This window comes from Bradyrhizobium sp. (genome assembly GCF_004799405.1).
In the GTDB taxonomy this organism is placed as follows: Bacteria; Pseudomonadota; Alphaproteobacteria; order Rhizobiales; family Xanthobacteraceae; genus Bradyrhizobium.
Window position 1 is genome coordinate 1 of record NZ_SSMW01000089.1, and the last position, 57,671, is coordinate 57,671.

Genomic DNA, 57,671 nt, shown 5'->3' on the forward strand with positions numbered 1-57,671 from the left:
AGGTCGACGAGGCCGACGACATCTTCACCAAGCTGATGGGCGACGTGGTCGAACCGCGCCGCGAATTCATCCAGGACAATTCGCTCAGCGCCAACGTGGACGTGTGAGACAAGCGCGCATGATCCGGAAAAGTGCGAACCGGCTTTCCGAACAGATCATGCTCAAGCAAGGCGATCCGGTCATGATCCGATCCAACCCGGCGCGGTCGTGATCTCATGGCGCCGATCCAATACATCGTCGAAGGCGGTCATCGGCTGACGGGAACCATCGAGCCTTCCGGAAACAAGAATGCTGCGTTGCCGATCATCGCGGCGGCATTGCTCACCGAACATCCGGTCACCCTCGAAAACGTCCCGCGCATTCGCGATACCGAAACGCTGGTGGAACTGATCCGCTCGGTCGGCGCCACGGTCGAATGGCGGCGGCGCAACACGCTTTTCATCCACGCCAAGGACATTCGTGCCGCCGATCTCGATCCGGGGCTGTGCGCGCGGATCCGCGCCTCGATCCTGCTGGCGGGACCGCTGCTGGCCCGCTGTGGCGGGCTCATGCTGCCGCCCCCGGGCGGCGACGTCATCGGAAGACGGCGTCTCGACACACACTTTCTGGCTTTCGAACAACTCGGCGCCACGGTGGTCGCAACCGACCGGCTGGAATTCCGCGCCACGCGCCTCAAGGGCGCTGACGTTTTCCTCGACGAGCCCAGCGTGACCGCCACGGAAAACGCGTTGATGGCCGCGGTGGCGGCGCACGGCACCACCTACCTGCGCAACGTCGCGTCCGAGCCGCATGTGCAGGATCTCGCGCACTTCCTGGTGGCGCTCGGCGCTCGCATCGAAGGCATCGGCACCAACACCATGGTCGTACATGGGCCCGCGACGCTCGGCGCCTGCACCTATTCGATCGGGCCCGATCACATCGAGGTGGGCTCGTTGATCGGGCTCGCCGCGGTGACGCGGTCGCCGCTGCGCATCGCGCGCGCCGGCGTCGAGCATCTGCGCTCGATCCGGATGGGATTTGAGCGGCTCGGCATCGTCTGCGAGGTCGACGGTGACGATCTTACGGTGTCGGGCGAACAGACCCTTAAAGTCCAGGACGATTTCGGCGGCCACGTCCCGAAGCTCGAGGACCAGCCGTGGCCGGCTTTTCCTGCCGACCTGATGTCGATCGCCATCGTGACCGCAACCCAGTGCGACGGCGTGATCCTGATGTTCGAGAAGATGTTCGAATCGCGGATGTTCTTTGTCGACAAGCTGATCTCGATGGGTGCCCGCATCGTGCTGTGCGATCCGCACCGCGCGATCGTTGCGGGGCCAAGCCGGCTGCGCGGCGCGCTGATGTCGTCCCCCGATATTCGCGCCGGCATGGCGATGCTGCTGGCCGCGCTGTGCGCCAAGGGCGTCAGCACCATCAACAATGCCGACCAGATCGAACGCGGCTATGAGCGCATCGACGAACGCCTCAATGCGCTCGGCGCCAGGATCACCCGCGTGCCGGAACGGGCGCACGACACTTGACGTGCATGAAGGTTGCCGGCGGCATGCTAATGTCGCCAGATGACATCCCTCGACAAAATCGGATCTGGACCGGCCGCGGCAAACCGCGCAGGCCATTTCGCCATCGAATTGACCGAGACGCTCGGGCTGGCGGTGCCGATCGCACTGACCCAGCTTGGGCAGATCGCCATGATGACGATCGATCTTGCGCTGATCGGTCGCCTCGGGGGCGAGGCGGTCGCCGCGGCGGCGCTGGCAAATACCGTGTTTTTCGTCAGCTTCACCTTCGGAATGGGACTGGTGTCCGCCGTAGCGCCGCTCGCCGCACAGGCGTTTGGCGCCCGCAATCCCCGCCTGGTGCGGCGTTCGCTTCGCGTCGGGCTCTGGGCCGCATTGGTGATTTCGCTGCCGATCATGGTGTTTCCGCTGGCCGGCGAACGCATCCTGTTGGCGCTTGGCCAGGCTCCCGCGACCGCCCGGCTCGCCCAGCAATATCTGTTTGGTCTGGCGTGGGGCGTCATGCCGGCGCTGTGGTTCCTGGCGATCCGCGGCTTCATGGGCGCGGTCAACCGGCCGCAGCCCGGACTATGGATTACCATTGTCGCCATTCCGGCCAATGCCGTGCTGGTCTACCTGCTGATCCACGGCGAGTGGGGGCTGCCGCGGCTGGAACTGTTCGGCGCCGGCCTTGCCACCACCATCGTCAATTTCGGAATGTTCCTGGCGGCGCTGTGGTTCGCCTATCGCCGGCGGCCATTCCAGAAATATCAGGTGCTCGGACGCCTCTGGCGCATCGACTGGCCGTTGATGCGGCGGCTGATCGTCATCGGCGCGCCGATTTCACTGTCGTTTTTGCTGGAATATGGCCTGTTCGCCGCCGCGGCGCTGTTGATGGGCCTGATCGGCACGGCGGCGCTGGCCGCACATCAGATCGCTTTGCAAGTCACCGCCATCCTCTTCATGGTGCCGCTGGGCATCGGGATGGCGGCCACCGTGCGGGTCGGACACGCCGTCGGTCGCAACGATGCAGCGGCGGTCAAACGTGCGGGCTACGTTGCGGCATTGCTCGGAATTGTCTTTGTGTCGATCATGACGCTCGTCGTGATGCTGGGACGGTTTGCGATCGCGCGATTTTTCTTTGGCGAAGGCGCGGCGGACGGCGGCGTCATCGAACTTACGGCGATCTTGCTGATGGTCGGCGCGACATTCTTTGTCTTCGACGGTATTCAAACCATCGCGGCCGGAGCACTTCGCGGCATGAATGACACGCGGATACCGCTGTTGTTTGCCGCGATCAGCTACTGGCTGATCGGGTTTACGGCTGCCTGCGGGCTCGCCTTCCGGCTCGAATTCGGCGCGGTCGGGGTCTGGATCGGGCTGTCCTGCGGGACCGCCGTTTATGCCACGCTACTCATGTTGCGGTTCGGACGGCTTGCAAATCGACTGGAATTTGCAACGATCCGGAACGCAGATTAATCGCTTCGTCGACACCACGATCCGCCACCGGGCCGCTGTGCTCGACGCGGCATACCGGCCGGGGCGCTCCCATGACACTCTCCGTCGATCTGTTCTTTTCATTTCGCAGCCCCTACAGCTATCTGGCATTGCCAAAGACGCTCAAGCTTGTCGCCGACTATGATGTGACGGTGAACCTGCGACCGGTCTATCCGCTCGCGGTGCGCGTGCCCGGATTTTTCAGACGCGCCAATCCGCAATTCGCGCGTTACGTGGTGCTCGACAGCAGCCGCGTCGCCAAGCGCGAGAACATCCCGTTCCGCTTTCCCCGCCCCGATCCGATCGTGCAGGACATGACGACGCTCGATGTCGCTGACAACCAGCCCTACATCCACCGGCTGACGCGCCTTGGCGCCGCGGCACAGCTTGAAGGCCGCTCGCTGGTCTTTGTCGACGCGATCAGCCGGGTGCTGTGGGACGGCACGGTCAGAGGCTGGAACGAGGGCGATTATCTGGCCCGGGCCGCCGCTGCCGCCGGCTTCGATCTTGCCGCCATGGATGCCGCGATCGCGGCCGATCCCGACCGGTACGAGCGGGTGATCTCCGGCAATGAACAGGACCATGCGGCCTCGGGCCATTGGGGCGTGCCAACCTTCGTGTTCGAGAACGAACCGTTTTTCGGGCAGGACCGCGTCGACATGCTAATCTGGCGGATGCAAAGCAAGGGCCTGACCCGCCGCGGCTGATGTTGACGGCGCGCCGCTACCGCCGTACCAAAATCGGCGGTTGAGAACAAACGCGCAAGAACCAACGAGGCAACGCCATGGCCGATGAAACCGCAACCCTCGCCGCCTATGTCGCCAACCTGAAATTCGCCGACATCCCACGTGAAGTGCTGGAGCGCGCCAAGGTCCTGACGCTGGATTTTCTCGGCAGCGCCATTCGGGCGCGGCGCGACGCGGAATCCACACCCTCGCTGCTCAAGATGCTGGAGGCCCTGGCACTTGATGGCAAGGGCGAATCCACCGTGTTCGGCGACAGCAAGACCTGGACGCCGGCGGTGGCCGCACTTCTCAACGGCGCGCTCGGTCATTCGCTTGATTTCGACGACACCCACGCGGATTCCTCGCTGCATGCCAGCGCACCGGTGGTGCCGGCAGCCTTCGCGGTTGGCGAACTGGTCGGTGCGTCCGGCCGTGACGTGCTGACCGCAATCGTCGCCGGCTACGAGGTTTGCTGCCGGCTCGGCAACGCGCTCGACCCCACCTCGCACTACAAGCGCGGCTTTCACCCCACCGCGACGGCGGGAACCTATGGCGCGGCGGCCGCGGCGGCGAAATTGTTCGGGCTCACGAAGGAGCAGATCGTCGCGGCCTTCGGCGTCTCCGGCAGCCAGGCCGCGGGCTCGCTGCAATTTCTGGTCAACGGCGCCTGGAACAAGCGCTACCAGGTCGGCGCCGCGGCGATGAACGGCGTGATCGCGGCGACATTGGCCCGCAACAATTTTGTCGGCGCCATCGAATCGGTCGAGGGCAAGCATGGCCTCCTGGTCGGCTACAGCGACGACGCGCATCCCGACAAGGCGGTCGCAGGCCTCGGTAAGATCTACGAGACCATGAAGATCGGCGTCAAACCCTATCCGAGCTGCCGCTATACCCACGCAGCGCTGGATGCACTGATCGCGATGCGGCGGGAGCATAATCTGACGCCGGACCAGATCAATCGTGTCGAGATCGGCCTGCATCGCAACGGCATCACGCTCACCGGCGATGCCGCCACCAAGCGGCATCCGACCTCGATCGTCGGCGGGCAGTTTTCGATGTTCTTCACCGGCGCGGTCGCGCTCGATCAAGGCCGCTTCGGCTGGGACGATTACGACAGGCTCGGCGACGCCAAGGTCGATGCACTGGCCGACAAATTCGACGTGGTGCAGGACGATCGGCTCGAGGTCGGCCGCAGCCACCCATTCGGCGCGCGGGTCAGCATCACCACCGACGACGGCGTGCATGAGCGGCTCTACCCCGATCCCTCCGGCGAGCCTTCGTCATTCCCCGATATGCAGGCGATGCAGCAGAAATTCCTCACCCTCGCGCGCCCGGTGCTCAACGCGCGGGCCGATCAGTTCGCCGACGCGATCCTTTCGCTGGAACGGTTCGACCGCGTCGCGACCGCCACGCAGCTCGGACGGCAGTAGGCGCCGCTTAATTTCCGACCGCCAGGCGCCCGTTGCGATCGGTGGCGGCAAGCACGTCGGCGACCAGCCGTGAAACACCCTCGATGTCGTAGCGGTTTCCCGACGTGCCGAAGCGGGCAATGACAAGGCGTTCGGACGGAACGATGACGACATATTGCCCGAATGTGCCGCTGGCATAGAAAGATTCGGCGGGCCAGCCGTGGGCAGTACGGTACGTTGCGCCGTAGCTGTCGCCGCGATTGGTCCAGAAGCCCGCGCCATATCCCACCCACGCGTCCGATGTCGGCGCCGCGGAGTAATTCACCCACCCTTCGGGCAGGATGCGCTTGCCGCCGACGATACCGTCGTCGAGGTAGAGGGCGCCAAAACGCACCCAGTCGCGTGCGGAAGCCAGTATCTGGCTGGAGCCTTCCGGCGTCCCGGTGGCGTCGAACTCCAGCGTCACGTTGCGCATGCCCAGCGGACCGAACAATTCCTGCCGCGCGAAGCGCAGTACATCGGCGGCGTGACCGCCTGCCGCGTCGCGGATCAGGCGCGAGAGGATGACATAGTTGCCATCATGGTAGTTCCAGGCGCTGCCCGGCGAACTCTCGAGATCGGCGCTTTCGGCAAAGGCGGCCATGTCACGCGCGACATATTTCATCCGGTTGACCGGCGCGATGGCACTGCCAAGCGAGGCATTGAGCGAGCTGCCCATCGCCAGCCCAGTGGTGTGCCGAAGCAGATGGTCGATGGTAATCGCGTGGCGAGGATCGCCCGGGTTTTGCCAGGCGGCAACCGGTGCCGGGTCATTGACCGCGAGTTTGCCCTGGCGGACGAGGATGCCGATCAAAGCCGAGATCACCGATTTGGTGGCGGAGTAGCCGAGGATCGGCGTGTCCACGCCGTAACCCGGCGCGTAGCGTTCCGCGATGACGCGGCCATCCTTGAGCACGACCACCGCGCTGGTGTGCCGGTATGGCGGTTGGTCGGGTTCGGCAAACGCCTGATCGAGCGCGCGCACAAGCTTCGGGTTCGTAGTCTCGTTCATGGTCTCGACCGGCGAAGGCCCGGCAATCTCCGGCAACAGCGCCTGTAGTCAAGCGCCCAGGCGATCAGCCCGACGCCGGGCATCGCCGCCGTCGTCTCCGAGAACACCGAATCCGGGTCAAGTCCGGACACGAAGGTGTCCGAGCACAGAAGATGCGCGACAAATCCGGTTGCGACACGCGGCGCGTCGTGCGCGCGAACCACGGCAAGCGCCAAAGCGCGTGCATACTGCCGCCGTTACAACGGCGATGATTTGATTTTTTCGGGTCACGGTTTTCTCCGGCAATTGGCGCCATGATGGCGTGCTGGAAATAACCGCAAGGATGGCGCGGGCGCTCGCCGGATTCGGAAATCGCCCTGGTAGAAAACTTCAAACCCTTGCCGATTCTGGAATACTCGATCTATCCCAACAGGTTAGACCGTCAGGCGCGCGCCTCGTTGAGACGGCGATATTCGGTCGGCGTGACGCCGGTGGTCGCCTTGAACGCGCGATTGAACGGACCGAGCGACTGAAAACCCGCATCCATCGCGATGGTGATCACGGGCACTCCGGCTTGCGTCGGGTCCGCCAGAGCGGCCTTCGCCTCCTCGATGCGGTGATTGTTGAGAAAGACGTTGAAATTGCGATAGCCGAGTTCCCGGTTGATCAACCGCCGCAGTTTATATTCGGGCACCGCGAGCTTGGTCGCCAGCGTTCCAATGGTCACGCCTTCATGGCGATAGATGCGATCATCGGCCATCAGGCGCATCAAGGCATCGAGCAGTTTCCGATCGGTGCCGCTCGATTCGATCGAAGCCGTGGCCGCGTTGCGCGGCAACGCGATAGCTGGAAACAGTGTCTCGCCACGGACGCGTGTCAGCGAATAGAAAATCGCGATCACCACGGCCGCGAGAATAGCGGCATTCGCGGTCGCCACGATACCTGGCGCGCCATGGCCGGACGTCAAAAGCTGCACCACGGCATTGAAGCCGGCATAGATCGCGGTCGCAACCACCACGAACACCCGGAAGCGCCGGCGATCCTCCACCAGGTCCGTGGACCAGGACGCTACGGTCTGGCCGACTGCCAGCGCAACGAAACTCAGCGCAACCGCGCTCATGACAACGCCGGAAATTTGCGGATCCAGCGTTTGCGCGGGCACCAGCACCAGACAATCGATGAGGCTTAAAGTCACGACCGCAGCCCAGGGCAGCACATGCCAGCCACGCACCTCGAACGTATCGTCGAACAGCGCCCTTGCGAACAGCCAGAACACCACGACGTTTCCGGTCGAAATCGCAATCAGACCCGCCTGCCACGGCGTCACCGGCGGCGTAAATCCGTAACTCGCGATTGATGCATGGACCGCCGAACCCAGCGCAAAGACCGCCGCCAGACGGCCGGCGGCCACGGCCCCGAAATCACGCAACAGCAACGCCGCCAGCAATACCAGCAGCGCTGTAGTGCCCGCGCCTAGCGCCAGATTGATCTGCGGCAGCATGAGATCACAATTTTCCGCTTGGTCCCGTACGGCTGAATCTAGTGCAATCCACCGTTCGTTTCAATTTGCCGAGGCCGGTAAAGCCCGCCACTTGTTCCGCGATGTCACCCACACATCGGCGACATGGCCGAACAGGTCGATCTCGCGTTGGTTTTCGGCGCCCAGGCGGCGCGCCACGCTTTGTGACGCGATATTTTCACGATCGATGCAGTGGATGATCTGTTCGATTTCGAAGGTTGCAAAGGCCCAGTCGATCGATGCCCGCGCGGCTTCGAGCGCGTATCCCTTGCCGCGAAATTCGCTGGCAATGCCCCAGCCGATTTCGAAATCCGGCCACTTCGGCGGAAACCAGGGCCCAACCCGTCCGGCAAATTTCCCGGTGGATTTTTCCTCGACCACAAACATGCCGACGCCATGCAGCAGCCAGTGCCCGGCCATGATCGCCGCGTTTCGCCATCCGACGAACTCATCGGTGATGGGCTTGCCATCGGCGGTGATGAACCGCCCGGAGGCCGGATCGGCCAGCATCGCGGTGTTCGGTGCGATATCGGCCTCCCGCCACATCCGCAGCGTGAGGCGCTCGGCCTCGATGACGGGGCCGCTCAATTGCGCAAGCGCCGCGCCGGGCTTGATTGGAGCGATCATCGATTGCGTCATCCCTGAGGTGCGAGCGAAAGCGCGCCTTACAGGATGACAGAAGACGGAACCCGTTGCCATCCTCCGGGGCTCGAAGGATGGCGAGCAGCTCGGGGCTTGCCACTGGGGCGATGGCACAAGATAATGACGGAAACCTGCTTGGAAACCTCATGAGCTGGCAACCCTCGAACGATCCCGTGCTCGGCGATGCCAGTTCCTGCGATGCGCTTGAACTCGTCATCGTGCCGCGCACCCGCGACCTCGGCGATGGATTCGAGGTGCGCCGCGCGCTGCCGCACGGCAAGCGGCAGATGGTCGGTCCCTTCATCTTCTTCGATCATTTCGGACCGGTGCAGTTCATGTCGGGCAAGGGCATGGATGTGCGCCCGCATCCGCATATTGGGCTTGCCACCGTCACCTATCTGTTCGACGGCAGCATCATGCACCGCGACAGCGAGGGCAACATCCAGGAAATCGAGCCCGGTGCGATGAACCTGATGACGGCGGGCCGCGGCATCGCCCATTCCGAGCGCACCCCGGACCTGCAGCGGCGCGACGGCCAGAAGATGCTCGGACTACAGAGTTGGATCGCGCTGCCGGCCGGCTCCGAAGAAATCGCGCCGTCGTTTCAGCATTACGCCGCCGCCAGCCTGCCGACGGTCGAGGACCGCGGCTTCACCGCCCGGATCATTGCGGGCAGTTCGTTCGGCGTGAAATCACCTGTCACCATGGTGTCGCCGTGGTTCTACACCGAGGTGACCGCGAAACAAGGCACCAGCGTGCCGCTCGACCCCGACCATGAAGAGCGCGCCATCTATCTGATCGACGGCGAGATCGAAATATCCGGCGATCGCTACCAGGGGCCGCGCCTGCTGATTTTCCGGCCCGGCGATCCCATCACGGTCAACGCGACCAGGCCGACCCGGATGATGTTTCTCGGCGGCGATGCGCTGGAAGGCCCGCGCCATATCTGGTGGAATTTCGTCTCCTCCAGCAAGGAGCGCATCGAACAGGCCAAGCAGGACTGGAAAACCGGCCGCTTCGGCCAGATTCCCAACGAACACGAGTTCATTCCGCTGCCGGAATGAGCTATCTGCCTCTCTTCCTTCCGCCACCCGCGTTTGCGCGGGACGGCGATGCCTTCGAAAGCCTGATCCATGACCACGATGCTCGCCAGCGACCTGCCGCTACCTCGGATCGGGCGCGGCAAGGTCCGCGATATCTACGCCGTCGGCGACGACCGCGTGCTGCTGCTGGCAACCGACCGCATCAGCGCGTTTGACGTGGTGATGGCCGAGACCATCCCGATGAAGGGCGCGGTGCTCACGCAAATCAGCGCCTGGTGGTTCAATCAGCTCGAAGGCGTGGTCCCGCATCACATGATCAGCGCCGACGCCGGCGCGATCATCAAGGAGGTGCCGGCACTGCAGGCCCATCGCGCCGAGATCGCCGGGCGGGCGATGCTGTGCCGGCGCACCACGGTCTTTCCAATCGAATGCGTGATCCGCGGCTATCTCTCGGGCTCGGCGTGGAAGGAATATGCCGGCTCCGACACCCTGGCCGGCGAAAAACTGCCGCCCGGCCTGCTCGAAAGCGGCAAGCTGGAACCCGCGATCTTCAGCCCGGCGACCAAGGCCGAGAGCGGCCATGACGAGAACATCACCGTGGCGACGGTACGCGAGCGTCTGGGCGACGAGGTGGCCTATACGCTGGAAAGCATGGCGCGCGCGGTGTATACGCTCGGCGAGAAAATCAGCCGCGATCAGGGCATCATCATTGCCGATACCAAATTCGAATTTGGCCGCGATAGCGACGGGCGCATCATCCTGATCGACGAGGTGATGACCCCCGACAGTTCGCGGTTCTGGGCGGCGGACGCCTACAAGCCCGGCCAGCCGCAGCCGAGTTTCGACAAGCAGCCGCTGCGCGATTATCTCGACGTGGAACGCCGCGCCGGCCGCTGGAATGGCGAAGCCCCGCCCCCGCCGCTGCCGGCAAGCGTGGTCGACGCCACCAGCAAGCGCTACCTCGAAGCCTATCGCCGCATCACGGGCGCCGATCTGACGATGATCTAGACCGGCAAGTTCCCGGGCCCGCGGCATCACAATACATCTTGTCCTCGCGCGCCTTGCTCGTCTACCACTGACGCCGGACGGCAGGGGTAGGCGCGCGCGTGGTCGGTCAATCCGTCAGTTTCGGTTCGGGAGTGCGTCCGGCACTCAACAACATTCTCGGCGGCGGCGCTGCCAGCGTCCTGACCGTGACATTCGGATTGTCCTACTCGCTGTTGATCTTCGGCGGGCCGCTCGCTCCCTTTTTATCCTACGGCGTCGCCGCGACCTTCATTTCATCGGCCGTGCTCGCCGCAGTTATCGCGCTCGGAAGCTCGTTGCCGTTCGCGATCGCCGGTCCGGAGAGTTCCACCGCGGCGATGACCGGAATATTGGCGTCGTCGCTGGCCGAACGAATGGTGGCGGCCCAACCATCCGCGGCACTTCTTGGTCCGGTTCTGCTCACGCTTGCGTCGACGACCATCGTCACCGGTATCGTGCTGTGCGGGTTCGGGGTGACGCGGATGGGCCGCGCGATCCGGTATGTACCCTATCCGGTGGTTGGGGGATTTCTCGGCGCAACCAGCTGCCTGATCCTTTTGGGCGCGGTCCGCGTCATCACCGGCCATCGCCTGCAGATTGCCACGCTCGGTCAGTTCGGCAACATCCTGACACTGTCCGAACTGGCGGCGGCCGGCGCCATGGCGCTCGTGCTGTATCTGACCTGGCATCGCTCCCGCAGTTCGTTCGGACTCCCGGTCATTCTCATCGGGGGCGTGATTGCCGCGCATATCATATTCAAGCTGGCCGGCATCTCGCTGACGCAGGCGCAGGCCGCGGGCTGGACCTTTCAGCCGCCGCCGAGCGTCACCTTCATGCTGCCGTGGAGCGTTCATGAAATCAGCCACTATCCCTGGTCTGCATTGCCGGACCTGATCGGCAACCTGATCGCGGTCGTCTTCGTCACCGCGACCTGTACCTTGTTCAACACCACCGGCGTCGAGGTCGCATCGCAAACCGAAGCCAATCTAGAACGGGAGTTAAACGTCACCGGCATCGCCAACATGCTGTCGGGCGCATTCGGCGGCTATACCGGTTGTATTTCCATCAGCCGTACCGTGCTCAACTTCAACAGCGGCGGCACCGGCCGGCTATCCGGGCTCACGGTAGCCGCGATTTCGGCGTCGATGCTGGCGGCGGCTCCCACGCTTCTCGGCTATATGCCGAAATTCGTGCTCGGCGGCCTGCTGATCTATCTCGGCGCGGACCAGCTTCACAAATGGATCGTGCAGTCGCGGCGGCGGCTTTCGTTGATCGAATATCTGTCGCTGCTGGCGATTATCGTCATCATCGTACAATGGGGCTTCATCGCCGGCATCCTGATCGGTGTCGTGATCGGTTGCACGACCTTTGCGTTGAGCGCGTCGCGCATCGATTCCATCAAGTACAGTTTCGACGGTTCGGAATATCGCAGTTCGCTGGACCGCTCGCGCGACGAACAGGCGGTGCTTTCCGCCCATGGCGGCAAGATTCAGGGGCTGAACCTGCAGAGCTACCTGTTCTTCGGCTCGGCCAACCGGCTTTTTCAGCACGTCAAGGCGCTTCTCGCGCGCCATCCGGAGTGCCGGTTCCTGGTGTTCGATTTCAAGCTCGTCACCGGCATCGATTCCTCGGCGGCCTATAGTTTCGCCCAGATCAAGCGGACGGCGCAGGATCGTGGCATCAGACTGGTGCTGGTCCACCTGCCATCCGCGGCCGAGAAGGCGTTGCGGTCGAGCGAGTTCATCGCGCCGGAAGTCAGCATCGTGCCTGAACTCGACCACGCACTGGAGTGGTGCGAGAACGAGATTATCGCCCAGCATCGGGGCCTCGAAAGCGAGGAGGCGTCCCTGCGCGACTGGTTCACCCAGATCCTCGGGACCGAACGCGACGCCTCCGAATTGATCCGCCGCTGCCAGCGCATCGAAGTCGACGCCAACGAGATTATCGTCAGCGCCGGCGAAGCCGCCGACTCCATGCATTTCATTCTGGACGGGCGCGTCGGGATCATGATTGCGACCGGCGACGGCGGCACCACGCGGGTGCGAAGCCTCGGCCGCTATACCACGATCGGCGAAATGGGCCTGGTGTCGCGGGCGCCGCGCAGCGCCACCATCCAGGCTGAGGTCGCCAGCATTCTCTACGTGCTCAGTGTCGATCGATTCGAGGAGATCAAGGCCGACGATCCGGCGCTCGGCCAGAAACTGTTGACCTATTTCGTCTCCGTCATGGCGGAACGGCTGACCTTTGCCAACCGCATGATCGCTGTGCTCCGAAGATAAAGCTTGTCGCCCGGCATTCGCCGGACGACTGAGCTGGATTGCTACTTCGGCGGAGCGACCTGGATGTAGGGACCGGTCTGGATTCGGCGAATCACGGTCGCAACGTCTTCTTCGAAGCTTACGAGGTGCTCGCGGCCAAACAGAACAGCCGACCCGCTACCCTGTCCAGGCTGGACCATCATGATCTGGTCCAGGTTCACTAGAACCTCGCGCGTCGGCGGTCCCGGTCGTTTCAATACGATAAAAACGGCCATTCCGGCCTCCTGGTTATCGTCGATCCAAACGCCGTAAGTCACGCCCGCCAAATGCCGCGATATGCCTTGCTGGTTCGACACGCCAATGAGATCATCCGCCCGAGATAGATCGGGAATCGCGCAAGGGAATCATGACACAAATTCAGTCGGCTGACGTGAAAAAATTCGTCACCAGCGATTTCCGACTGCAAAGCGGCGTGGTCATGCCAACCGTGACCATCGCCTATCGAACCCTCGGCGTTCTGGCGCCGAACCGCGACAACGTCGTGCTGGTCACCCATGGCAACACCAGCGGGCCGCAGATGATCGATCCCGGCGGTCCGACCGGCGAAGGAAGCTGGAGCGAACTCGTCGGCCCCGGCAAGGCCGTCGATACCGACCGTTTCTTTGTCATCTGTCCCAACATGCTGGGCTCGTCCTACGGATCGACCAATGCGGCGAGCGTCGATCCGGCGACCGGCAAGCCCTACGGGCCCCGCTTTCCCGACATCACGGTGAGCGACATTATCGCCACCCAGCGCGCACTGCTCGATCATTTGGGAATCGAAAAACTGGTCGCGATTGTCGGCCCATCCTATGGCGGGTTTCAGGCGTTTCAGTGGGCCGTGAACTATCCCGGCATGATGAAGGGGATTGCCGCCATCGTCACCTCTCCGCAGATGCCGCGCGAGCGCGCCGACGGCAATGTCGAGCGTCTGCTCGCAACCTTGTCGAAGGACCCGAACTGGAACGGCGGCGACTATTACGATCGCGGTGGCGTACGCGAGGCCATGATCCAGATCCGCTCGGCCACCCTCAAGACCTACGGCATCGAGACCCGGCTGCGGGACACGATGTCCGATCCCGTCGAAATCGAGGCGGCGATCCGCGACGAGGCCGCGCGATGGGCCGACGGATTCGATGCGAACTCGCTGATCATCCTGGCGAAGGCGCTGAGAGGCTTCAACGTGACGGCGCAATTCGGCAACATCAAATCGAAGGTGCTGTACGTGCTGTCGCGAACCGACCGGCTGTTTCCGCCGGAACTCGCCCCCGGCGTGATGCAGGGGCTAAAGGCCGCCGATGTCGACGCCGACTATTTCCTGCTCGACAGTGAATACGGTCATTCGGCGTCCGGCCGCGACGCACATAAATGGGCGCCGCGGCTGCGCCGGTTCATGGATGAACTCGACTAAACGCCGGCAGAGGCGCTTACACCCCCGCCATCATCACGTACTTGATCTCGACATATTCTTCCATGCCGTGATGCGAGCCTTCCCGGCCGAGGCCTGATTCCTTGACGCCGCCGAACGGCGCCACTTCGGTTGTGATCAGGCCGGTGTTGACGCCGACCATGCCGGACTCCAATGCCTCCGCGACGCGCCACACCCGGCCGAGATCGCGCGAGTAAAAATAGGAGGCGAGCCCGAACGGCGAATCGTTGCACATCGCAATCACCTCGGCCTCGTCCTTGAAGCGGAACACCGGCGCCAGCGGCCCGAAGGTTTCTTCCTGCGACACCAGCGCATTTGGCGCGACGTTCGACAGCACGGTCGGCTCGAAGAAGGTGCCGCCAAGCGAATGGCGTTTTCCCCCGGTGACGATCCTGGCGCCGTGCTTGACCGCGTCCGCGATGTGCTTCTCGACCTTGTCGACCGCGTCCATGTTGATCAGCGGGCCCTGGGTCACGCCCTGCTCGGTGCCATCGCCGATCTTCATCGCCGCGACTTTCTTCGAGAGTTTCTCCACGAACTGATCGTAGATCTTGTCCTGCGCGTAGATACGGTTGGCGCAGACGCAGGTCTGGCCCATGTTGCGGTATTTCGAGACCATGGCGCCGTCGACCGCGGCATCAATATCGGCGTCGTCGAACACCACGAACGGCGCGTTGCCGCCAAGCTCGAGCCCGAGTTTCTTCACCCCGACCGCGGCCTGCCGGTACAGGATTTTTCCGACCTCGGTCGATCCGGTGAAGCCGACGAAGCGCACCGCGGGATGTTCGCACAGCACCTTGCCGATCGCCGACGAATTGCCGGTGAGGATATTGAACACGCCCTTGGGCACGCCGGCTTTCTCCGCCAACACCACCAGCGCCAGCGCGGTGAGCGGCGTCTCATTGGCGGGCTTCAAGACCACGGTGCAGCCGGCGGCCAGCGCCGGCGATACTTTTCGGGTGATCATCGAGCACGGAAAATTCCATGGCGTGATCGCGCCGCAGACGCCGATCGGCTGGCGGATCGCAAGCAGCCGTGCGTCCGGCCGCTGCGTCGGGATCGTCTCGCCATAGACGCGGCGGGCCTCCTCGGCAAAAAACTCGACATAGGCGCCGCCGCTGTCGACTTCGCCGAGCGCTTCGGCCAGCGGCTTGCCCTGCTCGGAGGTGAGGATCAGCGCCAGGTCTTCGCGGTTGGCGATAATCAGGTCGAACCATTTGCGCAGGATGTTGGAGCGCTGCTTGGCGGTCAGCCTGGCCCAGGCCGGAAAGGCCCGCGCGGCGGCTTCCACCGCCTGCGTCGCTTCCGCGGTGCTCATCCTGGGCACCTTGGCGAGCTCGACGCCATTGACTGGATTGGTCACCGGATTGGCCGGCGTGCCGGTCCAGACGCCGTCGATGTAACAGTGCTCGCGCAGCAGCGAAGGATCTTTCAGGCGATCGCGCAGCGAGGGCGTCGAGGATTGCGGGGCGCGTGCTGCAGCAGCGGTCGGGGTCATGGCGTTACTCCTCACATGTTTCTTCGCAATATTGGGGACGAGTATAGGCTCAAATGGGCGGCGATGCATCGGCCGCAAGCCGTCGGCGCCGGGCGTTTTCGCGGCGCGTTCGGACGCCGCCCCAAGTTCCCGGGACGTTCAAGGCATTGCGATGCAGGAAACGTAGTTTTGTTAGGCCGCGCCGCTCATATAGGTCTCGCGGCGGCCGATCATGCGCTCCGCCGCGGCCTTGGCGTCCGCCTTGGAGGAGGTCGCGCAGGTCCGGTATTCGAGATCGGGCATGACCGAAGGTCCGCGCCGGCCGAACCATGATTTGGAACCGACCGGCAGCAGCGCCAGCGCCTGAGCGACATTGTCGACCGCGTCGAAAGAATGCAGCGCCCCGGTGCCGGCAAAGCGGACCTCAAAGAGACCCGGGGTGATCGGCGCTTCGATATTCTCGCCGCGCCCGGCCCGGGGATACCGCTTCCATTCGCTCCAAGTCGAGATCATCGTCGTCCCTCACAACCCATTAAGCCACTATCACCTTGGTAAATCCTCGTCCTGGCAATGCCAATTTGTCCAGCGATTTGAATAACTTACGACTAAGGTCGCTCCCTGGCGCGATTGCTCAACCAGCATACCGTGGATATGTCGGGCGGTCACCGCCAATGCAAGCCAATCCACCGCAAAAAACGCCGAGTGTTGCAGTTCGGTCGCGGCCTGCCGGGACCCGCCGGGACCAATCCCTCGCCCGCCCGCAATCATCACGAGGTCGCGACCGGCGCGTTGCGACCGGACGGGGAAGCTTGCGAGGCCCCGCGACCGGGAGGAAGATCGACCGGCTTTAAGAAATTAAACGGGAGGTGACCATGCAGAGCAAAGCACAGATCGATCAGGTACTGCGCCAGAAAAGCGACGCCAAGGAGATTCCCGGCGTCGTCGCGGTGGCCGCGACCGCCAAGGAAGTGATTTATCGGGGCGCGTTCGGCAAACGCGACCTGTCCAAAGACGACGCCATGACCGCCGACAGCGTGTTCTGGATCGCCTCCATGACCAAGGCCATCACCGCCGCGGCGGGCATGCAGCTGGTCGAGCAGGGCAAGCTCTCGCTCGACGCGCCGATCGGCAAGGTGCTGCCCGATCTCGCCGCACCCCAGGTGCTCGAAGGCTTCGACGCTAAAGGCGAGCCAAAACTGCGGCCGGCCAAAAATCCGATCACGCTGCGTCATCTGATGACCCACACCGCCGGCTTTGCCTACGACATGTGGAACGGCGATATGGTGCGGTATCTGGAGAAATCCGGGCTGCCGGGCATCACCACCTGCAAGAACGACGCGCTGAAGACGCCGATCATGTCCGACCCCGGCACGCGCTGGGAATATGGCACCAATATCGATTTCGTCGGCAAGGCGGTCGAGGCCGTCAGCGGCAAGCGGCTCGACGCCTATCTGCGCGACCACCTGTTCACGCCACTCGGCATGAGCGACACCGGCTTCAAGCTTGGCGCCGCGCAGCGCAAGCGCCTGGTCGGCATGCACGCCCGTGGCGCGGATGGATCGCCGGCGCCGATCCCGTTCGAGGTTGAGCAGGAGCCGGAATTCCACATGGGTGGCGGCGGGCTCTATGGCACGGCGGGCGATTACATCAAATTCACCCAGATGATCCTCAACAAGGGCCGCGGCAACGGCAACCAGGTGCTCAAGGCCGAGACTGTCGCGATGATGGGACAGAACCACATCGGCAACCTCAACATGACCAAGATGACGTCGGCGGTCGCATTCGCAACCAACGATGTCGATCTCTACCCGGACATGGTGAAGAAGTGGGGGCTGAGTTTCCTGATCAATACCGCGAGGACCCCGGAGGGTCGCAGCCCCGGCAGCCTCGCCTGGGCCGGCCTCGCCAACACCTACTACTGGATCGATCCGTCGCGCGACGTCACCGGCGTGATCCTGATGCAGGTATTGCCTTTCGCGGACAAAAAATGCCTGGAAGCATTCGCGGGCTTCGAGCGCGGCGTCTATGCCGGGCTCGATGCGGCGCAGCGCGCAGCGTAGCGACTGGCGCGTCTCTGTTCCCTCCCCCTTGTGGGGGAGGGTTTAGGGAGAGGGGTAAGCGGCTAACGCCAGAGTTCGCGGCCTACCCCTCTCTCCAGCTCTCCCCCAACGCAAGTCGGGCCTGCCCGACTTGCGCAAAATTGAAATGCGCAACCGGGGTAGACCCCGGTTGCCTGGGGGAGAGGGCCGACCGGAGTTCGCCGCGAGCGATTGGGTTACCGAGCGCGGTCGAACCGATCGCGCCGGGAAATTGCTCGCGGCGGGAGCCCCGCGTACAATGGACCTGGCGCAGACGCCTGGAGGAGCGGACTTGACAGAAAAAGCGGATAGCTACGTTTGCGGCGTCGCCGATGCGCCGCTATTGGGCGACACCATCGGACGCAGCCTCGACCAGGCAGCCCGGCGTTGGGCCGATCGCGAGGCGCTGGTTTCGCCAAGCCACGGCGTCAGATGGACGTGGAGGGAATTGGCCGAGCGGGTCGATGCGCTGGCCGCCGGTTTTCTCGCGCTCGGCCTTGAACGCGGCGCGCGGATCGGCGTCTGGTCGCTGAACCGGCCGGAATGGACGCTGACGCAGTTCGCCGCGGCCAAGGCCGGGCTCATTCTCGTCACCGTCAATCCCGCCTACCGCCTGACCGAGCTTGAATTCGCGCTCGCCAAGGTCGGCTGTAGCGCGATCGTCACGGCCGCCGCGTTCAAGACCAGCAACTACATGGAGATGCTCAACGCGCTGATGCCTGAACTGGCGAAAGCGCCGCCGGGCGATCTGCACGCGGCGCGGCTGCCGCAACTGCGTAACGTGATTCAAGTCGGCGGACCCGCCGGTTCCGGCACCATTCCGTTCGCGGAGGTCGCACGCATGGGCGGCGCGCGTCACCGCGACGCCCTCGCGGCGCTCGCCGGCGATTTGCAATTCGATGACCCCGTCAACATCCAGTTTACCAGCGGCACCACCGGCTCGCCGAAAGGCGTCACGCTGACGCATCACAACATCCTCAACAACGGCTATTTCGTCGGACGCGCGATGCGCCTGACCGAGACCGACCGCATCTGCATTCCGGTTCCGCTCTATCACTGCTTCGGCATGGTGATGGGCAATCTTGCCGCGGTCACATCGGGTGCCGCCATGGTCTATCCCGGCGAAGGATTCGATCCCCTGGTGACATTGCAGACCATCGAGCGGGAAAAATGCACGACGCTCTATGGCGTGCCGACGATGTTCATCGCCGAACTCGATCATCCGGAGTTTTCCCAATTCGACCTGTCGTCGCTGCGAACCGGCATCATGGCCGGCGCGCCATGCCCGATCGAAGTGATGCGGCGCGTCAACGAACAGATGAACATGCGCGAAGTCACCATCGCCTACGGCATGACCGAAACCAGCCCGGTCAGCTTTCAAAGCGCCACCGACGATCCGCTGGAGCGCCGGGTGTCCACGGTCGGGCGCATCCATCCGCATGTCGAGGTCAAGGTCGTCGACCTCGAGGGACGCATCGTGCCCCGCGGCGAACGCGGTGAATTGTGCACCCGCGGCTACAGCGTCATGCTGGGCTACTGGGACGAGCCCGAAAAGACCGCCGACGTGCTCGATGCCAACGGATGGATGCACACCGGCGATATCGCGGTGATCGACGCGCAGGGCTATTGCAACATCGTCGGCCGCATCAAGGATCTGGTGATCCGCGGCGGCGAAAACCTCTATCCGCGTGAGATCGAGGAATTTCTCTATCGCCATCCGAAGATCCAGGACGTGCAGATCTTCGGCGTCGCCGACGACCGCTACGGCGAGGAACTCTGCGCATGGATCAGGACGCGATCCGGCGAGAGCCTGACCGCCGACGAGATCCGCGCCTTCTGTCAGGGCCAGATCGCGCACAACAAGATCCCCCGCTATGTCGAATTCGTCGACGAGTTTCCGATGACCGTCACCGGCAAGATCCAGAAATTCGTGATGCGCGAGGCGGTCGAACAGCGGCTGGGATTGAAGGCGGCGAAGACCGCGTGAAGGGAGCGCTCCGATCACCTCGCCCCGCTTGCGGGGAGAGGTCGGCGCGCAGCGCCGGGTGAGGGGGACTCTCAACGAACTCGCTTGCGGAAGCAGTCCCTCACCCCAACCCTCTCCCCGCAAGCGCGGGGCGAGGGAGAAGACGCGCTTTCTCGTTCTCGCGGCGCGATTCGCCCGAGGTTTGCTTAGGAAGTTTCACGCCCCAGAATCAGAGGGCGCGGGGAATGCCGGATGCGCGCTGCATCCGCGGTCTCGCGTGCAAAAAGCAGAAGGAAACGCACACGAGCATACAGGGCAGCGGAGGCGATCCGACATTCCCTGCGCAATGGCTTTACGGCTTACTTCGTGCTCTCCCCGGCGATCGGGCTTGTTTGACACCGTCGCCCTTGGATATGGCACGTCCGCACCCGGTCGGGCCGAGATGCCTCCGAAAGACTTGACGCCAACCATTGAGGCGTCAGGACCACACGACTTCACCGTACGCAACAGCACCGTTCGCCAGCGCGAAGTTTGATCGCTCACAGGCTCTTGCGACCCGCCCTGCCATCACGTTTCCCGCCTGACGCTGCCGCGTCCACCGCATCCCCGCCCACGTTCATGACGATCATGATACGCCCCTCCTGAGAGGGCCGGGATGGGAAGGGATATGGTCGCGAATCGGGCCGGATGAAAGGGAAACATTCCGAAAATCGTAACATTTTTGGGAAGGCATAATTCGTCCTGCGAACGCCTGCGCGCCGGACAGGGCGATCGCGTTAAATGCATTGGAGAATCCAGCTTTTCGGCGCAACCCTCTCCGGCCATCAGCCTTCCCACCTTACTGAGCACCGCCTCCCTCAAGCGGCGACGGCTCGTGCTTGAGAGCCTTAGGCGGCAGCTTGCGGGCGGGCAAATCGTAATTGTGCGGATTAAAAGTATCGGCCTCGTGAGCTCGAATGTCGGCGTGGCTGACAAGCTCGCTATATGCGTCGGCAAGTTTTGCCCGGTCATCCGATGTCCATCGACGGCAACGATCCAGTTCGTCGATCCATGGAATGTTGTGAACCAGGTACTCCCTCATGGGCGAAGCCCAATTCAGGCCAAGTATCCGTTCCGCGGTCCAGGGGAACATCGCGGCGTTGATGCCCTTGATTTGGATGAAATAACTCATCATTCGCTCATAAATAAACACGATCAGAAAGACCGGGGTTGGAGAGCGATATGGCAATTTGCAAAACACTTTGCGGGCCAGAACCGCATCGCTTTGGACAAGCTCGAAAATGGGCAATACGATTTCCCTGCTCCAGCGTTCCCAAAAACTCGGACTGGCACACCAAAAATTGCAAAGGATTGCTTGTTGGTTGGTTTGACGACCTAATTCGGAAGGCAAATCAAATCCAATTGCGCGACAAACACGCCGCGTCAGATCCTCAAACTCGGGATGGTTGATAACCCCTCGCTCTATGCTGTTGTAATGGGTGTAGGGGACAAACGGCCTGCCATCAAAGCAATAGACATCGTGCCCGGGATTTTGTTTTACCCAGTCTTTCACCTCGCACGAAGTGAGGCCGGTCTTCGAGAAAAACTTTGGGGAAAAAAGACCGGTAAGATCATGTCTTTCAAAAAGACGGGACTGCAGGATGTGATGGTGAAGCGCGAGTTCCCTCAATTCGGGAGCGGGGTTGCCAAGCCAGTCGAGAACCATGAAACCGGGATCAAGATACTCGCGGACAGCCCTGCCGAAGAGGGGTTGATAGATGCCAATCGAAACATTCAATTCAGACACCTTGGGATTCCCGCGCGGACACGGCGCTGTAAACGAACCCGATCGACGGCGTTGATCGGATACCTGATTTTATTGCGAGGAACAACTCCTCCGGAACGAACCATTAAGATGCGAAAGCCGCAACTGAAGGGTTCCCACAAGGGCAGAGCGAGCCACAGAGATTTGCCGAAGATTCACGACGTCATGCAAAACTCCGCCTCAAACCGGCAACCCGCCCTTCTCCGCCAACTCCCTCAACGACACCTGCGGCCGCGCGCCGATGTGCTGGATGATTTCGGCTGCGGCCAATGCACCGAGCCGGCCGGCGGCCTCGAAGCCGGCGCCGCGCACCAGGCCGAACAGAAATCCGGCGGCGAACAGATCGCCGGCGCCGGTGGTGTCGACGATTGTGTCGACCGGAAAGGCCGGCACCGCGATGACGCCGTCGTTCGACGCCACCACGCAGCCCTTTTCGCTGCGGGTGACGACCCCAAGCCTGATGTCGCGGCGCAATTGCTTCAGCGCGGTGTCGAAATCCGCAGTCTGGTACAGCGAATGCAACTCGGCTTCATTGGCGAAGATCAGGTCGACCGTGCCCTTGCGCATCAGGTCGAGAAACTCGTCGCGATAGCGATCGACGCAAAACGCATCCGACAGCGTCAGCGCCACCTGACGCCCGGACGCATGCGCGATCGTCGATGCCTTCACAAAGGCCTGCTTCGCGCTGTCGGGATCCCAGAGATAGCCTTCGAGATAAACAAACGCGGAGGCCGCGACCTGCGCGGCGTCGATATCATCAGGCGTCAATTCCTGCGCAGCGCCCAGATAAGTGTTCATGGTGCGCTCGCCGTCCGGCGTCACCAGGATGTAGGAGCAGCCGGTGGCCGGACCGCCGGATGCGGGTTTGGTCTCGAACGCGACCTGCGCGGCGCGAATGTCGTGCGTGTACAAACGTCCGATCTGGTCGTCCTTGACCTTGCCGACATAAGCGGCTCGCGCGCCCAGGTTGGCGATTCCGACAATGGTGTTGGCCGCCGAGCCGCCGGACATCTCCACCGCCGGGCCCATATCCCGATAGATCGACTCGGCGCGGGCCTCGTCGATCAGCATCATGCCGCCCTTGGTCATGCCATGAAGGCTGAGAAAGCGTTCATCGGTCTGCACCAGCACGTCGAAAATCGCATTGCCGATCCCGAGAACGTCGTATTTGGCCTCAGCCATCGAGATTATCCCGTTGCAAAAATTCCCGTGAAGGTGCCGCGACCTATCACGTTCATCCCCAGGCCAGCAAGCGCTGCTATAGATGGTGCCATGATCCGCCCGATTCTCACCGTGTCGACGGGAACGCTGGCCTCGCGGCTGCTGGGCTTTGCGCGCGACGCCATGATTGCGGCGCTGCTTGGCGCGGGGCCGGTGGCCGATGCGTTCCTGGTGGCGTTTCAACTGGTCAATGTGGTGCGGCGGCTAACAACCGAAGGCGCGCTCAATGCCGCGCTGGTGCCGGCCTATCTTCAGGCGCGCGAGATCGACGGCGCTGCTGCCGCCGCGCTCGCGGGCCGGGTGCTCGGCACTGTCAGCGCGGCACTGGTCGTGGCCGCGGCGATCCTCGGCCTCGCGATGCCGCTGGTGATCCCGGCGCTAGCGCCGGGCTTCATCGGGCATGACACAATGCAACTGGCCGTCGATGATTCGAGGCTAATGCTGCCTTATCTGGCTTTCGCGGGGCCCGTGGCCGTCATGATGGGCGTGCTGAACGCGGAGAATCGTTTCGCGCTGACGGCGTTCGCGCCGGTGTTGTTCAACATCGCCCTGATCGCCGTGATGCTGGCGCTGCTGGTCTGGCGGCAGGATGCATCGATCGCCGCGTCGGTGACGGCAGCGGCCGTCGGCATCGCCGGGCTGCTGCAACTGCTGATCCTGGTATTGCCGGGCGGCAGCCTTGCGACGCCGCCGCAAATTGCCTTCGATGCCGAGATGCGCGGGTTCTTCCGCAAGGCGATCCCCGGCATGGTCGCCAATTGCGGTCCGCAATTGCTGATCGTCGCCGGCGCCATCATCGCCTCGTTGTCGCCCGCCTCGGTGTCGTGGCTGTATTTTGCCAACCGCCTGGTGGAATTGCCGCTCGGCATCGTCGGCGTCGCCATGGGCACGGTGCTGGTGCCGGAACTGACGCGGGCGCTGCGTGGCGACGACCGCGGTGCGATGATGCGCGCGGAATCCCGCGGTCTCGAACTCGCGGTCGGACTGGCGTTACCGGCAACGCTGGGACTGATGGTGCTGAGCGAGCCGGTGGTGCGCATGCTGTTCGAACACGGCGTGTTCACCGCCGCCGACACCCAGGCGACCGCGCATGCGCTGGTGTGGCTTTCGCTCGGCCTGCCCGCCCATGTGCTGGTCAAGGCGCTGTCGCCGGCCTTCTTTGCCCGCGGCGATACCACGACGCCGCTGTCGGCGACGCTCAAGGGATTTGCGGTCGCGATCGTCTCGGCGGTGGTGTTCGGCCGCTTGTTCGGCACCGCCGGCATCGCCGCCAGCATCGCCTTGGGAGCATGGAGCGGCGCGATCGCGTTGATGCGCCGGGGTGCCATGAGCTTCGGATTTTCAATCGATGCCGACGCGCGGCGGAGACTGCCGCGGATCGTGATCGCAGCCGTCCTGATGGGCGGATTGCTGTGGCTGACGGAAGCGTTGGCGCTGTCATCGGCGGCGGATGCGCACCGCCTCGTCCAGGCCGCCGTTCTCGGCCTTGTCATTGTCGGCGGAATCGCGATTTACGGGCTGCTGCTGACCCTGTTCGGCGTCGTCAACTGGGCTGATTCGATTGCCGCCATCCGGCAAACACCGCCCGGCGACTTGCGCCGCTAGGTCTCGCGTGGCAATGGACGGCGCGCGGCGCCTGTCGGCAATGGACGGCGCAGAAAGCGCATGCACGGGAACAACTTCCATGGGGTTCATACAGCGGGTTTTTTCGGGGGTCCAGCCGACCGGCAATCTGCATCTCGGCAACTACCTCGGCGCGATCGTCAACTTCGTGAAGCTGCAGGAAACCCACAACTGCCTCTATTGCGTGGTCGACATGCACGCGCTGACCCAACCGGTATCGGTCTGGGGCGGCCCGGCGGAGCTTGCGCGCAACACCAGGGAAGTGACCGCCGCCTTCATCGCCTCGGGCATCGATCCGAACAAGCACATCGTGTTCAACCAGAGCCAGGTATCCGGGCATGCGGAGCTGGCCTGGATCTTCAACTGCGTGGCGCGGGTCGGCTGGCTCAACCGCATGACGCAGTTCAAGGAAAAGGCCGGCAAGGACCGCGAGAACGCTTCCGTGGGACTCTACGATTATCCGGTGCTGATGGCGGCCGATATCCTGGTCTATCGCGCCACCCATGTGCCGGTCGGCGAGGACCAGAAGCAGCACCTCGAACTGTCGCGCGATATCGCGCAGAAATTCAACAATGATTTCGGCGACTCGATCCGCGAGCACGGCTTTGCCGACGGATTGTTCTTTCCGCAACCCGAGCCGCTGATCACGGGGCCCGCGACGCGGGTGATGAGCTTGCGCGACGGCACCAAGAAGATGTCGAAGTCCGACACCTCGGACAATTCGCGGATCAATCTCACCGACGATGCCGACACCATCGCGCAGAAGATCCGCAAGGCCAAGACCGATCCCGAGCCGTTGCCGTCGGAGGAAAAGGGCCTCGAGACGCGTCCCGAGGCCGACAATCTGGTCGGGATTTATGCCGCCCTGTCGGGCCGCAGGAAATCCGACGTGCTGCGCGAATTCGGCGGCGGGCAATTCTCGAGCTTCAAGAATTCGCTGGTCGAACTTTGCGTTACCAAGCTGTCGCCGATCGCCGCCGAAATGAAGCGGCTGGTCGCCGATCCCGGTCATGTCGACCGGATCCTGGTCGACGGCGCCGATCGCGCCCGCGCCATCGCCGTCGAAACCATGAATGCGACAAGGGACATCCTCGGTTTCGTCCACAAGCGCTGACTTTCCTGATCGATCACGAAATCGACGGCGCGTCCTTCAACGCCGCTTGTCGGGGATGGCCGGGCCGTGGCAGCATGCGCCGGTTTGGCGCAAGCCACGGGACATGCATGACCACCCAGCGACAAAGCTACGAGACGGGTCACAAGCCAAAATGTCTGGTCATCGTTGACGACACCGCGGAATGGGACCGCGCGGTCTACTACGCCAGCCGCTGGGCGGTCCGGGCCGGCGGCGGCGTGGTGATGCTGCGCATCATCGAGACCGAGGACCAGAACCAGCAGTGGCTCGGGGTCGCCGACATCATGCGCGCCGAGGCGCACGAGGCTGCCGACGCCGCGCTCGATCGTGCGTCCGGCCGCGCCAATGGCATCGCCGCGATCACCCCTGAACGGGTGATCCGCGAGGGCGATCCGATCGAGCAGATTCTCGACGTGATCGACAAGGACGTCGATATCGCGATGCTGGTGCTGGCCGCCAATCCCGGCCCGGAAGGTCCGGGCCCGATCATCACCACGATGGCGGACGCGGTCGGTACGTTCCCGATCCCCGTCACCATTATATCCGGTGATTTGAGCGACCGGGATATCGACGCGCTGTCGTAGGAACCGGCGTCGGAGCTAAACCCGCCCCTTGACCGTGCGTTTGCCGTCGCCATCTGCTAAGGAAGCCAACGCGCCGGCCTTGAACCGGCGACGCCGGAGAAAGCCATGTTCATCCAGACCGAAGCCACTCCCAATCCCGCCACCCTGAAATTCATTCCCGGCCGCGCCGTGCTCGACAGCGGCACCATGGAATTCGTCAACGCCGAGGCTGCCGCGCGTTCGCCGCTCGCCGCAAGACTGTTCGGCGTGCCCGGCGTCACCAGCGTGTTTTACGGCTCCGACTTCGTCACCGTGACCAAGGACGACAGCGACTGGCAGCATCTCAAGCCGGCAATCCTCGGCGCCATCATGGAGCATTACATGTCCGGCGCGCCGCTGCTGGCCGATGGCAGCGCCGCGAGTGACGAGGCTTCCGACGAGGAGGATGAGTTCTTCAACGAGGCCGACGCCGAGACGGTCGCGACCATCAAGGACCTGATCGAGACCAGGGTACGCCCGGCAGTCGCCAGCGACGGCGGCGACATCACGTTCCGCGGCTTCAGGGACGGGATCGTTTATCTCAACATGAAGGGCTCTTGCGCCGGCTGCCCGTCGTCGACCGCGACACTGCAGCACGGCATCCAGAACCTGCTGAAGCATTTCGTGCCCGACGTGGTCGAAGTCCGGCCGATGTGATCGGACTCGGTCCACCTCTCCCGCTTGCGGGGGAGGGAGCTCACCACGAAATGTGACGTAACGTTTCCGGGTCTGCTATACCTCGGCCCATGCTGATCCTCGCCATCGACACCGCGCTGGATGCCTGCGCCGCTGCCGTGCTCGACGCCGGCGCCGGCCAGCTGATTGCGCAGGAATCGCAACCGATGAAGCGCGGCCATGCCGAGGCGTTGATGCCGCTGATCGCGCGCGTCATCAAGGCATCCGGTATCGCGTTCGCTTCACTGGACCGCGTGGCGGTGACCACCGGTCCCGGCAGCTTTACCGGGCTGCGCGTCGGATTGTCCGCCGCGCGCGGCATCGGCCTCGCCGCCAACAAGCCGGTGGTCGGGGTGACCACGCTGACCGCCTACGCAGCACCCGTCGTCAGCCAGAACAGCGAACAACCGGTGATCTCCGCCATCGATGCGCGGCATGACCAGGTGTATTATCAGGTGGTCAGCGGCAATGGCGGTTCGTTGATCCGGCCCCGCGTCGCGCCGATCGAGGAAGCACTTGGCGCATCGCGGTTCGGCGCGCCCTGGCTGGTCGGCAATGCCGCGAAAATTCTCGCCGACCGCTGGCCGGCGCACGCCGCCCCGCCGTTCAAGGTAGACATGCTGCCGGCCCCGGATATTACCTGGGTAGCCTGGCTGGGGGCCGCGGTCAGTCCCAACACCGCGCCGGCCCGGCCCTATTACCTGCGCGCGCCCGACGCCAAACCTCAGAAGGACATGCTGCAAAATCCTCCGCAGCCTTCGGCGTCATGACCGCGTGGTTTTCCAGCCTGTGGAGCGGCGGTCCGGTGGTGATCGAGCCCGCCACGCTGCGCGATGCGTCGGTATTGGCCCAAATCCACGGCGCATCGTTTCACCGCGGATGGGGCGAAGGCGAATTCGAGGCCATGCTGACCGAGCGCAATACGCTGGTGCATCGCCTGAAATCGGGCAGAAAAGTCATTGGGTTTGCGGTGTCGCGCATGGCGGCGGACGAGGCCGAAATATTGTCGATCGCGATTGCGGCGAACTATCGCGGACGCGGCCTGTCGCGCAACCTGCTGCTGACCCATCTCGGCCATCTCGCCGGCCGGGGCATACGCACGGTGTTCCTCGAGGTCGAGGAAAACAATCAGGCGGCGCGGCGGCTATATGACGGTGCCGGATTTGCCGTGACGGGGCGCCGCGAACGCTATTACCGGCAGCCCGGCGGGGAACAATTGAACGCCGTCTTGATGCGCCGCGACTTGTCGTAACGCGCGCGCGGTGGCAGAACAGGCGTCATTATCCGGACCAAACCGCCATGACCGCGTTGAAATCCATGTCCGCGCTGAAGCCGACTGAAATTGAAGCGCGCTGCGCCGCCACCGGCATGCGCATGACCGAACAGCGCCGGGTGATCGCCCGGGTGCTGGCCGAGGCGCTGGATCATCCCGACGTCGAGGAACTGTACCGCCGCTGTGTCGCGGTCGATGACAAGATCTCGATCTCGACGGTGTACCGCACCGTCAAGCTGTTCGAGGACGCCGGCATCATCGAGCGCCACGACTTTCGGGAGGGCCGCGCCCGCTACGAACAGATGCGCGACAGCCATCACGACCACCTGATCAATCTGCGCGACGGCAAGGTGATCGAATTCACCTCGGAGGAAATCGAGAAGCTGCAGGCCGAAATCGCCCGCAAGCTCGGCTTCAAGCTGGTCGATCACCGGCTGGAACTGTATTGTGTCCCGCTGGACGACGACAAGCAGTGATCGCGTACAACCCTTGACCTCAAACTTCGATCTCATCATTTTCGACTGTGACGGCGTGCTGGTCGATAGCGAGGTCATTTCATGCCGCGCGCATGCGGCAACCCTGACCCGCCACGGCTATCCCATCACCGCCGATCAGGTGCTCGATCGTTTCCTCGGCGTCTCGGATAGCGAGGCGCGGCGGACCATCGAGACGGAACTCGGCCGCAATCTTCCGGAAGATTTTGAAATTGAGGTGAAACAGGCCACGCTGCAACGTTACGCCGACGATCTCAAGCCTGTCCTCCATGTCGGCGAAGCGATCGCGGCGATCAGCCTGCCGAAATGCGTGGCATCAAGCGGCACGCCCGAGAAAATTCGCCATGGCCTCACCTGCGCCGGGCTTTATGATCTCTTCAGCCCTCATGTTTTCTCGGCTACACAGGTCGAGCGCGGCAAGCCGGCACCCGACTTGTTCCTGTTCGCCGCCGCCCAAATGGCGGTGTCGCCCGCGCGATGTCTCGTGATCGAGGACAGCATGCCCGGTATCGCCGGTGCGCGGGCCGCCGGGATGACGGTGTTGGGCTTTCATGGCGGCAGCCACTGCCGGCCCGGTTACGCCGACCGGCTGCACGCCGCCGGGGCAGCCAAGACGTTCGACGACATGCGGCAATTGCCCGGACTGATCGAGTCGGTCGCGGCAAATTGACCGGCACCAGGCCGGGATGACCGTCTCCACACCGACCCAAATGATGGGGTTAAGCAGTGGATTTTCCACGCTTTAACCTATAATTGAGCTTCACGTCGCAATGGCGCCATCTCCAGCCAGCATTCAGGTTCCATGAATCCGCCGCGCAAGCTGCATATCAAGTCATACGGCTGTCAGATGAATGTCTACGATGCGCAACGCATGGTGGACACACTGGCGCCGGAAGGCTTTGTCGAGACTGCAAGCGTGGACGATGCGGACCTGGTGATCCTCAACACCTGTCACATCCGCGAAAAGGCCTCTGAAAAAGTCTACTCGGAACTCGGGCGGTTGCGCGTCGCCAAGGACGAAGCCGCGCGGCAGGGACGCACCATGAGCATCGCCGTGGCGGGCTGCGTCGCGCAGGCGGAAGGAAGCGAGATCATCCGCCGCGCGCCGGTGGTCGATGTCGTGGTCGGCCCGCAGAGTTATCATCACCTGCCGCAATTGCTGGCGCACGCCAAAAGCCATGGACGCGCGCTGGAGACCGAATTTCCCGTCGAGGACAAATTCGGATTTCTGGCGCCGCCGAGGCCGGACGCGATCCGCGCCCGCGGCATTTCATCTTTCGTAACGGTGCAGGAAGGCTGCGATAAATTCTGTACGTTCTGCGTGGTGCCTTACACGCGCGGCGCCGAGGTGTCGCGTTCGGTGGCGAAGATCGCCGACGATGTGCGCCGGCTCGCCGACAACGGCGTGCGCGAAATCACGCTGATCGGGCAGAACGTCAACGCCTATCACGGCGAAGGACCGGACGGGCGCGCCTGGCCGCTCGGAACCTTGCTGCGGCATCTTTCGGCGATTCCAGGTATCGTCCGTTTGCGCTACTCGACCAGCCACCCCCGCGATGTCGACGAGACGCTGATCGAAGCGCACCGCGATCTGCCGGCGCTGATGCCGTTCGTGCATCTGCCGGTGCAATCCGGCTCGAATCGGATTCTCGCGGCGATGAACCGCAAGCACACCGCCGACGATTATCGCCGCGTCATCGACCGTTTTCGTGCCGCCCGGCAAGACATTGCATTTTCATCGGATTTTATCGTCGGCTTCCCCGGCGAGACCGGGGAAGATTTCGCGAGCACCCTCGCACTGGTCGCACAAATCGGATACGCTGGCGCTTATTCGTTCAAGTATTCGCCGCGGCCCGGCACGCCGGCGGCGGACATGCGGGAGACGGTGTCAGCGGCTGAAATGGATGAGCGATTGGTGCGGCTCCAGGAATTGATCGACAGCCAGCAATCGGCCTTCAACAAGGCCATGATTGGCAAAACCGTCGATGTGCTGTTCGAGCGCACCGCCCGCAATCCCGGCCAGATCGTCGGCCGCACCGCCTACCTGCAGCCGGCGCATGTGATGGCTTCCGTGGACATCATCGGCCAGGTGTTGCCGGTCAACATCGAAAGTCTTGAGCGCTACAGCCTGCTCGGCGAACTCGCGACCGCTGCACATGCGCGATCCGCGCAGCCTGTTTCTTCTCAAACGACAATTGGAGCCTGAACCCTTGCCAAAAAGCGCATCGGATTCGCCTTCGCTCGCTCCCAGCCGAAAACTCGACCGCGACCTGCAAATCCCGCCCGAAACGCAAGTGGTCATCGACTTCGATGACAATCGCGCGGCGTCCGCGCTGGTCGGGCCCTACGGACAAAACCTGGCACTGATCGAACGCCGGCTCGGCGTGGTGGTCGACTCGCGCGGCAACCACATCACCATTGCGGGCTCGCGCGACGGCTGCGATGCCGCGCGGCGCGTGCTGGAAACGCTGTACGCGCAGGCGACACAGGGGCACGACCTGGCGCAGGGCGACGTCGAGGGCGCCATTCGCGCCGTCGTAGCCCAGGGATCACTGTTCGAATTCGATACCAAGGCGGCCAGGACTTCGTTTGAGACCATCAATCTGCGCAAGCGGCCGGTGCGGGCGCGCACCGCGGCCCAGGATTCCTACATCCGCGCGCTCAAGAAGCATGAACTGGTGTTCGGCATCGGGCCTGCGGGCACCGGCAAGACCTGGCTCGCGGTGGCTCATGCCGCGCAATTGTTCGAGCGCAAGGAAGTCGATCGCATCATCCTGTCGCGGCCCGCGGTCGAGGCCGGCGAGCGGCTCGGCTTTCTGCCCGGCGACCTCCGCGAGAAGGTCGATCCTTATCTGCGGCCGATCTACGACGCGCTGTATGACTTGATGGATTCGCGGATCGTCGAGCGCGCGCTGCAAACCGGCGAAATCGAGATCGCGCCTCTGGCCTTCATGCGCGGCCGGACCCTGACCAACGCCGCCATCATTCTGGACGAAGCGCAGAATACCACCTCGATGCAGATGAAGATGTTCCTGACCCGGCTTGGCGAAAACAGCCGCATGATCATCACCGGCGATCCGTCCCAGGTCGACCTGCCGAACGGCCAGACTTCGGGTCTCGCCGAAGCCGCCAGATTGCTCGACGGCGTCGAGGGTATCGCCCAGGTGAAGTTCACTGCCGAGGACGTGATTCGCCACGAGCTGGTGGCGCGGATCGTCGCCGCCTATGAGGGATTGCCGCAGCGGCCGGCAACCGCCAAACCTTGATGCGGAAATTGACCGCCGCAAGGGCGCTGAAGACGAGTTCTGGCCGCAAACGAAGTTCTGGATCGATGGCGCGCTCTGCCCTTCCGATAACCGAGGTTCTCGTGGTCGCCGACTGCTGGCAGTCGGAGCCCGATGCCGAAGCCGTCATTCATCGCGCCGTCGCGGCCGCGGCCGGGATAGCCGATGCGGGCTTGGGCGAAGCCGAACTTGCGGTGATGCTGACCGACGATGCCGGAATTCGCACGCTGAACTCGAACTGGCGTGGCATCGACAAGCCGACCAACGTGCTGTCGTTCCCGGCCTTGCCGCCGACCGGCGGCGGCCCCGACGATGCCCCGCGCATGCTCGGCGACATCGCCATCGCCTATCAGACCACCCGTGCGGAGGCGGACGACGAGCAAAAGCCGTTCGATCATCATCTCAGCCATCTTGCGGTCCATGGCTTCCTGCATCTGATCGGTTACGACCACGAGAAAGACGCCGACGCTGCGGCGATGGAGTCGCTCGAGACCGAGATTCTGGCGCAACTCGGCATTCCCGATCCCTACGCGGATCGCGGGCGGATCGACTGAGATGGCGGATTCCGAACCGACCCACGACAATCCGCGCAACACCCGCAACCTGCCGGCGGTGGTGGAGCCCGGTGAGATTCTGCGCCCTGCCGCCGACAACTGGCTGACCCGCGCGATCCGCACGCTGTTCGGCTGGAAGCCGGGATCGGTCCGTGACGACCTGCAGGTCGTGCTCGATGCAAGCACGCCGGACGAGGTGGGTTTTTCCGCCACCGAGCGCACCATGCTGCGCAATATCCTCGGCCTTCACGAGCGGCGCATCGCCGATGTGATGGTCCATCGCGCCGACATCGTCGCGGTCAAGCGCGACATTCCGCTCGGCGAATTGATGAGCCTGTTCGAAAGTGCGGCGCATTCGCGTCTGGTGGTCTATGATGAGACCCTTGACGACCCCGAAGGCATCGTGCATATCCGCGATCTCCTGGCATTCATGACCGCGAAAGCGCGGGTGCCGGATATCGGCAAAGCCAAGCGCAAGAAATCTTTCCCGGCCGGTCTCGATCTGCGTGCGGTCGATCTCGCGCTGCCGCTGTCTGACGCCAACATCATTCGAAAGCTGCTGTTCGTGCCGCCGTCGATGCGGGCGATCGATCTGTTAGCGCAGATGCAGGCCTCGCGCATCCACCTGGCGCTGGTGGTGGACGAATACGGCGGAACCGACGGCTTGGTGTCGATCGAGGACATCGTCGAACAGATCGTCGGCGAGATCGACGACGAGCATGACAGCGACGAGCCACCGGCGATCGTGCGGCAGGCGGACAATACTTTTATCGCCGACGCGCGCGCCAGTCTCGACGACGTCCGCTCGGTGATCGGCGAGGATTTCGTCACCGGCGAGGCCGGAGAAGAAGTCGAGACCCTCGGCGGTTATCTCGTCACCCATGTCGGGCGCCTGCCGGTGCGCGGCGAAGTTATTTCCGGCCCCGGCAATTTCGAAATCGAAGTGCTCGATGCCGATCCGAGACGCGTCAAGCGCCTGCGTATCGGTATGCGCAAGGAACGTCCCCCGGCGCGAGGCCAGCGCGAGATTCGCCGCCGCGAAGCCGTGCCCGAGGCCGGAACACCTCAGGCTGGTGAAAGTGCGAGCCCGCCGCCCGGCGACGGGGCCGGTTCGCAGTGATGACCGCGAACAAACTCCGCGCGGCCGGTCTTGCAATCATCCTGTCATGGGGCTGGAAGCGCGCCGCCATTGCGTTTGTCGCGGGCGCGCTGTCGACCTTGGCCATGGCGCCGTTCAATGCCTGGCCGGTGCTGTTCCTGACTTTTCCGGCGATGGTCTGGCTGATCGACGGCGCCGGCGCCGGACGCTGGCGCGGCGTACCGGCAGCGGCAATGACCGGCTGGTGGTTCGGCCTCGGCTATTTCGTGCCGGGATTGTACTGGATCGGCTACGCGTTCCTGGTCGATGCCCCTACTTTCGCCTGGCTGATGCCGCTTGCAGTACTCGGCCTGCCCGCTTACCTCGCCCTGTTCACCGCGTTCGGTTTCGCGCTGGCGCGGCTGGTCTGGACCACGGACGCCTCGCGCGTGATCGCACTCGCGGCAAGCCTCACGGTCAGCGAATGGCTGCGCGGCCATATCCTTACGGGTTTTCCATGGAACACGTTCGGCTACGCGCTGACGGAGCCGCTGGCGCTGGCGCAAACCGCATCGCTGATCGGCCTCTGGGGCCTGACGTTTCTTGGCGTGGCGATCTTCGCCAGCCCGGCGGTGTTGATCGATGGGAATTCATCCGGACGACGACCATGGATTGCTCCGGCGATGGCGCTGTCGCTGCTGATCGCGATGGGAATTTTCGGCGCTGCCCGCTTGGGCTTGCATCCCACCTCCGAGGTTGCAAACGTCAGGCTGCGGATCATGCAGCCCAATCTGCAGCAGGACGTCCGATTCAACTATTCCGCCAAGGCGGACGTGATGCAAAAATACCTGACGCTTTCCGATCGCGCGTCCGGGCCGCAGTCCACCGGCGTGCGCGACGCCAGCATCCTGGTCTGGCCGGAATCGGCGTTCCCGTTTTTCCTGACGCGCGAGGCCGACGCGATGGCGCAGATCGCCGATCTGCTTCCCAAGGGCACCATCCTGATCACCGGCTCGGTGCGCGCACCCGACCTGCCGCCCGGCACAAAGGTCACGCGCGCCTATAATTCAATCTACGCCATCGATCACGACGGCAGCGTGCTGTCGGTTTACGACAAGCTGCATCTGGTCCCGTTCGGCGAATATCTGCCGTTTCAGGACCTGATGGAAAAACTGGGCTTTGTTCAGCTCACCAAGGTTCAGGGTGGATTTATTCCGGGCGTGCACCGCAAGCCCATGGACGTCCCAAACGCGCCGCGGGTGCTACCCTTGATCTGTTATGAAGCGATCTTTCCCGGTGACGTTGCGACAGGCGCCGATCGTCCGGGCTGGATCATCAACCTGACCAATGACGGCTGGTTTGGAATCTCGACCGGGCCCTATCAGCATCTGCAGCAGGCGCGCCTGCGCGCGATCGAACAAGGCCTGCCGTTGGTTCGTGCTGCAAACACCGGCATTTCCGCCGTCATCGACCCAATGGGACGGATCGTCGCACGGCTGGGTCTTGGACTCGAAGGCGTGCTTGATTCCAGCCTGCCTTCGGCGATTCCGCCGACCATCTATGCGCGGACCGGCAACATTCCCGCCGCGCTGATCGTCGCCGCCGGCTTTGTGTTCGTCATTCGCCGGCGCATCGCGAAGCGACCGTCCTGAAGCCTGTAATCGCCACGTTTGTTCCGCCCGTCGGAACGGATTCTCGACAAGCGGGAATCCAGCAGTTGACAGATCGGCGCTGCAATTCGCATTCTGGTCGATGGCCAAAAACAGATCAGTCAATTCGTTGCTCAAGTTGTCCGCAATTTTAACTTTATCCTTTGGGCATGATTTGGCGGCATTTGTCCCCGATGCGTACTGCGGTTTGGCGCGCGCGATTGCGCTGACGTGATCCCGAGGAGTGCTGGAGATGTCGACCAAAGCGCCCAACCCTGTTGACAAATATGTCGGCAGCCGGGTGCGCATGCGCCGCATCATGCTCGGCATGAGTCAGGAAAAGCTCGGCGAAGCCCTGGGCCTCACCTTCCAGCAGGTTCAGAAATACGAGAAGGGCACCAACCGGGTCGGCGCAAGCCGGATTCAGCAGATCTCCGAAATACTCCAGGTTCCGGTGTCGTTCTTGTTCGAGGGCGGCCCGAGCGGCACCACCAGCGCAGGCGGCTTCCGCGAAGGCACCTCGCCGGCCTACATTTCGGATTTCCTCGCGACCGCCGAAGGCCTGGCGTTGACCCGCGCCTTCACACGCATCACCGACGCCAAGCTTCGGCGCAGCATCGTCGAGATGGTCGAGCAGATCGCCGCGCGCGAAGGCCCGGACAAGCGCTAGAAAAATCATCATTTTGCGGCGCTTCGGTGTAGAAACGTCATTTCCGGGTGGCGCGAGGCGTCGAACCCGCAAATGACAATGATCAACTTGTTCCAAGGCACGGCACGCACATGATCGGCACTTCTTCAAATCCTTTCGATTCGAAAACCATTCTCGAGGGTATCCGCCGCTGGGTCGAAATCGAGACGCCGACCGAAGCCTCCGGCCAGGTCAACAAGCTCGCCACCGTGGTCGCGGACGGCTATCGCGATCTGCCTGCGACCATCGAGCGCGTCGCAGGCCATAGCGGCTGCGGCGATCATATCGTGGCGCGCTCGTCATGGGGCCAGGATGAACCGGGAATCCTGGTGCTCAGCCATCTCGATACCGTGCACCCGATGGGATTCATCGAGCGGTTGCCGTTCAAGATCGAGGGCGACAGCGCTTTCGGCCCGGGCATCTATGACATGAAGGGCGGAGCCTATCTCGCCTACCATGCGTTCCGGCAGCTTTGCGCCACGGCCGGGCGTTCGCCGCTCGGCGTCACCCAGCTTTACGTCTCCGATGAAGAAATCGGCAGTCCGACCTCGCGCGCGCTGATCGAGGCCGAGGGGCGCAAGGCCAAATACGTGCTGGTCACCGAGCCCGCCCGCGATGGCGGAAAGATCGTCACCGGGCGCAAGGGCGTCGCGCGCTTCGATGTTTTCGTCAAAGGCGTGCCAGCGCATGCCGGCACACGGCCCGAAGACGGCCGCAGCGCCATCCGCGAACTCGCCAATGTGATTCAGACGCTGGAGGCCATGACCGACATCAAGCGGGGCGTGACCGTCAATGTCGGCGTTGTCAGAGGCGGCACGCGTCCGAACGTCATCGCCGAGGAAGCCTATGCCGAGGTCGATATGCGCGTTCCAACCATCGCGGATGCCGACGAACTGGTTCCGAAAATATTGAACCTGAAATCGCGCAGCGAAGGCGTCAGCGTCAAGGTCGCCGGCGGACTGAACCGGCCGCCTTACGAGAAGGGCAACGCCGGAGCCGCGCTTTATGAACATGCCAAAACGCTCGCCGCCGAAATCGGTTTCGATCTGGTGGATACCTCGACCGGCGGCGGCTCCGACGGCAATTTCACCGCGCCGCATACCGCAACCCTCGACGGTCTCGGCGTCGATGGCCAGGGCGCCCATACCCATTACGAGCAGATGTATATTTCGTCGATCGAGCCGAGGGCGCGGCTGCTGCACCGGCTCTATCAGACGCTGCGATGAGCGCTGCGGCCCGCAATCCCGGCAACAGCGCGGCGTCCGAGGACAGCGGCGCCACACACCCGCAGGGTTCATTTTTCGGGCGGCGCAAGGGCCATAAACTCCGTAGCCGCCAGGCCGACCTGATCGACCGTCTGCTGCCGCGGCTTTCGCTCGACATCGACGGCCAGTGTCCGCCCGATCTCGCCGACCTGTTCGATTGCCCGGTCGATCAGGTCAGGCTCGAAATCGGATTCGGCGGCGGCGAACATCTGATCGCAGAAGCGCTGGGCTTTCCGAAGGTCGGCTTCATCGGCTGCGAGCCCTATGTCAACGGCATGGCGAAAATCCTGACGCAGATCGAAGCCCATAGCATCGGCAACATCCGGCTGTTCGCCGGCGATGCCGCCGAACTACTGGCATGGGTGCCAGCAGGTTCGCTGGCGCGGATCGATCTGATCCATCCCGATCCGTGGCCGAAGCGGCGGCACTGGAAGCGGCGCTTCGTCCAGGACGCCAACCTCGCCGCCATGGCGCGGGTCCTGAAAAAAGACGGCGAATTTCGTTTCGTCAGCGATATCGCCGATTACTGCGCATGGACGCTGGCGCATCTGTTGCGCTCGCCGGATTTCACGTGGACCGCGGAACGGGCCAATGACTGGCGGCTGCCGTGGGACGGCTACACGATGACGCGCTACGGACGCAAGGCCGAGCGCGAGGGCCGCCACGCGGCGTATCTGCGGTTTCGCAAAACCTGAGCCGTCAGTCTATTTCGCCTCGCCCGTCCGTGCTTTGCGCGCGTCGGTTGCTTCCCACACCATCCGCTTGCCACGCTCGCGCCCCAACAACTCGATCGGGTCGTGATTGTCGATGTGCCCGAACTGTCCCTTGTAGACGCTGTAACCGCAGAGTTCCTGCAGCCGGCGCGGAAATCGCCGCGCGGTTTGTTGGGGAATGCCGAGTTGCAGATTCTCCTGCTGCCGCATCCAGCCCCAGCAATAGGCGCAGGAAAACGCAAAGCGCCTGTCGTCCGTGTTGTTGGCGCCGCCACCGTGCCACAGCGCGCTGTCGAACAACATCACGCTGCCCGCTGGCATGGTCGCGGTCACGGCATCGTAGTGCTTGCCGTATTGCGGCGCTGAATCGTACTTGTGACTGCCCGGCACGATCCGCGTCGCGCCGTTGTCATGGGTGAAGTCCGACAGCGCCCAGATCGCATTGACGGTGATCGGGATGTGCGGGCGCGGCAGCGGGATCAACTGGGTGTCCTCGTGGATCGGCTGCGCCTCCTGGCCCGGCCCGAGCACCAGCGAGCAGAACGACGACAGCAGGCATTCTCGGTCCAGCACCCGCTCCACGACGGGCAGAACATTTTCGTGCAGCGGCACTTGCCAGAACAAATCGTCATAAGTCAGAAGATTGTTGATACGGACGGTCTTGAAGCCCTCGAACGAGGTCCTGGCGGGGCCGATAGCATGCTCGCGCTCGGTGCGCTCCAGCGCGCGCCTCAGTCCCTCGACCAGATCCGGATCGACGGCGCGTTCGATCACGGTGTAGCCGTCGTCGCGGATTTTGCCGGCATGCAATTGAATATCGGCGTCCGTCAGCATTTTCCTCTCCCGGCAGCGCGGTGCCGCCTCAAGCATGAGCATAGCGCGCGCAGCCGCGCATTGGGAGTAGGCCTACGCCGATTGTCTGGTCTGCCAGAAACCCACCACCCGCTCGGCGGTGGAAGGCATCAGGCGCGCGAAGTTGACGCGGGCGTTCTCGATATCGGTCGGAGACGGCACCCGGCTTGGCCCCAACCGAAGCAGGATCAACGCGCGCACGGTCGCCCATTCCAGGCCGATCGCCTTGCCGACGATCAGGATCGGATCCTGGCGGTCGCCCGCAATCAGGCGGTCGAGGGTGGCGATTTTCACCCGCGACATGGCCGAAAGGGCGGCAACCGATTCCTCGTATTTGTGAGACTTGGCAAAGTCGAGCAGCGCGCCTTCATTCAATGCCCCGGCGCGATGCAGCGCGAGTATCGCACGCTGCGCCGGCGCGAAGTCGCGGCGGGTCTCTACCCGTTCGGGCACGCCGGAAATATCGCTCATGGCCTGCTTGATTGCGGTCTGTCGTTCCGGCTTGACCACCTCGAACAGGCGGCGGCGGACGATATCGATCGACCCCGCCAGCAGGTTCTTCAATTGCGGCGCCGAGAGATCGTCGCGCTGGCCGACGGTGAGCGTCAGCACGCCATCGAGGCCGGCGCGCTTGATCAGCGCCGAATATCCGGCCTGGGAGAAAAGCGCGCCCGCATTGCCGGCGGCGCGCCTGAGCGTATCGCGGTCGCCACGGCGCACGATGACGTCGGTAACATCGGGCGAAAGGCTGGATCGTTCCGACATCGCCAGCAAGTGGCCCTGACCCTTCATGCGTGCAATTTCGACCAGGGACTTGTCATCGATGACAGGCGACCGGCGCAGCAAGGGACCGGCGATCAGTATCTCGTCTTCCCGCGCCAGTTGCCCGACCAGCTTCTTTGGCGCGTTGGCGAGGATCGACAGCCGTTCGGCCAGTTCGGCGCGTGCGGCCAGTTCGGCATGCGGGACGAGATCGATCAGAAAGCCGTCAAACATCTCGACATGATTGGGCCGAAAATGCGCAGCGCCTTGCAGGAATAATTCGGAGATCCGCCGCGCAGCCTCGGCACGGCGCTTGGGATCGCCGTGTTTAACGATCTCATCGAGGCCGGGGACCAGTGACGTGGCGACTGTCATCAAACGCACTCAAACCCGGCGCATTGGCGAGTTCCCGGCAATTTAGGTCGCCTTCGTGAAGGAAGGGTTAGGTTTGAAACCGCGCCGGAAAGAACCGCAAAATCGCGGCTTGGCGGCCTCGCAAGGCCTTGCCGGACCGCGCCAAAACCGCTATATCAGCCGCAACTTATGGTTCTCATACGATCGCGTATTGAGAGTGGGCCCCTTCCGGACCCGCTCTTTTTTATTACCTGAACGGCCCGGCGCTGATTGCGACGCTGGATTCCGTTCGGGCAGCCCGGCCGGACCGCCTGTTATGGCCCAGCTTCGACCCAAAACTCGTCAGACAACTCGAAACTAGACCTATTTTGACACTGGACATGACCGATCCAACTGCTGGTTCCGTGGACATCGATCTGCTTGCCGAACCGCGCCTGGTTGTCGAGCCGGGCATGGCGGCGCGAGTGTCGGCAGTTGCCGGCCCGGTGTTGCAGGCGATGGGCTACCGGCTGGTCCGGATCAGGATTTCAGGGGAATTCGGCTGCACCGTCCAGATCATGGCGGAACGGCCCGACGGATCGATGCAGATCGACGATTGTGAGGCGATCTCAAGGGCGCTGTCGCCGGTACTCGACGTCGCCGACCCGATCGACCGCGCCTACCGTCTGGAGATTTCCTCGCCGGGGATCGACCGGCCGCTGGTGCGCCGCTCCGATTTCGAACGCTATGCCGGTCATCTCGTGAAGATCGAGATGGCGGTCGCCCATCAGGGCCGCAAGCGATTTCGCGGCACCCTTGGCGGCGTCGAAGGCGACGCGGTGCGGTTACATCGCGATGACACACGCGCCGGCGAAGATGCCGAGGTCGTATTGGTGATGGAAGACATCGCGGACGCAAGACTGGTTCTGACCGACGAGTTGATCGCCGAATCGATGCGGCGCGGCAAGCTTGCCGAACGCGAACTCAAGGAGAATCTGGGGCTCAAGCCTGCTCCGCCGCCCTATGCGAAGAAGAGCGACCCGAAAAAGAGCTACGCCCCGAAACCGAAACTGAAAGCGCACAAGAGCGCACCCAAAAACACCAAGGAACACCGTCTTGCCGCGGAAAGACTGCGGCGAGGCCAAATCGATCACATCGAAGGAGACTGAGCCATGGCAGCTGTCAGCGCCAATAAACTCGAACTGCTGCAGATCGCGGACGCGGTCGCGCGCGAGAAGTCGATCGACCGCGGCATCGTGATCGCGGCGATGGAGGACGCCATCGCCAAGGCGGCGCGGGCGCGCTACGGTGCCGAGACCGACGTTCACGCCGAGATCGACGCCAAGAAGGGCGAGTTGCGGCTGTCGCGGCACATGCTGGTGGTCGACCAGGTGGAGAATTCGGCGAACCAGATCTCGCTGATCGACGCCCAGCGCGCCAATCCGGGCGCGCAGGTCGGCGACACCATCGCCGATACCCTGCCGCCGCTGGAATATGGCCGCATCGCCGCGCAATCCGCCAAGCAGGTGATCGTGCAGAAGGTGCGCGAGGCCGAGCGCGACCGGCAATATCAGGAATTCAAGGATCGCATCGGCGATATCGTCAACGGCATCGTCAAGCGCGTCGAATATGGCAGCGTCATCGTCGATCTCGGCCGCGGCGAAGCCATCGTGCGCCGCGACGAGATGCTGCCGCGCGAGGTATTCCGCAACGGCGATCGCGTTCGCGCCTATATTTTCGACGTGCGGCGCGAAACCAGGGGACCGCAGATCTTCCTGTCCCGCACCCATCCGCAATTCATGGCCAAGCTGTTCGCGCAGGAAGTGCCGGAAATCTACGACGGTATCGTCGAGATCAAGGCGGTGGCCCGCGATCCCGGATCGCGCGCGAAAATCGGCGTGATTTCGCGGGATTCCTCGGTCGATCCGGTCGGCGCCTGCGTCGGCATGCGCGGCTCGCGCGTGCAGGCCGTGGTCAATGAATTGCAGGGCGAAAAGATCGACATCATTCCGTGGTCGCCCGACATCGCGACCTTCGTGGTCAACGCGCTGGCGCCTGCCGAAGTCGCCAAGGTCGTGATCGACGAAGAGCGCGAGCGGATCGAGGTCGTGGTCCCCGACACCAATAACCAACTGTCGCTGGCGATCGGCCGGCGCGGACAAAACGTGCGTCTCGCTTCGCAACTGACCGGCTGGGATATCGACATTCTCACCGAGCAGGAAGAATCCGAGCGCCGCCAGGCCGATTTCGAAAACTCCACCCGGGTATTCATGGAATCGCTGAACGTCGACGAAGTCGTCGGCCAATTGCTGGCGTCGGAAGGCTTTACCTCGGTGGAGGAACTGGCGCTGGTCGATGTCAAGGAACTGGCCGGCATTGAAGGCTTCGACGAGGAGACCGCCAACGAACTGCAGAGCCGGGCGCGCGAATATCTCGAACAACTCGAAAACGAGCTCGAAAACAAACGTAAGGAACTTGGTGTGGATGACGCTTTGAAGACGGTGCCCGGCGTGACCTCGAAGATGCTGGTGAAGTTCGGCGAGAACGAGATCAAGACCGTCGAGGATCTGGCCGGTTGCGCCACTGACGATCTGGTCGGCTGGACCGAGCGCAAGGAAGGCGGCGAGCCGACCAAGCATCCCGGCATCCTCGATCCCAACGAGACCTCGCGCGACGAGGCGGAGAACATGATCATGCAGGCGCGCGTCATCGCCGGCTGGATCACCGAGGCCGATCTCGTCAAGCAGACCGACGAGGCTGAGGCTTCCGAAGACCAGCCGGTTTGATGCGCCGGTTCCGCAAAGGCGGGTACCGGTTTTACGACCGGGACTCGCACCAATGAAAAGGACGATGTTACACGCATGCTCGCTTTCGCCGACCCCGATCTCGACAACGGACCGCGGACCGACAGGTCCGCGACCGTGCGGATGTGCGCGGTCACGCGGCAGGTGCGGCCGATCGACGAGTTGATCCGTTTCGTTGTCTCGCCGTCCGGCGAGGTGATTCCGGATTTGAAACGCAAGCTTCCGGGCCGGGGCCTGTGGGTTTCGGCCTCACGGCAGGCGGTTGCGGAAGCCGCCCGGCGTAACCAGTTCGGCAAGGGCTTCAAGCGCGACGTCCGGGCGACGCCAGCACTGGCGGCGGACACCGAAGCCTTGCTGGTGCGCAGCGTCATCGACGCGCTCGCGATGGCCGCCAAGGCAGGCCAGGTCATCTCCGGCTTCGGCAAGGTCGAGGACGCGCTGGCGCAGCGGCAGGCCGGCCGGCATCAGGGGCGAGTTCAGGCCCTGATCCATGCCTCGGACGGCGCAGCCGACGGAATCCGCAAACTGGACGCCTTCGCCCGGCAAAACACCGGAAATGGCGATGATTCCAGCGAATTCCCGGTGGTCACGGCGCTGACTTCGGAACAATTGGATTTGGCACTGGGCCGGTCAAATGTGATACATGCTGCCCTGCTCGCGGGCCCGGCGAGCAAAACGTTCCTGTCGCGCAGCCAGTTCCTGGTCCGATACCGGATGGCGGATGACGACAAGACAGCCGGCCATGCGACCCAGAATTCGCCGATACAGACCGTGCGGACACGCACGACTTAACCAAGATTAGGACTGCTGAATGGTTGATAAAACGCCTGGCGACAGGAAATTGAGTGTCCCGAACAAGACCTTGACGCTCAAGCCGCGCGTCGAGACGGGCACCGTGAAGCAAAGCTTCAGCCATGGCCGCACCAAGCAGGTCGTGGTCGAAAAGCGCGGCAAGCGCCGCATTGGCGGCGACGCGCCCGTAACGGATGCGTCGCACGCGCCGGAGCCGGTTGTCGCCAAGGCCGCGCCGGCCAAGGCGCCGCTCACCCGCCCTGCCACGCCGGCGGCTGCGCCACGCAGCAATTCGGGTGTGGTGCTGCGCACCTTGACCGAGGACGAGCGTACCGCGCGCGCCAGCGCGCTGGCCGATGCCAAGGTCCGCGACGTCGAAGAGCGTCACCGGCAGGAAGAGGAAGCCAAGCGCCGCAACAGCAAGGAAGGCATCGAGCAGGCCGAGCGGGAAGCCGCCGAAGCCCGCCGCAAGGCCGAGGAAGACCGTCACCGGCAGGACGAGGAGGCCAAGCGCAAGGCCGAGGCCGAAGCCAAGAAGCGTTTCGGCGAGGCCGAAGCCAAGGCTGCATCGACGGCCCGCGCCGCTCTGCCTACCGCGCGAGCGCCCGGCGTCGCCGCCGACCTTTCGGATGAAGATGACGGTCCGCGCCAGGTTCGCCGCGGCCCCGGCGGCGTGGTTCGCCCCGCGACCGCGCCAAAGGCGACCGCCAAGCCCGCGCCGGCGAAGCAGCGCGGACGCCTGACGCTGGTCACCGCGCTCAACGCCGATGACGTGCGTGAGCGCTCGATCGCGTCGTTCCGCCGCCGCACCCAACGCCTGAAGGGGCATCAGTCGAACGAGCCAAAGGAAAAGCTCGTCCGCGAAGTGATCATCCCCGAAGCTATCAATATCCAGGAGCTCGCCAACCGCATGTCCGAGCGCGCGGTCGACGTCATCCGGCTGTTGATGAAGCAGGGCGCGATGCACAAGATCACCGACGTGATCGACGCGGACACCGCGCAACTGATCGCCGAGGAAATGGGCCACACCGTCAAGCGCGTCGCGGCGGCCGACGTCGAGGAAGGCCTGTTCGACATCGTCGACGACTCGACCGATACCGAACCGCGCTCGCCGGTCGTGACCGTGATGGGCCACGTCGATCACGGCAAGACTTCGCTGCTCGACGCGCTGCGCCACGCCAATGTGGTGTCGGGCGAAGCCGGCGGCATCACCCAGCATATCGGCGCCTATCAGGTGACCTCGCCGGAAAGCGGCAAGAAAATCACCTTCATCGACACCCCCGGCCACGCCGCGTTCACCGCGATGCGGGCACGCGGCGCCAAGGTAACCGACATCGTGATCCTGGTGGTCGCGGCCGACGACGGCGTGATGCCGCAGACCGTCGAGGCGATCCATCACGCCAAGGCGGCCAAGGTTCCGATGATCGTGGCGATCAACAAGATCGACAAGCCCGACGCCAAACCGGAGCGCGTGCGTACCGAACTGCTGCAGCACGAAGTTCAGGTCGAATCCCTCGGCGGCGACGTTGTCGATGTCGAGGTCTCCGCCAAGAACAAGACCAACCTCGACAAGCTCCTGGAAATGATCGCGCTGCAGGCCGAATTGCTCGACCTCAAGACCAATGCGTCGCGTCCCGCCGAAGGCACCGTGATCGAAGCCAAGCTCGATCGCGGCCGCGGCCCGGTCGCCACCGTGCTGGTACAGCGCGGAACGCTGAAGGTCGGCGATATCGTGGTGGCCGGCGCCGAAATGGGCCGGGTCCGCGCGCTGATTTCGGACCAGGGCGAAGCGATCGATGAGGCCGGACCTTCGGTGCCGGTCGAGGTGCTCGGCTTCAACGGGCCGCCGGAAGCCGGCGATCGTCTCGCCGTCGTGGAAAACGAAGCCCGCGCCCGCCAGGTGACGAGCTACCGCGCCCACCAGAAGCGCGAGAATGCCGCAGCCAACATTTCCGGCATGCGCGGATCGCTTGAGCAGATGATGTCGCAGCTCAAGACCACGGGCCGCAAGGATTTCCCGCTGATCATCAAGGCCGACGTGCAGGGCTCGCTCGAAGCGATCCTCGGATCGCTCGACAAGCTCGGCACCGACGAAGTCACCGCGCGCATCCTGCATGCCGGTGTCGGCGGCATCTCGGAATCCGACGTGACGCTGGCGGAAGGTTTCAACGCCGCCATCATCGGCTTCAACGTTCGCGCCCACAAGGAAGCCGCGGCCGCGGCCAAGCGCAATGGCATCGAAATCCGCTACTACAACATCATCTACGACCTCGTGGACGACGTGAAGAAGGCGATGTCCGGCCTGCTGGCCCCGACGCTGCGCGAGACCATGCTGGGCAATGCCCTGATCCTGGAAATCTTCAACATTTCCAAGGTCGGCAAGGTGGCAGGCTGCCGGGTAACGGATGGGACGGTGGAACGCGGCGCCAACGTCCGCCTAATTCGCGACAATGTCGTCGTGCATGAAGGCAAGCTGTCGACACTGAAGCGCTTCAAGGACGAAGTGAAGGAAGTGGCTTCGGGCCAGGAATGCGGCATGGCGTTCGAGAGTTACGGCGACATGCGGGCCGGCGATGTCATCGAGTGTTATCGCGTGGAGACCATCCAGCGCTCTCTGTAAGTCCAAATCTTGCAGCGAGCTCTTTTTCGTCATTGCCGGGGCAAAAGTGCGAAGCACGTCTTCGCACTAGGTGGCCCGGCAATCCAGCCGCCAGAAGGCGGACTCTTGAAATGAAAAGATGGATGCCCTGGTCACGCCCGGGCATGACAAGGTGAATTGAATGCCCCATCACAAAAAGACTTCCGCCCCCGGCGGCTCGCAGCGTCAGTTGCGGGTCGGCGAGATCGTGCGCCATGCGATCGCGGATATTCTTTCGCAAGGTAGCGTGCATGACCCGGATCTCGAAGGCCACATCATCACCGTGCCCGAAGTGCGAATGTCCCCGGACCTCAAGCTCGCGACCGTCTATGTGATGCCGCTCGGCGGCCGCGATACCGACAAGGTGATCGCGGCACTGGAGCGCAACAAGAAGTTCCTGCGCGGCGAGACCGCGCGGCGCGTTAACTTAAAATTTGCGCCTGATATTCGCTTCCGGATCGACGAGCGATTCGATGAAGCGGAACGAATAGAGAAATTATTGCGAACACCCGCGGTGCAAAGAGACCTCGCACCCAATTCGGACAAATCCTGATGATCGTGACTACCGCAAACGGCGCGATCGAGCCGCAAAATGCCGAATCGCCGGACGCCGAAAAAAATAATTTTCCGCAGCCGCGCGATCTCGGCACCGACAATGACCCGCGGGATCAGGCCCCTCGCGGCGGCAAGCAGCCGCGCCAGAACAACCAGCCACGGCGCGACAAGCGCGACGTCCATGGCTGGGTGGTGCTCGACAAGCCGATCGGCATGACCTCGACCCACGCGGTCGCGATCGTGAAGCGGCTGTTCCAGGCCAAGCGCGCCGGCCACGCCGGAACGCTCGATCCGCTCGCATCGGGGGGCTTGCCGATCGCGATGGGCGAAGCCACCAAAACCGTTCCGTTCGTGATGGACGGCCGCAAGCGCTACCGCTTCACGGTGTGCTGGGGCGAGGAACGCGACACCGACGATACCGAGGGCCGCGTCGTCAAAACCAGCGAATTGAGGCCCGCCGCCGAGGCGATTCGGGACCTGCTGCCGCAGTTTACCGGCTTGATCGAACAGACCCCGCCGCAATATTCCGCCATCAAGGTCCAGGGCGAGCGCGCCTATGACCTGGCGCGGGATGGCGAGGTCGTCGAACTGAAGCCAAGGCCGGTCGAGATTCATCAATTAACCCTTGTAGAACAATCAGATAGCAGCCATTCGGTGTTCGAGGCCGAGTGCGGCAAGGGCACCTATGTGCGGGCACTAGCCCGCGATATCGGCCGAATCCTCGGCTGTTACGGCCATATCTGCGCGTTGCGGCGGACCCTGGTCGGTCCCTTCACGGAAGCGGACATGATTCCGCTGGAACAGTTGGAGGCTTTGTGCGATAGAGCCGCGTCTGGCGAGGGCAGCCTCGCCGACGCGCTTTTGCCCGTTGAGACCGCACTGGACGACATCCCGGCGCTGGCCGTCACACGGGCTGATGCGGCAAGGCTCCACAGGGGCCAGGCCGTTTTGTTGCGCGGACGGGATGCGCCCAATAGTAGCGGCACAGTCTATGTCACGGTGGCAGGTCGGCTTCTGGCCCTCGCCGAAATTGGCAATGGCGAACTCATCCCCAAGCGCGTGTTCAACCTGACCGGACTGACTGCCAGTTCCGGTCGCAACGAAAGTGTTTGACGATGTCGATTACCGCAGAGCGCAAAGCGGAAGTCATCAAGACGAATGCCAACAAGGCCGGCGATACCGGCTCGCCCGAGGTTCAGGTCGCGATCCTGTCGGAACGCATCAACAACCTCACCGACCATTTCAAATCCCACGTGAAGGACAATCATTCACGCCGCGGGCTTTTGAAAATGGTCGCAACGCGCCGTTCGCTGCTTGATTATATCAAGCGGAAGGACGAGGCGCGCTACAAGGCTTTGCTTGAAAAGCATAACATTCGCCGTTGAGTACAGTTTACGCGCGCCTTTCGCGCGCGTTTTCGCACCTGCCGGTTGGTATTCCATCAACGGCTGTGCGGCGTGTCCAGCAGCAATCCGGCAGCTGGGCGTAACGGGTAAGATGCCCGTACCATCGGAAGGATGGACGCCATTCGAAACATGAAGACCATGGCAGGATCGCCGGATGCTGATCGCGACAATGCGCTCAGCGTCCCGCAATCTTGCGCATGGTTTTTGCGTTTCAAGCGTCCTTTGCTTTCGTGAAACCATGAAAGAAGATCGCAATGTTTAAGATTCATTCAGTGGAGATCGACTGGGGCGGCCGTCCCCTCAGGCTTGAAACCGGCAAGATCGCCCGTCAGGCCGATGGCGCCGTCGTGGCTACCTATGGCGAGACCGTCGTGCTCGCCACCGTCGTCGCCGCCAAGACACCGCGCGAAGGCGTCGACTTCCTGCCGCTGACCGTCGACTACATCGAAAAGACCTATGCCGCGGGCCGTATCCCGGGCGGCTACTTCAAGCGCGAGGGGCGTCCGACCGAAAAGGAAACCCTGGTCTCTCGCCTGATCGATCGCCCGGTCCGCCCGCTGTTCGTCGAGGGCTGGCGCAACGAGACCCAGGTCGTCGTCACCGTGCTGTCGCACGACATGGAGAACGATCCGGACGTGCTGGCGGTGGTCGCGGCTTCCGCGGCGCTGACGCTGTCCGGCGCGCCTTTCAAGGGCCCGATCGGGGCGGCCCGCGTCGGTTTCGTCAATGACGAATACGTCCTCAACCCGACGCTGGACGAGATGGTCGAAACCCAGCTCGACCTCGTCGTCGCCGGCACTGCGGATGCCGTGCTGATGGTGGAATCGGAAGCGAAAGAACTCAACGAAGACATCATGCTCGGTGCGGTGATGTTCGGACACCGGCATTTCCAGCCGGTGGTCAACGCGATCATCGAACTTGCCGAAAAAGCCGCCAAGGAGCCGCGCGACGTCAAGATCGTCGATGAGAGCGCGCTCGAGAAGGAAATGCTGGGAATGATCGAAACCGATCTGCGCTCGGCATACGCCATTCCGGTCAAGCAGGATCGCTACGCCGCGGTCGGCAAGGCCAAGGAAAAGGTGATGGCGCATTATTTCCCCGAAGGCCAGGAGCCGAAATACGACAAGCTCCGCATCGCCGGCGTGTTCAAGGAACTCGAAGCCAAGATCGTGCGCTGGAACATCCTCGACACCGGCAAGCGCATCGACGGCCGCGATTCCAAGACCGTGCGCCAGATCATCGCCGAAGTCGGCATACTGCCCCGCGCCCACGGCTCGGCGCTGTTCACCCGCGGTGAAACCCAGGCGATGGTGGTGACGACCCTCGGCACCGGCGAGGATGAACAATACATCGACTCGCTGTCGGGAACGTACAAGGAGCAGTTCCTGCTGCACTACAACTTCCCTCCCTACTCGGTCGGTGAAACCGGACGCATGGGCGCCACCAAGCGGCGTGAAATCGGCCACGGCAAGCTGGCCTGGCGCGCGATCCACCCGGTGCTGCCGCCGCATCACGAATTTCCCTACACGGTGCGCGTGGTCTCCGAGATCACCGAGTCGAACGGATCGTCGTCGATGGCTTCGGTCTGCGGCGCCTCGCTGTCGCTGATGGACGCCGGCGTGCCGCTGAAGCGGCCGACCGCGGGTATCGCGATGGGCCTCATCCTTGAAGGAAAGCGCTTTGCGGTATTGTCGGACATCCTCGGCGACGAGGATCACCTGGGCGACATGGACTTCAAGGTGGCCGGCACCGACCAGGGCATCACCTCGCTGCAGATGGATATCAAGATCGCCGGGATTACCGAGGAGATCATGAAGGTCGCGCTCGGCCAGGCCAAGGAAGGCCGCATCCACATCCTGGGTGAGATGTCGAAAGCCTTGACCGCCGCCCGCGCCGAACTCGGCGAATACGCGCCGCGCATCGAGACCTTCAAGATCCCGACCGACAAGATCCGCGAAGTGATCGGCACCGGCGGCAAGGTGATCCGCGAAATCGTCGAGAAGACCGGCGCCAAGGTCAACATCGACGACGACGGCACCGTGAAGGTGGCGTCCGCCGACGGCGAATCGATCAAGGCCGCGATCAAGTGGATCAAGTCGATCGCCTCCGATCCCGAGCTTGGCCAGATCTATGACGGCACCGTCGTCAAGGTGATGGAGTTCGGCGCGTTCGTGAACTTCTTCGGCGCCAAGGACGGCCTCGTCCACATCAGCCAGCTCGCGGCCAACCGCGTGCAGAAGACCTCCGACGTCGTCAAGGAAGGCGACAAGGTCAAGGTCAAGCTGCTCGGCTTCGACGACCGCGGCAAGACCCGGCTGTCGATGAAGGCGGTCGACCAGGTCACCGGCGAAGACCTCGAGGCAAAGCAGAAGGTGGAAGCTCCGCCGCGCGAAGCCGCCGGCGAGTAGGCATCGCAAGCAACCGATAACAACAGGGGCGGCCGAAAGGCCGCCCTTCTTGTTGGTTCCATTTTGCAAGCTTTCAACCCGTCCCTCGCGGCGACCGACCTACGTCCCCTCCCCGCAAGCGGGAGAGGGAGGGGGACGAGGATCAGCCCTGTTTCTTGTTCGCCGCCTTCTTCGGCGCAACATCCACACTTTCCTTCACCACCTCGCCGAGTGCCGCGAAATCGACCTTGCGCGGCGAGGTACGGCGGAACGCCAGTCCGATGGTGCGGCCGGGCTCGGGATTTTCCAGCCGCAGGAATTTTACCCGGTCATCGCGCCGCTCGACGTCGGCGGCAATCTGCGGAATCAGCGTCACGCCATAACCGCCCGCGACCATCTGCATCACGGTGGTGAGGCTGGAGGCGCCGAATACCGCCCCGCCGGCGACGACATTGCGGCCGCGCGCGGCGGTGGCGCAAAACGCCAGCGCCTGATCGCGCAGGCAGTGGCCGTCTTCGAGCAGGATCAGCCGGCTTTGATCGATCTCCTCCACCGCGACCCGCGTGTGCTCCCGGCGCGGATCGCCCGAGGGCACCGCGAGCAGGAACAGATCCTCGAACAAGGCAAGCGTGTCGATGTCCGGCTCGCCCAGCGGCAGCGCCAGCATCGCGGCATCGAGTCCGCCGCTCTTGATGTCCTCCACCAGTTGGCGGGTCTGGGTTTCCCGCAATTCCAGCCGCAGTTCCGGAAACCGGCTTTGCAGCGTGGGAAGAATCCGGGGCAGCAGATAGGGCGCCAGCGACGGAATCACGCCGAGCGTCAGCCGCCCCGTCAGCAGGCCGCTGCGATGGCGGGCGAAATCGACGAGGTCGCGCGAGGCCGTCAGCACCTCCTCGGCCCGGCGGGCGATTTCGCGCCCGACATCGGTCAGCATCACATTGCCCGGACGCCGTTCCACCACGGCAACACCGAGCGTGCGCTCAAGGTCGCGGATTTGCATGGACAAAGCGGGCTGGGTTACGGCACAGGCCTCGGCGGCACGGCCGAAGTGGCCATGCCGGGCCAGCGCGGAGAGATAGCGAAGCTGCCGAAGCGTGATCATTATCATCAGATAAACTGATCGAGAGCTCAAGACAATTCGACTGGACCTGATGTTGGATATCTTCCAAAGTGGCGTATAGCGAGAAACGCCAGATCAATTCGCCCGACGACGGCGAAAGGTCGCCTTACCCTCAAGGCGGACCCCTGTGGGGCCAATGCCTTCGCGGCTTCGCCCCGGAAGTCATGATCCGTCCAAACGGAAACAGCTCGAAGAAAATTACAGAACGCGATTGGAGAGAAACATGGACGCAAAGACTGACGACAGCGCGGGCAAGTGCCCGTTCACAGGCGGCACCCACGGACACAGGAACCGCGACTGGTGGCCAGAGCATCTCGATATCAGCGTACTCCACACCAACGCGCCCGCCGCCGATCCGATGGGTGAGGCATTCGACTACGCCAAGGAGTTCAAGGGCCTCGACCTCAACGCTTTGATCAAGGACCTGCATGCCTTGATGAAGGACTCGCAGGAATGGTGGCCAGCCGATTTCGGTCACTATGGCGGACTGTTCATCCGGATGGCCTGGCATAGCGCCGGTACCTACCGCATCACCGACGGTCGCGGCGGCGCCGGCGCCGGTCAGCAGCGCTTCGCGCCGCTCAACTCCTGGCCGGATAACACCAATCTCGATAAGGCGCGCCGCCTGCTATGGCCCATCAAGCAGAAGTATGGCCGTAAAATTTCCTGGGCCGACCTGATGATTCTTGCCGGCAATGTCGCCCTCGAATCGATGGGCTTCAAGACGTTCGGCTTTGCCGGTGGCCGCGCCGACGTGTGGGAGCCTGAAGAGCTTTATTGGGGTCCCGAAGGCACGTGGCTGGGCGACGAGCGTTACAGCGGCGAACGTCAGCTGGCGGAGCCGCTCGGTGCGGTGCAGATGGGCCTGATCTACGTCAATCCGGAAGGCCCGAACGGCAATCCTGATCCGATTGGTTCGGCAAAGGACATCCGCGAAACCTTCTTGCGCATGGCGATGAACGACGAAGAGACCGTGGCGCTGATCGCCGGCGGTCACACTTTCGGCAAGACCCACGGCGCGGGCGATCCGTCACTGATCGGCGTCGAGCCCGAAGGCGCGGCCCTTGAGGATCAAGGCCTCGGCTGGAAGAGCAAGTATGGCACCGGCATCGGCGCCGACGCCATCACCGGCGGCCCGGAAGTGACCTGGTCGCAGACACCGACGAAGTGGAGCAACCACTTCTTCGAGAACCTGTTCAAGTACGAGTGGGAGCTGACGAAGAGCCCGGCCGGCGCAAAGCAGTGGAAAGCGAAAGGCGCCGAGGCCACGATTCCCGACGCGTATGACAAGTCGAAGAAGCATGTGCCGACCATGCTGACCTCGGACCTCGCGCTGCGCTTCGACCCGGCCTACGAGAAGATCTCGCGGCGCTTCTATGAGCATCCGGACCAGTTCGCGGACGCGTTTGCCCGCGCCTGGTTCAAGCTCACGCACCGCGACATGGGCCCGATTGCACGCTACCTCGGCCCGCTGGTGCCGAAGGAAACGCTGATCTGGCAGGACCCGATCCCCGCGCCCAATCATCCGCTGATCGACGACAAGGACGTCGCCACGCTGAAGGCAAAAATCCTCGCCTCAGGTCTCACCGTGTCGCAGCTCGTCTCGACCGCCTGGGCATCGGCCTCGACGTTCCGCGGCTCCGACAAGCGCGGCGGCGCCAACGGTGCGCGCATTCGCCTCAGCCCGCAGAAGGATTGGGAGGTGAACAATCCGCCTGAGCTGGCGAAGGTGCTGCAACAGCTCGAAGCGATCCAGAAGGGGTTCGGCAAGAAGGTGTCGCTCGCCGACCTGATCGTGCTCGGCGGCAGCGCGGCAATCGAGAAAGCGGCGAAGGATGCCGGCCTGACCGTGACGGTGCCGTTTACGCCCGGCCGCATGGATGCTTCGCAGGAACAGACCGACGCCGCTTCCTTCGCACCGCTCGAACCCCGCGCCGACGGCTTCCGCAACTATGTCAGCGGCAAGCAGCAGTTCACAATGCCGGAAGAAGCCCTGGTGGATCGGGCGCAACTGCTGACGCTGACGGCACCCGAGATGACGGTGCTGGTAGGCGGCCTGCGCGTGCTCGGCGCCAATGCCGGCAATTCGAAGCACGGCGTCTTCACGAAGAAGCCGGAAACGTTGACGAACGACTTCTTCGTCAACCTCCTCGACATGAGCACCGAATGGCACCCGGCCGGTTCCGGCTATGAGGGCCGCGACCGCAAGACCAAGGCGGTGAAATGGACCGGGACACGCGTGGATCTGATCTTCGGGTCGCACTCCCAGCTGCGCGCCATCGCGGAAGTCTACGGCAGCAACGACGCCAAGGAGAAGTTTGCAAAGGACTTCGTCAAGGCGTGGGCCAAGGTAATGAACGCCGATCGCTTCGACCGCGCCTGATCGCTGCGACCAAGAAGAAAGGGCGGCAGAGAGGCCGCCCTTTCTTATTCAACCGGATTATTCGGACCCGTTGCGATGCCGCCTAACATCCGTTCCGCCCGGCCGGACGAATATGACGAAATCGCCCGCGTCTGGATGAACAGCTGGGCCTCGACCGGGATCGAGGACGCCAGTAATTTTCTGCTGGCGAAACTGCGCGCACGGATTCCGCTGGAAATCGAGAAAGGCTGGAACCTGTTCGTCGCCGACGATGACGGGAAAATCGCGGCCATGCTGGCGCTGCACCTGCCGCTTTGCTATCTCGACCAATTATTTGTCGCGCCGGAACATCAGGGACGAGGACTTGGGCGAGCGCTGCTTGCTTTCACCCGACAGCATCTGCCGGACGAAATCCACCTGCGCTGCGTCCGCGAAAATGACAGAGCGTGGCGCTGGTATGAGCGCGAGGGCTTTGTGTTCGAAAAGGAACAGGTCGAGCCGATGACGGGGTTTGTCATGAAATACTATCGGTGGAAGAAAGAGGGAGCGGTTCAATGATGAAACTGTATTGGTCGCCACGCACGCGCTCGTTTTCCGCGCTGTGGCTGATGGACGAAACCGGACAACCTTACGAGCGTGTCCTGATCGATATTTCCAAGGGCGCGCAGAAGACCCCGGAATATCTCGCGATCAATCCGATGGGCAAGGTGCCGGCGCTCAGGGATGGCGAGGCAACGCTCGCGGAAGCCGCCGCCATCTGCGCCTATGTCGCCGAGCGTTATCCCGAAGCCAAGCTCGCGCCGCCGCTCGGCGACCCCTTGCGCGCCAAATATCTCTATTGGCTGTTCTTCGCGCCGGGCTGCATCGAGCCCGCCATGGTGCAGGTCGCGACCAAGATCGAGATGAATCCGGTAGCCGCCGGCTGGGGCGAAGCGCAGCGGGTGTTCGACGTGCTCGACGCCGCGTTGACGAAGGGACCCTGGATTCTCGGCGACACATTCTCGGCCGCGGATATCGCGATCGGCTCGGGACTCAACTTCGCGGTGCGGCTGTTCAAGCTGGTGCCGGCGCGTCCGTCATTCGACCGCTATATCGATCGCTGCGCGGCGCGTCCGGCATTTCAGCGCGCCGGCGTGCTTGCGGCGGGCGAAAAAACCTAAAGGCGCACGCCAACACTGACGAACGCTACTCGCCCTTCAGATCTTCCGGCCGCGGCATCGCGATGATGTTGTAGCCGGAATCGACGTAATGGATTTCCCCGGTCACACCGGTCGACAGGTCGGACAAAAGGTACAGCGCCGAACCGCCGAGTTCATCAAGGGAAACGCCGCGCCCGAGCGGCGAATGCTTTTGCTGAAAGGCGAACATGGTGCGGGAATCGCCGATCACGGCGCCCGCGAGCGTACGCACCGGGCCCGCTGAAATCGAATTGACCCGGATTTTTCTCCTTCCGAAGTCGAAAGCGAGATAGCGCACGGAAGCTTCCAGCGCGGCTTTCGCAACCCCCATCACATTGTAATTCGGCATCACGCGGGTCGAGCCGCCGAACGTCAGCGTGATGATGGAGCCGCCGGACTCCGGCATCAGGTCCGCGGCGCGTTTGGCGATCTCGGTGAAGGAAAAACACGAAATCACCATGGTGCGCGAAAAGTTTTCGCGCGTGGTGTCGGCATAACGGCCCCGAAGCTCGTTCTTGTCGGTGAAGCCGATGGCATGGACCAGAAAGTCCAGGTGCCCCCACTTGTCGCGCAGGCTGGCGAACACGGCATCGACGCTGGCGATGTCCTCGACATCGCACGGCAGAACCAGGGGAACGCCAAGCTGTTCGGCCAGCGGCCTGACGCGTTTGCCCAGCGCCTCGCCCTGGTAGGTGAAGGCCAGCTCGGCACCCTGGGCTGCCAGTGTTCTGGCAATGCCCCAGGCAATCGAATGATCATTGGCAACGCCCATGATCAACCCGCGCTTGCCCTTCATCAGGTCGTTCATATTCGCGACGCTCCACTCATCCCTGATGCTGTCATCACCCGCGAAAGCGGGTGATCCAGTAATACGAAGCGTTGCGATTGACTACCGAAGCCGCGGAATACTGGATGCCCCCGCTTTCGGAGCATGGAATAACAAATTCTCACGCATCCATCCGCTTGAACACCAGCGTGGCGTTGGTGCCGCCGAACCCGAAGGAATTCGACAGTACGGTTCCGAGCCTGGCGTTGTCGACGCGCTTGCGCAGGATCGGCATGTCGGCAAACGCCGGATCGAGTTCGGTGATATTGGCGCTTTCGCAGATGAAGCCGTTGTTCATCATCAAAAGCGAATAGATCGCCTCCTGCACCCCGGTGGCGCCGAGCGAATGTCCGGTCAGCGCCTTGGTCGCCGAGATCGGCGGGCACTTGTCGCCGGTCCCGAATACTTTCCGGATCGCTTCGATTTCCGGCGGATCGCCCGCCGGCGTCGAGGTCGCATGCGGATTGATATAATCGATCTTGGTATCCACGGTGGCCAGCGCCATTCGCATGCAGCGTTCAGCGCCTTCGCCCGAGGGCGCGACCATGTCGTAACCGTCCGAAGTAGCGCCGTAGCCGACGATTTCGCCGTAAATGCGCGCGCCGCGCGCTTTGGCGTGTTCGAGTTCTTCCAGCACCACCACTCCGGCGCCGCCGGCGATGACAAAACCGTCGCGGCTCACGTCATAGGGACGAGAAGCGGTCGCCGGCGTATCGTTGTATTTCGACGACATCGCGCCCATCGCGTCGAACAGCACCGACAGCGACCAGTCGAGTTCTTCGCAGCCGCCGGCGAAAATAATGTCCTGCTTGCCGATCTGGATGGTCTCGTAGGCATTGCCGATGCAATGGTTCGAGGTGGCGCAGGCCGATGAGATCGAATAGTTCACACCCTTGATCTTGAACCAGGTGGCGAGCGTCGCGGACGCCGTCGAGGACATCGCTTTCGGTACCGCGAACGGTCCGACCCGTTTCGGCCCCTTGGTGCGGGTGATATCGGCCGCTTCCACGATGGTGCGGGCCGAAGGGCCGCCGGAGCCCATGATGATGCCGGTGCGCACGTTGGAAACTTCCGACGGCTCGAGACCGGAGTCCTGGATCGCCTGCTCCATGGCGACGTGATTCCACGCCGCGCCCTCGCCGAGGAATCGCATCGCGCGACGATCGATCACGTCGGCCGGATTCAGCGTCGGCGCGCCCTGCACCTGGGAACGGAAACCGAGCTCGGCATATTTTTCCGCGCGCGTGATTCCCGATTTCGCCTCATGGAGGCTTGCAAGCACTTCCTGGGTGTTGTTGCCGATGGATGAGACGATACCCATCCCCGTGATGACAACCCGCCTCATGATCGCCTCGCCCTGTCGTTACGTTTTGTGTGATGGCCCTGGTCAAACCGAAAACCGCCTCGCCGGCCGGAGCATGTGCTGGCCGGTTATGGGGCGGCACCCTGCTTGAATAGCCCGACCTTCAAATCCTTGGCCCGATAGATAATCTCGCCATCCATGGAAAGCCACCCGTCGGCGATGCCCAGCACCAGCTTTGAGCGCATCACGCGTTTGACATCGACGTTGTACACAACCTTGCGTACGTTCGGCAGCACTTGCCCGGCCAACTTCAGTTCTCCGAGCCCAAGTGCCCGGCCGCGTCCCTCGCCGCCGGTCCAGCCAAGGAAGAAACCGACCATCTGCCACAAGGCATCGAGGCCAAGACATCCCGGCATCACCGGATCGCCCTTGAAATGGCAGCCGAAGAACCAAAGGTCCGGTTTCACATCGAGTTCGGCGCGAACCAGGCCCTTGCCATATTCGCCGCCGGTCTCGGAAATTTCGCTGATACGGTCAAACATCAGCATCGGGGGCAGCGGCAATTGCGCGTTCCCGGGCCCGAATAGCTCGCCGCGACCGCACGCCAGAAGATCCTCGTATTCGTAACCACCGCGTCGATCCAGCATAGGGTCCAGTCTCTTTCAAA

50 protein-coding genes and 1 pseudogene are annotated in these 57,671 nt (G+C 63.3%); 37 read left to right on the forward strand and 14 right to left on the reverse strand.

Annotated features, from left to right (window positions below; genetic code table 11):
- Positions 1-215 precede the first annotated feature (215 nt).
- From murA to E7813_RS14375, 4 genes are all read left to right on the forward strand, one after another.
- The gene (gene murA / locus E7813_RS14360) at positions 216-1,517 is read left to right on the forward strand and encodes a UDP-N-acetylglucosamine 1-carboxyvinyltransferase (RefSeq protein ID WP_291574994.1); all 1,302 of its coding nucleotides are present in this window, start codon (positions 216-218) and stop codon (positions 1,515-1,517) included.
- A gap of 39 nt (positions 1,518-1,556) precedes the next feature.
- Positions 1,557-2,972: an MATE family efflux transporter gene (locus tag E7813_RS14365; protein ID WP_291574995.1), complete on the forward strand. Its 1,416-nt coding sequence runs from the start codon at positions 1,557-1,559 to the stop codon at positions 2,970-2,972.
- Between the two features lie 71 nt (positions 2,973-3,043).
- Positions 3,044-3,697, forward strand: a complete 654-nt coding sequence (locus tag E7813_RS14370; protein WP_291574996.1) for a DsbA family protein — start codon at positions 3,044-3,046, stop codon at positions 3,695-3,697.
- A gap of 77 nt (positions 3,698-3,774) precedes the next feature.
- Positions 3,775-5,145, forward strand: coding sequence for an MmgE/PrpD family protein (locus E7813_RS14375; protein ID WP_291574997.1), 1,371 nt, complete (start codon positions 3,775-3,777; stop codon positions 5,143-5,145).
- A 7-nt stretch (positions 5,146-5,152) separates the two neighbouring features.
- Here E7813_RS14375 and E7813_RS14380 read toward each other — a convergent pair.
- The 3 genes and pseudogenes from E7813_RS14380 to E7813_RS14390 all read right to left on the reverse strand — a co-directional run bounded on the left by E7813_RS14380 (position 5,153) and on the right by E7813_RS14390 (position 8,300).
- Positions 5,153-6,445: pseudogene (locus E7813_RS14380) on the reverse strand (serine hydrolase).
- 151 nt (positions 6,446-6,596) lie between these two features.
- Complete coding sequence (locus E7813_RS14385; RefSeq protein WP_291574998.1) at positions 6,597-7,655, reverse strand: helix-turn-helix domain-containing protein; 1,059 nt, start codon at positions 7,653-7,655, stop codon at positions 6,597-6,599.
- Positions 7,656-7,715: 60 nt separating this feature from the next.
- On the reverse strand, positions 7,716-8,300 hold the full coding sequence (locus E7813_RS14390; protein ID WP_291575000.1) for a GNAT family N-acetyltransferase: 585 nt from the start codon (positions 8,298-8,300) through the stop codon (positions 7,716-7,718).
- A 161-nt stretch (positions 8,301-8,461) separates the two neighbouring features.
- Here E7813_RS14390 and E7813_RS14395 point away from each other — a divergent pair, with 161 nt between their 5' ends.
- The 3 genes from E7813_RS14395 to E7813_RS14405 all read left to right on the forward strand — a co-directional run bounded on the left by E7813_RS14395 (position 8,462) and on the right by E7813_RS14405 (position 12,663).
- Positions 8,462-9,379, forward strand: coding sequence for a pirin family protein (locus tag E7813_RS14395; protein WP_291575001.1), 918 nt, complete (start codon positions 8,462-8,464; stop codon positions 9,377-9,379).
- A gap of 69 nt (positions 9,380-9,448) precedes the next feature.
- Positions 9,449-10,366, forward strand: coding sequence for a phosphoribosylaminoimidazolesuccinocarboxamide synthase (locus E7813_RS14400; protein ID WP_291575002.1), 918 nt, complete (start codon positions 9,449-9,451; stop codon positions 10,364-10,366).
- 98 nt (positions 10,367-10,464) lie between these two features.
- Positions 10,465-12,663, forward strand: coding sequence for a SulP family inorganic anion transporter (locus E7813_RS14405; RefSeq protein ID WP_291575004.1), 2,199 nt, complete (start codon positions 10,465-10,467; stop codon positions 12,661-12,663).
- Between the two features lie 41 nt (positions 12,664-12,704).
- Here the strand turns inward: E7813_RS14405 and E7813_RS14410 are convergent, their stop codons facing one another.
- Positions 12,705-12,917: a hypothetical protein gene (locus E7813_RS14410; protein WP_291575005.1), complete on the reverse strand. Its 213-nt coding sequence runs from the start codon at positions 12,915-12,917 to the stop codon at positions 12,705-12,707.
- Positions 12,918-13,048: 131 nt separating this feature from the next.
- Here E7813_RS14410 and E7813_RS14415 point away from each other — a divergent pair, with 131 nt between their 5' ends.
- Complete coding sequence (locus E7813_RS14415; RefSeq protein WP_291575006.1) at positions 13,049-14,092, forward strand: alpha/beta fold hydrolase; 1,044 nt, start codon at positions 13,049-13,051, stop codon at positions 14,090-14,092.
- A gap of 16 nt (positions 14,093-14,108) precedes the next feature.
- Here the strand turns inward: E7813_RS14415 and E7813_RS14420 are convergent, their stop codons facing one another.
- Together E7813_RS14420 and E7813_RS14425 are read right to left on the reverse strand one after the other, a co-directional pair.
- On the reverse strand, positions 14,109-15,608 hold the full coding sequence (locus E7813_RS14420; RefSeq protein WP_291575007.1) for an NAD-dependent succinate-semialdehyde dehydrogenase: 1,500 nt from the start codon (positions 15,606-15,608) through the stop codon (positions 14,109-14,111).
- A 171-nt stretch (positions 15,609-15,779) separates the two neighbouring features.
- The gene (locus tag E7813_RS14425) at positions 15,780-16,100 is read right to left on the reverse strand and encodes a hypothetical protein (RefSeq protein ID WP_291575009.1); all 321 of its coding nucleotides are present in this window, start codon (positions 16,098-16,100) and stop codon (positions 15,780-15,782) included.
- A 359-nt stretch (positions 16,101-16,459) separates the two neighbouring features.
- Here E7813_RS14425 and E7813_RS14430 point away from each other — a divergent pair, with 359 nt between their 5' ends.
- Entirely contained in the window at positions 16,460-17,647 is a 1,188-nt protein-coding gene (locus tag E7813_RS14430; protein ID WP_291575010.1) for a serine hydrolase domain-containing protein, read from the forward strand.
- Positions 17,648-17,957: 310 nt separating this feature from the next.
- On the forward strand, positions 17,958-19,652 hold the full coding sequence (locus tag E7813_RS14435; protein WP_291575011.1) for an AMP-binding protein: 1,695 nt from the start codon (positions 17,958-17,960) through the stop codon (positions 19,650-19,652).
- A gap of 817 nt (positions 19,653-20,469) precedes the next feature.
- Here the strand turns inward: E7813_RS14435 and E7813_RS14440 are convergent.
- Positions 20,470-21,417, reverse strand: coding sequence for a hypothetical protein (locus E7813_RS14440; protein WP_291575012.1), 948 nt, complete (start codon positions 21,415-21,417; stop codon positions 20,470-20,472).
- 198 nt (positions 21,418-21,615) lie between these two features.
- On the reverse strand, positions 21,616-22,617 hold the full coding sequence (locus E7813_RS14445; RefSeq protein WP_291575013.1) for an adenosine kinase: 1,002 nt from the start codon (positions 22,615-22,617) through the stop codon (positions 21,616-21,618).
- Positions 22,618-22,707: 90 nt separating this feature from the next.
- Between E7813_RS14445 and murJ the strand changes: the two genes are divergently transcribed.
- The 16 genes from murJ (at position 22,708) to E7813_RS14525 (ending at position 37,668) form a co-directional block, all read left to right on the forward strand.
- Positions 22,708-24,261, forward strand: coding sequence for a murein biosynthesis integral membrane protein MurJ (gene murJ, locus E7813_RS14450; protein ID WP_291575015.1), 1,554 nt, complete (start codon positions 22,708-22,710; stop codon positions 24,259-24,261).
- 79 nt (positions 24,262-24,340) lie between these two features.
- Positions 24,341-25,393 (forward strand): tryptophan--tRNA ligase, encoded by a 1,053-nt coding sequence (gene trpS, locus E7813_RS14455; RefSeq protein ID WP_291575016.1) that lies wholly within the window; start codon positions 24,341-24,343, stop codon positions 25,391-25,393.
- A gap of 107 nt (positions 25,394-25,500) precedes the next feature.
- Entirely contained in the window at positions 25,501-25,995 is a 495-nt protein-coding gene (locus tag E7813_RS14460) for a universal stress protein (RefSeq protein ID WP_291575017.1), read from the forward strand.
- A gap of 105 nt (positions 25,996-26,100) precedes the next feature.
- Positions 26,101-26,670 (forward strand): NifU family protein, encoded by a 570-nt coding sequence (locus E7813_RS14465; protein ID WP_291575018.1) that lies wholly within the window; start codon positions 26,101-26,103, stop codon positions 26,668-26,670.
- A gap of 89 nt (positions 26,671-26,759) precedes the next feature.
- Positions 26,760-27,458, forward strand: coding sequence for a tRNA (adenosine(37)-N6)-threonylcarbamoyltransferase complex dimerization subunit type 1 TsaB (tsaB, locus tag E7813_RS14470; protein ID WP_291575019.1), 699 nt, complete (start codon positions 26,760-26,762; stop codon positions 27,456-27,458).
- Positions 27,455-27,940, forward strand: a complete 486-nt coding sequence (rimI, locus tag E7813_RS14475) for a ribosomal protein S18-alanine N-acetyltransferase (protein ID WP_291575020.1) — start codon at positions 27,455-27,457, stop codon at positions 27,938-27,940. The genes tsaB and rimI overlap by 4 nt, the downstream gene beginning before the upstream one ends.
- A gap of 47 nt (positions 27,941-27,987) precedes the next feature.
- Complete coding sequence (locus tag E7813_RS14480; RefSeq protein WP_291575021.1) at positions 27,988-28,437, forward strand: Fur family transcriptional regulator; 450 nt, start codon at positions 27,988-27,990, stop codon at positions 28,435-28,437.
- 13 nt (positions 28,438-28,450) lie between these two features.
- The gene (locus E7813_RS14485; protein ID WP_291575023.1) at positions 28,451-29,125 is read left to right on the forward strand and encodes an HAD family hydrolase; all 675 of its coding nucleotides are present in this window, start codon (positions 28,451-28,453) and stop codon (positions 29,123-29,125) included.
- A gap of 132 nt (positions 29,126-29,257) precedes the next feature.
- On the forward strand, positions 29,258-30,661 hold the full coding sequence (miaB, locus tag E7813_RS14490; protein WP_291575024.1) for a tRNA (N6-isopentenyl adenosine(37)-C2)-methylthiotransferase MiaB: 1,404 nt from the start codon (positions 29,258-29,260) through the stop codon (positions 30,659-30,661).
- A gap of 4 nt (positions 30,662-30,665) precedes the next feature.
- A complete protein-coding gene (locus tag E7813_RS14495; protein WP_291575026.1) occupies positions 30,666-31,721 on the forward strand; it encodes a PhoH family protein in 1,056 nt (351 codons plus the stop codon).
- 65 nt (positions 31,722-31,786) lie between these two features.
- Positions 31,787-32,293, forward strand: coding sequence for an rRNA maturation RNase YbeY (gene ybeY / locus E7813_RS14500; protein WP_291575028.1), 507 nt, complete (start codon positions 31,787-31,789; stop codon positions 32,291-32,293).
- Position 32,294: 1 nt separating this feature from the next.
- Positions 32,295-33,413: a hemolysin family protein gene (locus tag E7813_RS14505; protein WP_291575030.1), complete on the forward strand. Its 1,119-nt coding sequence runs from the start codon at positions 32,295-32,297 to the stop codon at positions 33,411-33,413.
- On the forward strand, positions 33,413-35,023 hold the full coding sequence (lnt, locus tag E7813_RS14510; protein ID WP_291575032.1) for an apolipoprotein N-acyltransferase: 1,611 nt from the start codon (positions 33,413-33,415) through the stop codon (positions 35,021-35,023). Before E7813_RS14505 ends, lnt begins: the two co-directional genes overlap by 1 nt.
- A gap of 250 nt (positions 35,024-35,273) precedes the next feature.
- A complete protein-coding gene (locus E7813_RS14515) occupies positions 35,274-35,690 on the forward strand; it encodes a helix-turn-helix transcriptional regulator (protein WP_291575033.1) in 417 nt (138 codons plus the stop codon).
- Positions 35,691-35,800: 110 nt separating this feature from the next.
- Positions 35,801-36,934 carry a M20 family metallopeptidase gene (locus E7813_RS14520; RefSeq protein ID WP_291575034.1) on the forward strand — a complete coding sequence of 378 codons (1,134 nt, stop codon included), beginning with the start codon at positions 35,801-35,803 and terminating at the stop codon, positions 36,932-36,934.
- Positions 36,931-37,668: a tRNA (guanine(46)-N(7))-methyltransferase TrmB gene (locus tag E7813_RS14525; protein ID WP_291575036.1), complete on the forward strand. Its 738-nt coding sequence runs from the start codon at positions 36,931-36,933 to the stop codon at positions 37,666-37,668. Before E7813_RS14520 ends, E7813_RS14525 begins: the two co-directional genes overlap by 4 nt.
- Positions 37,669-37,677: 9 nt before the next feature.
- Here E7813_RS14525 and E7813_RS14530 read toward each other — a convergent pair whose 3' ends face one another.
- Entirely contained in the window at positions 37,678-38,520 is an 843-nt protein-coding gene (locus tag E7813_RS14530) for a phytanoyl-CoA dioxygenase family protein (protein WP_291575038.1), read from the reverse strand.
- 72 nt (positions 38,521-38,592) lie between these two features.
- Entirely contained in the window at positions 38,593-39,675 is a 1,083-nt protein-coding gene (locus E7813_RS14535) for a DUF2336 domain-containing protein (RefSeq protein WP_291575040.1), read from the reverse strand.
- 359 nt (positions 39,676-40,034) lie between these two features.
- Here E7813_RS14535 and rimP point away from each other — a divergent pair, with 359 nt between their 5' ends.
- The 8 genes from rimP to pnp all read left to right on the forward strand — a co-directional run bounded on the left by rimP (position 40,035) and on the right by pnp (position 50,236).
- Complete coding sequence (gene rimP, locus E7813_RS14540; protein ID WP_291575042.1) at positions 40,035-40,802, forward strand: ribosome maturation factor RimP; 768 nt, start codon at positions 40,035-40,037, stop codon at positions 40,800-40,802.
- A 3-nt stretch (positions 40,803-40,805) separates the two neighbouring features.
- A complete protein-coding gene (nusA, locus tag E7813_RS14545) occupies positions 40,806-42,419 on the forward strand; it encodes a transcription termination factor NusA (RefSeq protein ID WP_291575044.1) in 1,614 nt (537 codons plus the stop codon).
- A gap of 75 nt (positions 42,420-42,494) precedes the next feature.
- Positions 42,495-43,229, forward strand: a complete 735-nt coding sequence (locus E7813_RS14550) for an RNA-binding protein (RefSeq protein ID WP_291575046.1) — start codon at positions 42,495-42,497, stop codon at positions 43,227-43,229.
- 19 nt (positions 43,230-43,248) lie between these two features.
- Positions 43,249-45,849, forward strand: a complete 2,601-nt coding sequence (infB, locus tag E7813_RS14555; protein ID WP_291575047.1) for a translation initiation factor IF-2 — start codon at positions 43,249-43,251, stop codon at positions 45,847-45,849.
- Between the two features lie 160 nt (positions 45,850-46,009).
- Positions 46,010-46,420 (forward strand): 30S ribosome-binding factor RbfA, encoded by a 411-nt coding sequence (gene rbfA, locus E7813_RS14560; protein WP_291575048.1) that lies wholly within the window; start codon positions 46,010-46,012, stop codon positions 46,418-46,420.
- A complete protein-coding gene (gene truB / locus E7813_RS14565; RefSeq protein ID WP_291575049.1) occupies positions 46,420-47,535 on the forward strand; it encodes a tRNA pseudouridine(55) synthase TruB in 1,116 nt (371 codons plus the stop codon). The genes rbfA and truB overlap by 1 nt, the downstream gene beginning before the upstream one ends.
- Positions 47,536-47,537: 2 nt before the next feature.
- The gene (gene rpsO, locus E7813_RS14570; protein WP_291575050.1) at positions 47,538-47,807 is read left to right on the forward strand and encodes a 30S ribosomal protein S15; all 270 of its coding nucleotides are present in this window, start codon (positions 47,538-47,540) and stop codon (positions 47,805-47,807) included.
- 275 nt (positions 47,808-48,082) lie between these two features.
- Entirely contained in the window at positions 48,083-50,236 is a 2,154-nt protein-coding gene (gene pnp, locus E7813_RS14575; protein ID WP_291575051.1) for a polyribonucleotide nucleotidyltransferase, read from the forward strand.
- Positions 50,237-50,378: 142 nt separating this feature from the next.
- Here pnp and E7813_RS14580 read toward each other — a convergent pair whose 3' ends face one another.
- Complete coding sequence (locus E7813_RS14580; protein WP_291575053.1) at positions 50,379-51,317, reverse strand: LysR substrate-binding domain-containing protein; 939 nt, start codon at positions 51,315-51,317, stop codon at positions 50,379-50,381.
- A 241-nt stretch (positions 51,318-51,558) separates the two neighbouring features.
- Between E7813_RS14580 and katG the strand changes: the two genes are divergently transcribed.
- The 3 genes from katG (at position 51,559) to E7813_RS14595 (ending at position 54,857) form a co-directional block, all read left to right on the forward strand.
- On the forward strand, positions 51,559-53,718 hold the full coding sequence (gene katG / locus E7813_RS14585; RefSeq protein ID WP_291575055.1) for a catalase/peroxidase HPI: 2,160 nt from the start codon (positions 51,559-51,561) through the stop codon (positions 53,716-53,718).
- Between the two features lie 75 nt (positions 53,719-53,793).
- On the forward strand, positions 53,794-54,255 hold the full coding sequence (locus tag E7813_RS14590; protein WP_291575056.1) for a GNAT family N-acetyltransferase: 462 nt from the start codon (positions 53,794-53,796) through the stop codon (positions 54,253-54,255).
- Entirely contained in the window at positions 54,252-54,857 is a 606-nt protein-coding gene (locus E7813_RS14595) for a glutathione S-transferase family protein (RefSeq protein WP_291575057.1), read from the forward strand. Before E7813_RS14590 ends, E7813_RS14595 begins: the two co-directional genes overlap by 4 nt.
- A 25-nt stretch (positions 54,858-54,882) precedes the next feature.
- Here E7813_RS14595 and fabI read toward each other — a convergent pair whose 3' ends face one another.
- The 3 genes from fabI to fabA form a co-directional block, all read right to left on the reverse strand.
- Entirely contained in the window at positions 54,883-55,683 is an 801-nt protein-coding gene (gene fabI, locus E7813_RS14600; RefSeq protein WP_291575058.1) for an enoyl-ACP reductase FabI, read from the reverse strand.
- Between the two features lie 139 nt (positions 55,684-55,822).
- The gene (fabB, locus tag E7813_RS14605; protein WP_291575059.1) at positions 55,823-57,046 is read right to left on the reverse strand and encodes a beta-ketoacyl-ACP synthase I; all 1,224 of its coding nucleotides are present in this window, start codon (positions 57,044-57,046) and stop codon (positions 55,823-55,825) included.
- Between the two features lie 86 nt (positions 57,047-57,132).
- Positions 57,133-57,651 (reverse strand): 3-hydroxyacyl-[acyl-carrier-protein] dehydratase FabA, encoded by a 519-nt coding sequence (gene fabA, locus E7813_RS14610; protein WP_291575060.1) that lies wholly within the window; start codon positions 57,649-57,651, stop codon positions 57,133-57,135.
- Positions 57,652-57,671 lie beyond the last annotated feature (20 nt).

Bases quoted from the DNA above. Each gene is read 5' to 3' on its own strand.
- murA (WP_291574994.1), top strand. From the start codon at position 216: ATGGCGCCGATCCAATACATCGTCGAAGGCGGTCATCGGCTGACGGGA.
- E7813_RS14365 (WP_291574995.1), top strand. From the start codon at position 1,557: ATGACATCCCTCGACAAAATCGGATCTGGACCGGCCGCGGCAAACCGC.
- E7813_RS14370 (WP_291574996.1), top strand. From the start codon at position 3,044: ATGACACTCTCCGTCGATCTGTTCTTTTCATTTCGCAGCCCCTACAGC.
- E7813_RS14375 (WP_291574997.1), top strand. From the start codon at position 3,775: ATGGCCGATGAAACCGCAACCCTCGCCGCCTATGTCGCCAACCTGAAA.
- E7813_RS14385 (WP_291574998.1), bottom strand. From the start codon at position 7,655: ATGCTGCCGCAGATCAATCTGGCGCTAGGCGCGGGCACTACAGCGCTG.
- E7813_RS14390 (WP_291575000.1), bottom strand. From the start codon at position 8,300: ATGATCGCTCCAATCAAGCCCGGCGCGGCGCTTGCGCAATTGAGCGGC.
- E7813_RS14395 (WP_291575001.1), top strand. From the start codon at position 8,462: ATGAGCTGGCAACCCTCGAACGATCCCGTGCTCGGCGATGCCAGTTCC.
- E7813_RS14400 (WP_291575002.1), top strand. From the start codon at position 9,449: ATGACCACGATGCTCGCCAGCGACCTGCCGCTACCTCGGATCGGGCGC.
- E7813_RS14410 (WP_291575005.1), bottom strand. From the start codon at position 12,917: ATGGCCGTTTTTATCGTATTGAAACGACCGGGACCGCCGACGCGCGAG.
- E7813_RS14415 (WP_291575006.1), top strand. From the start codon at position 13,049: ATGACACAAATTCAGTCGGCTGACGTGAAAAAATTCGTCACCAGCGAT.
- E7813_RS14420 (WP_291575007.1), bottom strand. From the start codon at position 15,608: ATGACCCCGACCGCTGCTGCAGCACGCGCCCCGCAATCCTCGACGCCC.
- E7813_RS14425 (WP_291575009.1), bottom strand. From the start codon at position 16,100: ATGATCTCGACTTGGAGCGAATGGAAGCGGTATCCCCGGGCCGGGCGC.
- E7813_RS14430 (WP_291575010.1), top strand. From the start codon at position 16,460: ATGCAGAGCAAAGCACAGATCGATCAGGTACTGCGCCAGAAAAGCGAC.
- E7813_RS14445 (WP_291575013.1), bottom strand. From the start codon at position 22,617: ATGGCTGAGGCCAAATACGACGTTCTCGGGATCGGCAATGCGATTTTC.
- murJ (WP_291575015.1), top strand. From the start codon at position 22,708: ATGATCCGCCCGATTCTCACCGTGTCGACGGGAACGCTGGCCTCGCGG.
- trpS (WP_291575016.1), top strand. From the start codon at position 24,341: ATGGGGTTCATACAGCGGGTTTTTTCGGGGGTCCAGCCGACCGGCAAT.
- E7813_RS14460 (WP_291575017.1), top strand. From the start codon at position 25,501: ATGACCACCCAGCGACAAAGCTACGAGACGGGTCACAAGCCAAAATGT.
- E7813_RS14465 (WP_291575018.1), top strand. From the start codon at position 26,101: ATGTTCATCCAGACCGAAGCCACTCCCAATCCCGCCACCCTGAAATTC.
- tsaB (WP_291575019.1), top strand. From the start codon at position 26,760: ATGCTGATCCTCGCCATCGACACCGCGCTGGATGCCTGCGCCGCTGCC.
- rimI (WP_291575020.1), top strand. From the start codon at position 27,455: ATGACCGCGTGGTTTTCCAGCCTGTGGAGCGGCGGTCCGGTGGTGATC.
- E7813_RS14480 (WP_291575021.1), top strand. From the start codon at position 27,988: ATGACCGCGTTGAAATCCATGTCCGCGCTGAAGCCGACTGAAATTGAA.
- miaB (WP_291575024.1), top strand. From the start codon at position 29,258: ATGAATCCGCCGCGCAAGCTGCATATCAAGTCATACGGCTGTCAGATG.
- ybeY (WP_291575028.1), top strand. From the start codon at position 31,787: ATGGCGCGCTCTGCCCTTCCGATAACCGAGGTTCTCGTGGTCGCCGAC.
- E7813_RS14505 (WP_291575030.1), top strand. From the start codon at position 32,295: ATGGCGGATTCCGAACCGACCCACGACAATCCGCGCAACACCCGCAAC.
- lnt (WP_291575032.1), top strand. From the start codon at position 33,413: ATGACCGCGAACAAACTCCGCGCGGCCGGTCTTGCAATCATCCTGTCA.
- E7813_RS14515 (WP_291575033.1), top strand. From the start codon at position 35,274: ATGTCGACCAAAGCGCCCAACCCTGTTGACAAATATGTCGGCAGCCGG.
- E7813_RS14520 (WP_291575034.1), top strand. From the start codon at position 35,801: ATGATCGGCACTTCTTCAAATCCTTTCGATTCGAAAACCATTCTCGAG.
- E7813_RS14525 (WP_291575036.1), top strand. From the start codon at position 36,931: ATGAGCGCTGCGGCCCGCAATCCCGGCAACAGCGCGGCGTCCGAGGAC.
- E7813_RS14530 (WP_291575038.1), bottom strand. From the start codon at position 38,520: ATGCTGACGGACGCCGATATTCAATTGCATGCCGGCAAAATCCGCGAC.
- E7813_RS14535 (WP_291575040.1), bottom strand. From the start codon at position 39,675: ATGACAGTCGCCACGTCACTGGTCCCCGGCCTCGATGAGATCGTTAAA.
- rimP (WP_291575042.1), top strand. From the start codon at position 40,035: ATGACCGATCCAACTGCTGGTTCCGTGGACATCGATCTGCTTGCCGAA.
- nusA (WP_291575044.1), top strand. From the start codon at position 40,806: ATGGCAGCTGTCAGCGCCAATAAACTCGAACTGCTGCAGATCGCGGAC.
- E7813_RS14550 (WP_291575046.1), top strand. From the start codon at position 42,495: ATGCTCGCTTTCGCCGACCCCGATCTCGACAACGGACCGCGGACCGAC.
- infB (WP_291575047.1), top strand. From the start codon at position 43,249: ATGGTTGATAAAACGCCTGGCGACAGGAAATTGAGTGTCCCGAACAAG.
- rbfA (WP_291575048.1), top strand. From the start codon at position 46,010: ATGCCCCATCACAAAAAGACTTCCGCCCCCGGCGGCTCGCAGCGTCAG.
- truB (WP_291575049.1), top strand. From the start codon at position 46,420: ATGATCGTGACTACCGCAAACGGCGCGATCGAGCCGCAAAATGCCGAA.
- rpsO (WP_291575050.1), top strand. From the start codon at position 47,538: ATGTCGATTACCGCAGAGCGCAAAGCGGAAGTCATCAAGACGAATGCC.
- pnp (WP_291575051.1), top strand. From the start codon at position 48,083: ATGTTTAAGATTCATTCAGTGGAGATCGACTGGGGCGGCCGTCCCCTC.
- E7813_RS14580 (WP_291575053.1), bottom strand. From the start codon at position 51,317: ATGATCACGCTTCGGCAGCTTCGCTATCTCTCCGCGCTGGCCCGGCAT.
- katG (WP_291575055.1), top strand. From the start codon at position 51,559: ATGGACGCAAAGACTGACGACAGCGCGGGCAAGTGCCCGTTCACAGGC.
- E7813_RS14590 (WP_291575056.1), top strand. From the start codon at position 53,794: ATGCCGCCTAACATCCGTTCCGCCCGGCCGGACGAATATGACGAAATC.
- E7813_RS14595 (WP_291575057.1), top strand. From the start codon at position 54,252: ATGATGAAACTGTATTGGTCGCCACGCACGCGCTCGTTTTCCGCGCTG.
- fabI (WP_291575058.1), bottom strand. From the start codon at position 55,683: ATGAACGACCTGATGAAGGGCAAGCGCGGGTTGATCATGGGCGTTGCC.
- fabB (WP_291575059.1), bottom strand. From the start codon at position 57,046: ATGAGGCGGGTTGTCATCACGGGGATGGGTATCGTCTCATCCATCGGC.
- fabA (WP_291575060.1), bottom strand. From the start codon at position 57,651: ATGCTGGATCGACGCGGTGGTTACGAATACGAGGATCTTCTGGCGTGC.